Consider the following 54,647-nt stretch of genomic DNA (forward strand, 5'->3'; position numbering starts at 1 on the left):
ACGCGCGGCACGCGGGCCGTGCACGACGTGCGCTTCCAACCCGGCGACTGGCTGGTGTTCGGCTCGGAGACCAGCGGCCTGCCGCCGGCCGTGCGCGACGGCTTCGCCGAGCCGCAGCGCCTTCGCCTGCCGATGCGCGAGGGCCAGCGCAGCCTGAATCTCTCGAATGCGGTGGCCGTGACGGTGTTCGAGGCCTGGCGGCAGAACGGCTTCGGCTGAAACGAAAAAGCCCGGCGCCTCAGCGGTAGCGGCGCACCACCGACTCGGCCACGCAAGCCGGCTTGGCCGCGCCTTCGAGCTCGATGGTGACTTCCCAGGTCATCTGGAAGCCGTCATCGGCAATCGGCTCCGAGCTCAGCAGCTTCATGCGCGCCCGCAGCCGCTTGCCCACCGGCACCGGCGACATGAAGCGCACCCGGTTCATGCCGTAGTTCACGCCCATGCGCGACTCGACAACGTCGATCGCCGTCTCGAAGAAGCGCGGCAGCAGCGACAGCGTGAGGAAACCATGGGCGATCGGCCCGCCGAAGGGGCCGGCCTTGGCCCGCTCGACATCGATATGAATCCACTGGTGGTCGCCCGTCGCCTCGGCGAACTGGTTGACCTGCGCCTGCGTGATGGTGATCCAGTCGCTCACGGCGACCTCCTGGCCAACGCAGGCGGCGAGATCCTGAAGGGTCTGGAATGTCTTTTTGGTCATGCGGGCATTCTGGCGTGCGGGGTGTTCGCGCGGCTGTCGGGCTTGCGACAACCGGGCTCAGGGAAAACCGGGAGCCTCGATCAGGCGTCGAGCCATTCGCGGATCGGCTGCCACTGCTCCAGGTCGCGCTGCACGCGGCCGGGCGCGATGTCGAACAGCGTGAGTCCGCGCGCCGCGAGCTGCACGTAGTTCTGCGTGTCGCGCAGTTCGCCGATCACCGGCACGCCGAGCCCCGCGATGAACTCGTGGAGCCGGTCGGCCGCCAGTGTGCGGGCGTTCACGCGCATGCCGACGAGGCCGATCTTCGTCTTTTCGGCGCGGCGGCCTTCCAGCAGCCGGTCGAGGAAGTCGCGCGTCGCGTAGATGTCGAAGATGCTCGGCTGCAGTGGCACGATCACCCGGTCGGCCAGCGCCAGCACGTCCTTGAAGCGCCAGCCGTGCAGGCCGGCCGGCGTGTCGAGGACCGCGTGCGTGGTGCCGCGAGGCGGCCGCACCACCGTGCTGTCGCCGATGGCCTCCCAGGTGGCGATGGGCCGGGCCATCGGCGGACGCAGGCCCAGCCAGAGCCGCGAGGATTGCTGGCGATCCACGTCGCCCAGCATCACGGCATGGCCGTGGCTTGCGAAGTAGCCCGCGACGTTGGTCGCGATCGTCGACTTGCCTACGCCACCCTTGGGATTGGCGACCAGAACCACCGGCATAAAAGCTCTCCTCCGGAACAGGGACAGCGGGAATGGTAGTCGCCGGCGCCCTTTCGCCCGGCGAACCGGCCTTGACTGCGCTATGTTCGCGGCATGACGACAACAACATCCACGGGAAATTCCGGCGGCATCTACGTGCTCGCGGCCCACCCGCACTGGCGCGACTCGCGCATCAACCGCCGCATGCTCGCCGCCGCGCGCGCCGTGCCGGGCATCGACGTCAACGATCTCTACGGCAGCTACCCCGACTTCGCCATCGACGTCGAGGCCGAGCAGGCCCGGCTCGCCAAGGCCGACCTGGTGGTGCTGGTGCATCCGATCCAGTGGTACTCGATGCCCGCGCTGCAAAAACTCTGGGTCGACGACGTGCTCGGCTACGGCTGGGCCTACGGCCCCGGCGGCACGGCGCTGCAGGGCAAGGACCTCTGGCTGGTCGCCACCACCGGCAGCCCCGAAGCCGCGTACCACCCGCAGAACTACCACCGCTATTTCTTCGACGCCTTCCTGCCGCCCTACGAGCAGACCGCCGCGCTGTGCGGCATGCGCTTCCTGCCGCCGCTGGTCTTCTACGGCGCGCGCAGCGCCAGCGAGGCGGACGTGGCGTCGCACGTCGAAACTTTTGCCCAGCGCCTCGGCAGCTATCCCGACTGGCCGGAGATCGAGGAGATCGACGCCTGCGTGGCCTGCCCCGTGCCCGAAAGCGATCGGCCAGCCGACACCGACGACATCGGCCAGGTGGTCTCCAGCACCCTCCAGGCTGCCATGGCCCACGGCCTCGCGGCCACGGCCGCAGACAACAGCAAGGCGGCCTGAATGGAACACGCACCCGCCTGGTTGACCAACAGCCTGATCTACCTGGGCGCCGCCGTGCTGGTGGTGCCGCTGTCGAAGGCCCTGGGCCTCGGCTCGATCATCGGCTACCTCGTGGCCGGCATCGCCATCGGCCCTTGGGGATTGGGCCTCGTGTCCAGCGTCGAGGACGTGCTGCACTTCGCCGAGTTCGGCGTGGTGCTGATGCTGTTCCTCGTGGGCCTCGAACTCGAACCCAAGCGCCTGTGGAACCTGCGCCGTCCCATCTTCGGCTGGGGCGCCGCGCAGGTGCTGAGCTGCGCCGCCGTGCTGTTCGCCGCGGGCTGGGCCGTGGGCGCCGAATGGCGCGTGGCGCTGGTGGCCGCGCTGGGCCTCGCGCTGTCGTCCACCGCCATCGCGCTGCAGGTGTTCGGCGAGCGCAACCTGCTGAAGACGCCGAGCGGCCAGGCCGGCTTCTCGATCCTGCTGTTCCAGGACGTGGCCGCGATTCCGATCCTCGCGCTGCTGCCGCTGCTCGCGGGCGCCACCGCGGCCGAGCAGTCCATCACCGGCCTCGAACGCGCGCTGGAAGCCGCGAAGATCATCGGCGTGATCGGCGGCATCATTCTCGGCGGCCGGCTGCTGCTGCGTCCCATCCTGCGCTGGATCGCGCGCAGCGACACGCCCGAGATCTTCACCGCCGCCGCACTGCTGCTGGTGGTGGCCATCGCCGCGCTGATGCAGGCGGTCGGCCTGTCGATGGCGCTCGGCGCGTTCCTCGCCGGCGTGCTGCTCGCCGAGAGCGAATACCGGCGCGAGCTCGAAACCGACATCGAGCCCTTCAAGGGCCTGCTGCTGGGCCTGTTCTTCATCGCCGTGGGCATGTCGATCAACTTCGGCGTGCTGATCGCGAGCCCCTGGGTCATGGCGATGCTGGTGGTCGGTTTCATGGCCGTCAAGCTGGTTGTGATCTACGCGCTCGCCAAGGCCATGGGCATTGCCTACCAGGAGCGCCCGGTGTTCACGCTGCTGCTGGCGCAGGGCGGCGAGTTCGCGTTCGTGGTGTTCCAGGCCGCGGGGCCCGACGTGCTGCCGCCAGAGATCACCTCGCTGCTGATCGGCGCGGTCGCACTGTCGATGCTGCTGTCGCCGCTGCTGCTGGTGCTGCTCGACAAGTTCGTGCTGCCGCGCTACAGCCGCAACGGCGGCACCCAGCTGGAAGAGATTTCGGAGCAGCAGGACGCCAAGGTGCTGATCTGCGGCTTCGGCCGCTACGGCCAGATCGTCGGCCGCATGCTGATGTCGCAGGGCCTGCGCGTGACCGTGCTCGACCACGACGCCGACACCGTCGAAGGCCTGCGCCAGTTCGGCTTTCGCGTGTTCTACGGCGATGCCACGCGGCTCGACCTGCTGCGCACCGCGGGCGCCGGTTCGGCCAAGGCCATTGTGGTGGCGGTGGACGACATCGAGCAGTCGCTCGAAATCGTCGATCTGGTGCGGGAGAACTTTCCGCAGGCGCGCATCATCGCGCGGGCCCGCAACGTGACCCACCTGTTCCAGCTGCGCGACCGTGGCGTGACGGACGTGGAGCGCGAGGTGTTCGAGTCATCGCTGCGCAGCGCCCGCACCACGCTCGAGGCACTGGGCTGGCCGGCGCATGAGGCGCGCGAATCGGCCATGCGCTTTCGCCGCCGGAACATCAAGCTCAGCGATGAGATCTATCCGCACTACAAGGACCGCGCCAAGCTGATCGCTGCCAACAAGGCGGGCCGCCAGCAGTTCGAGGAACAGATGGCGCGCGAGCGCGAGGAGCGGCAGCGGCGCTCGGGGCGCGACTGGGAGCGGATCGACGAAGACGAGGCAACGAAGGAAGAGGCGGACGCGTAGCGCCCCTCCGCTCGCGCCTTCAGGGGGCCCGACATCACGTCGGGCTTGGAACGACACCTATCGATCTCTATCAGGGTTTTCCCTCAGCAAGCCTCGGCCCTTCGTTCAGTACACTGATTGTCATATTCAGTGTGCTGAATGCCATTTCGCACTCAAGAAAAGCTTCGTGCGACTGCGCTTGTATTTCCTTCAGGAGACAACAATGAAACACGCCTTGCGCCGTGACCTGGACGAAGGTCCCATGAGCAGATTCCAATGGAGCGCGATCGCCATCTGCGTCACGCTCATCATGCTCGACGGCTTCGACGTGCTGGTGATGGCATTCACCGCCGCCAGCGTCTCGGCCGAATGGAAGCTCAGCGGCGCCCAACTCGGCGTGCTGTTCAGTGCCGGGCTGTTTGGCATGGCCGCCGGTTCGCTGTTCCTCGCGCCCCTCGCCGACCGATTCGGGCGCCAGGCCATCATCCTCCTGTGCCTCGTCGTGATCGCGCTCGGCATGGGGCTTTCGGCACTGGCGCAAAGCAGCACCCAACTGGCGGCCCTGCGCGCACTCACGGGGCTGGGCATCGGCGGAATGCTGGCCAGCGTCGGCGTCATAACGGCCGAATTCGCCTCGAACAAGTGGCGCAGCACGGCTGTCGCGCTGCAGGCGACGGGCTATCCCATCGGCGCGACGATCGGTGGCAGCATCGCCGCGGTGCTGCTCGAGGCCTACGGGTGGCGCTCGGTCTTCGTCTTTGGCGGCCTCGCCACCGTCGCCATGATTCCGCTGGTGCTTTGGCGGCTGCCGGAATCCGTCGACTTCCTCACTTCGAGGCGCCCGGCTGGCGCGCTGCAAAAGCTCAACGCCCTGCTGCGAAAAATGCAGCGCACCGAACTGGCCGAACTCCCGCCGCTCCCGGCCGTTGGCGAACGCCCTTCCAACACGATTCCGGGCCTGTTCAACGGCGGACTGGCCCGCTCGACGCTGCTGCTCTGGGCCGCCTTCTTCCTGCTCATGTTCAGCTTCTACTTCGCGCTCAGCTGGACGCCGAAGCTGCTGGTTTCGGCTGGGCTCTCGGCCCGCCAGGGGATCACCGGCGGCGTGCTGCTGAACATCGGGGGCATCGTCGGCGGCAGCCTGTTCGGGCTGCTGGCCGCCCGGCTGAACCTCGGCCGGCTGACGGCTGCCAGCCTGACGATGACAGCCGTCGCCATGGCTGCCTTCGGCGCCTCTACCGGCCACCTCGGTGCGTCGTTCGCGATTGCCTTCCTGATCGGCGCATTCATCTTCGGCTCGATGGCCGGCCTGTATGCGTTCGCGCCGGTCATCTATCCGGCGGCGGTGCGCACGACCGGCATGGGGTGGGCCATCGGCATCGGCCGCATCGGTGCCATCCTCGCGCCGCTGATTGCCGGCATGCTGCTCGACGGCGGCTGGCAGGCACCGAAGCTGTACTACGCCTATGCGCTGCCGCTGGTCGCGGCGATGGCGGCAGTGCTGGCGCTGCGCCGAAGCGCCGCGCGGCAGCCCACAGGCGCCGTGATCAGTGCGCACTGAGCGGTTTCTTTTTCTTTCCCGGAAATCTCAAGGAGACACACATGTTCCCGAAAAATGCCTGGTACGTGGCCTGCACCGCCAACGAAATCGACGACAAGCCGCTGGGCCGGATGATCTGCGGCGAGAAGCTCGTGCTGTACCGTGCGGCCGAGGGCAAGGCTGCGGCGCTGGAGGATTTTTGCCCGCATCGGGGTGCGCCGCTCTCGCTCGGCTCGGTCGTCGAAGGCAAGCTCGTGTGCGGCTATCACGGCCTGGAGATGGGCTGCGACGGCAAGACGGTCGCCATGCCCGGCCAGCGCGTGCGTGGATTCCCCTCGATCCGGTCCTTCCCGGTGATCGAGCGCTATGGTTTTGTCTGGGTGTGGCCCGGCGACCCGGCCCAGGCCGACCCGGCCAAGCTGCATCACCTCGAGTGGGCCGAAAGCCCGGATTGGGCCTACGGCGGCGGCCTCTTCCACATCCAGTGCGACTACCGGCTCATGATCGACAACCTGATGGACCTGACGCACGAGACCTACGTGCATGCGACCAGCATCGGCCAGAAGGAAATCGACGAGACGCCGACCAAGACCGTCACCGAAGGCAACACCGTCACCACCGCCCGCCACATGGAAAACATCATGGCGCCCCCTTTCTGGCGCATGGCGCTGCGCGGCAACCACCTGGCCGACGACGTACCGGTCGACCGCTGGCAAATCTGCCGCTTCACGCCGCCGAGTCACGTGCTGATCGAAGTCGGCGTCGCGCACGCCGGCAAGGGTGGCTATCACGCCGACCCGGCGCACAAGGTGTCGAGCATCGTGGTCGACTTCATCACGCCCGAAACGGAAACCTCGATCTGGTACTTCTGGGGCATGGCGCGCAATTTTCAGCCGCACGACAAGGCGCTCACCGCATCGATCCGCGAGGGTCAGGGCAAGATCTTCAGCGAAGACCTCGAGATGCTCGAGTCGCAGCAGCGCAACCTGCTCGCGCACCCGCAACGCCAGTTGCTCAAGCTCAACATCGATTCCGGCGGCGTGCAGTCGCGCCGTGTCATCGAACGCCTGATCGCACAGGAAGACGAAGCTTCCAGCAAGCAGGAAGCCGCAGCATGAACGCCTCCGAACTCAGCGTGCGCGTTGCACGCAAGCACGTCGAAGCGCTGGACATCTGCACATTCGAACTGGTGCGGGAAGATGGAGGCGCCCTGCCGGCGTTCTCGGCCGGTTCGCACATCGACGTGCACATGCCGAACGGTGTCACGCGCCAGTACTCGCTGTGCAATGACCCGAGCGAGAGCCATCGCTATCTGATCGGCGTGCTGCGCGACCCGAACTCCCGCGGTGGATCGCAAACGATGCACGACTTCGTCAAGGAGGGCGACGCGCTTCGCATCAGCGCACCGAAGAACCACTTCCCGCTGGCGCACGGCGCCGCGCACAGCGTGCTGATTGCCGGCGGCATCGGCGTGACGCCCATTCTGTGCATGGCAGAGCGACTGGCGGTCGCCAACGCGGCCTTTGAAATGCACTACTGCACGCGTTCGCAGGAACGCACTGCGTTTGTCGAGCGCATCGCGCAAGCGCCATTCGCTTCCCGGGTGCAATTTCACTTCGATGACGGGGATGAAACGCAGAAGTTGTCGCTTCCGGCCATTGTCCAGACTCCGAAGACGGGCGTTCATCTGTACGTGTGCGGGCCCAAGGGCTTCATGGACTGGGTGCTCGACGCTGCACGCGCCGCTGGCTGGCCCGTCGACCAGCTCCACTACGAATTCTTCTCGGCCGAGGTGGTCAAGTCGGACGCCGATGCAGCCTTCGAGGTCAAGCTCGCGAGTTCCGGCCGCATCGTTGCGGTGCCCAAGGACAAGACGGTGGTGCAGGCCCTTGCGGCGGCGGGTATCGAGGTGGCCACTTCGTGCGAGCAGGGCGTGTGCGGCACATGCCTCACGCGCGTGCTCGAAGGCGAGCCCGACCACAAGGACATGTATCTGACGCCCGAGGAACAGGCAGCCAACGATCAGTTCACGCCCTGCTGCTCGCGATCGCGTTCGCCGATCCTCGTGCTCGACCTGTAGGGCGCTTGAAGCGAGAGGGTCTCGGTAAGATCGCGGGCTTCTGCGCCGCCGAAGCCGATCTGTTTTCTCCATCATGTCCCTCAGCAAGTCCAATACCGCCGCGATCGACATCAACGACCAGCCGGGTCACCTCATCCGGCGCGCCCATCAGATCGCGGTGTCGGTATTCCACGAGACGCTGGGGCGCGACGTCACGCCGGTGCAATATGCCGCGATGCGCGTCTTGCAGGACAAGCCGGGCATCGACCAGATCACCCTGGCCCAGCAGGTGGCCCTCGATACCTCCAGCGCTGCCGACATCGCCGCGCGGCTGGAAACGAAGGGGTTGATCACCCGCAAGATGCTGGCGCGCGGACAGCGCGAGTTGCGCCTCACGGCCGCCGGCGAGGATTTGCTTGCAGAGATGGTGCCCGCGATGGCACAGATGCAAGACACCCTCCTGGGTTCGCTGAGCGAGAAGGAGCGCGCAGATTTCATGGCGTTGCTCAGGAAATTCGTCACCGTCAACAACGAGAAGAGCCGCGCGCCGATGCGCGCTTAATGCGGGCGACGGGTCCCCTCTTCGGGATGGCGGGGCTGTCCACGAGCGCCGTGGCGGCTTCGCAAGCCGACTGTTGTAATCGGACATGGAACACGGTGCGAACGCGTCGCCTCGGCACAATCACCCCATGCCCAGCGTCCAACCCATCAAGAAAAAGACAGCCCCCGCGGTCACAGCCACCCCGGCGCCCATGACCGGGTCCGTGGACACCGCCTTCCTTCGCACGCTGGTGGGTTACAACGCGCGCCGCGCCTCGCTGGCCGTGATCGAGGTGTTCATGGAGCGCATGGCGGTCTACGGCCTGAAGGTGGTGGATTTCTCGGTGCTGTCGCTGATGGCGCACAACCCCGGCATCACCTCGCGCCAGCTGTGCGCCACGCTCGATGTGCTGCCGCCCAACCTGGTGGGACTGATCGCCGCGCTGGAGCGGCGTGGGTTGATCGAACGCCGCCCGCACCCGAGTGACGGCCGCGCCCTGGGCCTGCACCTGACGCCGGCAGGGATGGATCTGACCGCGCAGGCAGAGCAGACCGCCGCCGACCTGGAGGTGGAAGCCACCGGGCGCCTGACGGCCGCCGAGCGCAAGACGCTGATCCGGCTGCTGCAGAAGGTGTATTCGCAGGAGATTTGAAGCTCCCCTGCGGCGCCGGCACGGCCGAGGACGACGCGGGCTGACGCGGGCTATTGGCGGTATTTCACTCGGCGCGCGACTTTTCGGCCATGGCCTGGGCCAGGCCACCCCACTGGGCGCGGAACAGCCCCGGGTCCATGGTCTTCACGTCGCGCATCAGGGGCCTGAACCCCATGTGCGCCAGCACGTCGCGCTCCAGGTCGATGCCCGGCGCGATCTCGATCAGTTCCAGCCCGTCGGTGGTCAGGTGGAACACCGCGCGTTCGGTGACGAACAGCACGTTCTGCTGGCGCCGCGCGGCATCCAGCCCGTTGAAGGTGATCTGCTCCACCTTCTCGATGAACTTGCGGGACTTGCCTTCCTTGACGATGGCGAGCTGGCCGTCGGCCACCTTCACCTGCAGGCCCCCGGCGGTGAAAGTGCCACAGAACACCAGCTTCTTCGTGGAGCGCGTGATGTTCACGAAGCCTCCGCAGCCCACGGGGCGGCCGTTGAACTTGCTCACGTTCACGTTGCCGTGGTTGTCGGCCTGCGCCAGGCCCAGGAAGCTCGCGTCCAGGCCGCCGCCGTCGTAGAAGTCGAACTGCAGCGACTGCTCGATGATGGCGTCGGCGTTGTAGGCGGTGCCGAAGTCTCCGAGCTGCGCCGGGATGCCGCCGGTGATGCCGCTTTCCACGCTCAGGATGAGCTGGTCGGACACACCTTCTTCCGCCGCCACCGAGGGCACGCCGGCCGGGATGCCGATGCCCAGGTTGGTGATGGCGCCGGGCGTGAGCTCCAGCGCGGTGCGGCGGGCGATGACCTTGCGCTCGTCCAGCTCCATGGGCGCGAGCGAATTGAGCGGCACGCGCACGTCGCCGCACAACGCGGGGCTGAACTGCGTGGTGATGGTCTGCATGTGGTTCTCGGGCTGGCCCACCACCACGTAGTCCACCGACACGCCGGGCACCTTCACCGACTTGGGGTGCAGGCTGCCGGCCTTGACGATGCGCTCCACCTGCGCAATGACGATGCCGCCGCTGGCCTTGGCCGCGTGGGCGATGCTGATCTGCTCCAGCAGCACGCCTTCCTTGTCGAGCGTGATGTTGCCGTTCTCGTCGGCCAGCGTGCCGCGGATGATGGCGACGTCGACCTTGGGCGAGGGGTAGAACAGCCATTCCTCGCCGTTGAACTCCACGAGCTTCACCAGGTCTTCGGTGGACTTGCTGTTGAGCTTGCCGCCTTCGATGCGCGGATCCACGAAGGTGCCCAGGCCCACCTTGGTCAGCAGTCCGGGGCTGCGGCTGGCGATGTGCCGTGTGAGGTGCGAGAGGCTGCCCTGCGGGAAGTTGTAGGCCTCCACCTCGCCGTCGAACACCATCTTCATCATCTCGGCGCCGGTCTGGCCGAAGTGGCCCGCCACGGTGCGCTTGATCATGCCGGGGTGGGCAAAGTGCACCATGCCCGCGTCCTTGCTGTTGCCGATGGCGCCGCAGGCCCAGGTGGTCACGTTGCGCGGGTGGCCCGTGTCGAGGAAGTTCTTTTCCACGCCCTTGAGCACTTCCTCGGGCAGGCTGGAGACGGCCAGGCCGCCCAGGAAGATGGTGGCGTCGTCGGGGATGAGGGCCCCGGCTTGGGCGGCGGTGATGATTTTCATGGTGTGTGTTCCGGGTGTCGGGTGTGCGGGTTCAGGCGTGTTCCGAGGCTCTCAGGCCTCGGGGTTTTCGATGAGCAGCGCCATGCCCTGCCCGCCGCCCACGCAGGCGCTGGAAATGCCGTAGCGCAGGCCGCGGCGGCGCAGCTCGCGCGCCAGCGTCACCGTGAGGCGCACGCCGGTGGCGGCCAGCGGGTGGCCCAGCGCGATGGCGCCGCCGTTCACGTTGAGCTTGTCGCGGTCGAGGCCCAGCTCGCGCTCCACTGCGATGGTCTGCGCGCCCTGGGCTTCGTTGATTTCGAACAGGCCGATGTCGTCCAGCGTGAGCCCGGTGCGCGCCAGCAGCGCGCGGATGGCAGGGGCCGGGCCGATGCCCATGTACTCGGGCGCCACGCCCACCGCCGCCGCACCGCGCAGGCGTGCCAGCGGCTTCAGGTCGCGCTGCTGCACATACGCATCGCTGGCCACCACCGCGCCCACGGCGCCATCGACCAGGGCCGAGCTGTTGCCGGCCGTCTGCACGCCACCGGGATACACGGTGCGCAGGCCCGCCAGGGCCTCGATGGGCGAGGGGCGCGGGTGGGTGTCGCGGTCGAGCTGCGCCACCTTGCGCGGCAGCGTGATGCCGCGCGTGGCATAGCCTTCGAGCGCGAATTTTTCGCTCGTCACCGGCACGATCTCGCCGGCCAGGAAGCCATCGGCCTGGGCCTTGAGCGCTCGCTCGAACGAGCGGGCGGCGTAGGCGTCCACGTCTTCGCGGGTGATGCCGTATTTCTTCGCCAGGTTCTCGGCGGTCTCGATCATCGTGACCGGGCCCGCGGTGTCGATCAGCGCTTCCATCAGGAAGTCCTTGAACTCCACCGGCGCGCCCAGCTTGAAGCCTGTGCGGTGCGTGTAGGCGGCAATCGGGTTGCGCGTCATGGACTCGGTGCCCACCACCAGCGCGACGTCGGCATAGCCCAGCGCGATCTGGTCGGCGGCCTGGCGCAACAGCTCGAAGCCCGTGCCGCAGATGCGCTGCACCAGGATGGCCGGCACGCTCTGCGGCACGCCCGCGTACAGGCCAATGTGCCGCGGCAGCACGAAGGCGTCGAAATCGGCCTGCGCCATCGATCCCGTGATGACCGAGTTCACGTCGGCGGCGGACACGCCGCTGCGCTCCAGAGCCGCACGGGCGACCTTGATGCCCATGTCGGTGGGCGACACATGGCCCAGGGGGCCGCAGTAATCGACCATCGGCGTGCGCACGCCGTCGATCAGCCAGGCGTTCAGGGGTGCGGAAAAGGAATGTTCAGTGGTCATGGATCAAGCTTTCTGGGTTCTGCTGTCGGTCACGCGCAGCACGGTGGCATAGCCGGTGTCGCCGGCGGCACAGCCGGTGAACAGGCCCACGCCGCCGCCGCGCAGCACCAGCTCTTCGATGAGTTCGATGATGGCGCGCATGCCCGTGGGCGCCTGCGGGTGGCCCCAGATGATGGAGCTGCCGTAGTTGTTCATGCGCTCCCACGCGAAGCCCGTGTCGCGCGCCAGGGCGATGTCGTTCACGGCGAACGGGTTGTGGGTCTTGATGGCGTCCACGTCCTTCATGGCGAGGCCCGCGTGCTTCAGGGCATTGAAGGTGGCGGGCACCGGCGCCATGGGCATGTAGCCCGCTTCCACGCGCGCCATGCCGAAGCCCAGGATCTCGATCTCGATGCCGGGATCGATGGACGCAGCGCGCGCACGGTCGCGCGTGGTGACGATGGCGCCCGCGTTGCCGTCGGCCGGATGGGTCTGCCCGCCGAAGGTCACGGTGCCGCCTTCCTTCACGGGCTTGAGCCTGGCCAGGCCTTCGGCCGTGGTCGGGAAGATGCCTTCGTCGGTGGCTAGCGTGCCGGTCTGCTTGCGGAATTTCGAGTCGCTCAGCGGCACATCGGCCATGTAGCGCTTCTGGAACGCGCGGTCATCGGCCAGTGCCTGCTGGTACTGGGTGTAGCGGTGCAGCTTCAGCGCGTGCTGCTCTTCGGTACTGATGCCATAGCGCGCGGCCACGTTCTCGCCTGTCTGCAGCATCGCGTTCTTGGCGTAGGGGTCGTGCGCCATGTTGTCGGGCACCCAGTGCTCGGTGATGCCGTAGCCGCCGGTACCGCTGGAATCGGGGTAGTACACGACCGGGCCGTTGGACTGCCGGTCGGCCATCACCAGCAGCGCGCTGCTGGCCGTGCCGCACGCCACTTCCTGCGCGGCCATCTGCAGTGCGCGCACGCTGGTGGCACAGGCCTGCTGCACGGTGGGGCCGGCCACGCGATCGATGCCCATGAGCCCCGTGACCCACGGCAGGCCATAGAAGCTGCCCTTCTGCGGATTGGTGATACCCAGGATGGCCAGGTCCACCGCCGCGAGGTCGTAGCCGCGCGCCGCCAGCGCCTGCTGGCCCACCTTGGCGGCCAGCGGCAGTGCATTGAGGTTGGCCAGCGAGCCCTGCCACTTGGCAAAGGGGGACGACCAATAGATACCGTAGGGGATGAAGGCGTTCACGGCGGGTTCCTTGTTCCTGAGGTCTGCATTTAGTTATTTATCATAACCATATGACCCGCTGGAAAAGCTAGGGAAAGCACCTAGAAAAGAGCCCGGCTTCGACCTTGTTTTAGTTATCTTCAATAACCATAATTCCGCCAACTCACCCACATCACCATGACCCAGTCCACCGACATCTCCCTGGAAATTCGCGGCGAACGCGAGGAAATCGCGGTCATCCGCCTGACCCGCCCCGCCAAGCGCAACGCCTTGAACGACGGCCTGATCCTCGCGCTGCGCGACTTGATGGAAAGCCTGCCCGCCACTGTGGCCGCGGCGGTGATCGACGGCCAGGGCGAGCACTTCTGCTCAGGACTGGACCTCAGCGAACTCAAGGAGCGCGATGCCGGCCAGGGCCTGCACCACTCGCGCATGTGGCATGCAGCGCTCGACCGCGTCCAGTTCGGCCCCGTGCCCGTAGTGGCCGCGCTGCACGGTGCCGTGGTGGGCGGGGGGCTGGAGCTGGCCAGCGCCTGCCACATCCGCGTGGCCGACGAATCCACCTTCTACGCGCTGCCCGAAGGCTCGCGCGGCATCTTCGTAGGCGGTGGCGGCGCGGTGCGCATCCCGCGCCTGATCGGCACGGCCCGCATGACCGACATGATGATGACCGGCCGCGTCTACAACGCGGTGGACGGCGAGAAGGTCGGCTTTGCGCAGTACCTCGTGCCCACCGGCACCGCGTTCGACAAGGCCTTCGAGCTGGCCCAGCGCATCGCCCAGAACGCCCCGCTGACCAACTACGCGCTGATGCACGCGCTGCCCCGCATTGCCGAGCAGCCGTCCGACCAGGGCCTGATGACCGAAGCCATGATGGCCGCCATCGCACAGAGCGCACCCGAGGCCAAGGCCCGCGTGCGCGCCTTCCTCGACGGCAAGGCGGCCAAGGTCAAGAAGGACTGATGCACATCGCGCGCACGGAAAGCCCCTGATGACTGCAAACCCCTCCACCCCCCGCTACCGCCCCCTGCGTTTCGGTGTCACCGAAGTGCGCACCCGCGCTGCGGACAACGGCGTGGTCTATGTCGAAGCCGCGCAGGCTCTGCAGCCGCACCCCGTGCGCCTCACCGACCGGCTGGCGCACTGGGCGCAGGTGGCGCCCGAGCGCACGTGGATGGCCCAGCGCGTGAAGAACGCCGATGGCAGCCTGGGCGAATGGCGCCACATCAGCTACGGCCAGGCGTGGGCTGCGGCCCGCAGCATTGCACAGGCGCTGCTGGGCATGAACCTGAGCGCCGAGCGGCCCGTGGCCATCCTGAGCGAGAACGACCTGGACCATGCGCTGCTGTCGCTGGGCTGCCTGGTGGCCGGCGTGCCGCAGTGCACGGTGTCCACCGCGTATTCCACGATCAGCCAGGACTACGACAAGCTGCGCCACGTGATGAACACGCTGACGCCGGGCCTGGTGTTCGCAAGCGACGCCAGGCGATTTGCCCGCGCCATCGACGCCACGGTGGCCGCCGATGTGCATGTGGTGCTGGGCAGCGGCAGCATCGAAGGGCGTCGCACCACGCCGTTCAGCGAGCTGCTGGCCACCCCCGCCACGCCCGCCGTGGATGCGGCGCACAACGCGATCACCGCGGACAGCGTGGCCAAGTTCATGTTCACCTCGGGCTCCACCAAGCTGCCCAAGGCCGTGATCGTCACGCATGGCATGTGGGCCGCCAACCTGCAGCAGATGAACCAGTCCATGCCCGTGCTGGCCGAGGAGCCGCTGGTGCTGGTGGACTGGCTGCCGTGGAACCACACGTTCGGCGGCAACCACAATTTCGGCATCGTCATCTACAACGGCGGCACGCTGTACCTGGACGAGGGCAAGCCCACGCCCACGGGCATGGCCGAGACCATCCGCAACCTGCGCGAGATCGCGCCCACGGTGTACTTCAACGTGCCCACGGGCTTCGAGGTGATCGCCCAGGCGATGAAGACCGACGACCAGCTGCGCAAGAACCTGCTCAGCCGCGTGAAGATGTTCTTCTTCGCCGCGGCCGCGTTGTCGCAGCCCATCTGGGACGCGCTGTTCGAAAGCGCCGAGCGCGAGGTGGGCGAGCGCATCGTCATGAACACCGGCCTGGGCATGACCGAAGGCACGCCGTTCTGCCTGGCCGTGAACAGCCCCTTCGTGCAGGCCGGCGACATCGGCGTGCCCACGCCGGGGCTGCAGCTCAAGCTGGTGCCCGTGGACGGAAAAATCGAGGTGCGCTACCGCGGCCCCAACATCACGCCCGGCTACTGGCGCAACCCCGAGGCCACGCGCGAGGCCTTCGACGAAGAGGGCTTCTACTGCTCGGGCGATGCGGTGAAGTGGATCGACGAGAACGACCTCAACAAGGGCCTGAAGTTCGACGGCCGCATTGCCGAGGACTTCAAGCTCAGCACCGGCACCTTCGTGAGCGTGGGCCCCATGCGCGCCAGGATCATCGCGGCCTGCGCGCCCTACGTGCAGGACGCCGTGCTCACCGGCATCAACCTCAAGGAAGTCGGTGCGCTGCTGCTGCCCACGGCCGCCTGCCGCGCCCTGAGCGGCCTGCCCGCCACCGCCGGCCTGCAGGAAGTTGTGCAGAGCGCGCCCGTGCAGCAGCATTTCCAGAAGGTACTGAACCAGCTTTCGGAGCAGGCCACCGGCAGCGCGACGCGCGTGGCACGGGCCCACCTGATGGCCGAGCCGCCATCGCTCGACAAGGGCGAGATCACCGACAAGGGCTCCATCAACCAGCGCGCCGTGCTCCTGCACCGCGCCGACCTGGTGAACGCGCTGCACGACGGCAGCCTGCCTTTCACCATCGTTCCCAAACACTGAATTTCACCGGAAGGAATCCACCATGCACATCCAAGGACAAGCTGCCATTGTGACCGGCGGCGCATCCGGCCTCGGCGAAGCCACCGCCCGCGAACTGGCGCGCCTGGGCGCGAAGGTGGCCGTGCTCGACCGCAATGCCGAACAGGCCGAGAAGATCGCCGCCGAGATCGGTGGCGTGGCCTGCGCCTGCGACATCACCGACGCCGCCAGCGTGACCGCCGCGCTGGACAAGGCCGCCGCCGCCCATGGCCCCGCGCGCATCCTCATGAACGTGGCCGGCATCGGCAGCGCCAAGCGCATCGTGCAGCGCGACGGCAGCGCCGCGCCGCTGGAAGACTTCACGCGCGTGGTCACCATCAACCTGATCGGCAGCTACAACGTGAGCCGCCTGTTCGCCGCCGCCTGCGCCAAGCTGCCCGCGCTGGACAACGGCGAACGCGGCGTGATGATGTTCACCGCCTCGGCCGCCGCGTTCGACGGACAAGTGGGCCAGCAGGCCTACAGCGCCTCCAAGGGCGGGCTCGTGGGCATGACGCTGCCCATGGCGCGCGACCTGGCCCAGCACGGCATTCGCGTGTGCACCGTCGCGCCCGGCCTGTTCGCCACGCCGCTCATGAAGGAGCTGCCCGAAGCCGTGCAGCAATCGCTGGCCGCGTCGATCCCGTTCCCGCCACGCCTCGGAAAGCCCTCGGAGTTTGCCGAGCTGGCCTGCCACATCGTCACCAACGGCCATCTCAACGGCGAAGTGATCCGCCTCGACGGTGCCCTGCGCATGGCGCCGCGCTGACTCTTCAAACCCGCTTCCATCCCGCTTCCTTCAGGAGACATCGATGACATTCAAGAAAAAGACCACCCTCGCCGCCGTGCTGGCGCTCATGGCCATGGGCATGGCCCATGCCGACATCACCATCGGTGTGGTGCAGCCCCTCACCGGCCCGGCCTCCGGCCTGGGCATTCCGGTGAAGAACGGCATCATGATCTGGCCCAAGACCATCGCGGGCGAGACGCTCAAGGTGGTGGTGCTCGACGACGCCACCGACCCGACCACCGGCGTGAAGGACGCGCAGCGCCTGGTGACGGAAGACAAGGCCGACGTGATCATCGGCTCCAGCGCCACGCCGGTCGCCATTCCGATGGCCGACGTGACCGCCGAAGCGGGCACGCCGCAAATCGCGACCTCGCCCGCCAGCCTGCCGCCGGGCAAGGACAAGTGGTTCTTCCGCATGCCGCAGTCGAACGACGTGATGGCCTATGCGGTGGTCGCGCACATGAAGAAGCAGAACGTGAAGACGGTCGGCTTCCTGGGCTACACCGACGCGTATGGCGAACTGTGGCTCAAGGCGCTGACCGCCGAGGCCGCCAAGAACGGCATCAAGATCGTCGCCACCGAGCGCTTCGCGCGCTCCGACACCAGCGTGACCGGCCAGGTGCTGAAGCTCACCTCGGCCAACCCCGACGCGATCCTGATCGTGGCCTCGGGCAGCGGCGCAGGCATGCCGCAGAAGGCGGTGATGGAGCGCGGCTACAAGGGCAAGGTCTACCAGACGCACGCTGCCGCCACGCAGGACCTGATGCGCACCGCCGGCAAGGACGCCGAAGGCACCTTCGTGGTGTCGGGCCCCGCCACCGTGGCCGAGCAGTTGCCCGACAGCCATCCGTCGAAGGCCGCCGCGGTGGCCTTCGTGCAGGGCTACGAGAAGGTCTACGGCCCCGGCTCGCGCAACCAGTTCGCCGGCCACTCGGCCGACGCGCTCACGGTGCTCGAAAAGGCCGTGCCGATTGCACTCAAGAAGGCCAAGCCCGGCACGCCGGAGTTCCGTGCCGCGCTGCGCGATGCGCTCGAAGGCATGGGCCGCACGGTGCTCGCGCACGGCGTACTCAACTGGACGGCGCAGGACCACTGGGGCTACACGACCGAGACCGGCGTGATGCTCAAGGTGGTGAACGGCGCGTTCAAGGTCGAGCAGTAAACCTTCTCTTCAATCGCAGCCTCACGCCATGGACTTATCAATCGCCAGCATCCTGACGCTGGACGGCCTCACCAATGGCGCGATCTATGCCCTGCTGGGCATGGGCATCGTGCTCGTCTTCACGGTGACCCGCGTCATCTTCATCCCGCAGGGCGAATTCGTGGCGTACGGCGCGCTGACGCTGGCGATCTTCCAGACCGGCAAGACGCCGGGCACGGTGTGGCTGCTGCTCATACTGGCCGGCGTTGCCGCGCTGATGGACCTGGTCACGACCTGGCGCCACAGCGGCAGCGCGGCGGGCGGGCTGAAGGCGGCAGCGCGCACCTTCGCCCTGCCGGCCATCATCTGCGCGGTGTCGGCGTGGGCCGGCCCGCGCAACCTGCCGATCGGCGTGCAGGCGCTGCTCACGGTGTTCATCGTCACGGCCTTCGGGCCGCTGGTGTACCGCGTGGCGTACCAGTCGCTGGCCGGTGCGAGCTCGCTGGTGCTGCTGATCGTCTCGGTCGGCGTGCACTTCGCGATGACGGGGCTGGGCCTGCTGTTCTTCGGTGCTGAAGGTTTTCGCAACCCGCCGTTCTGGGACGAGCGCATGGCGCTGGGCCCGCTCAACGTGAGCGGGCAGGCGCTGATCATCTTCGCCATGTCGGCCGCGCTGATCGTGCTGCTGTACCTGATGTTCGAGCGCAGCCTGTATGGCAAGGCGCTGCGGGCAACGGCCGTGAACCGGCTGGGTGCACGGCTCATGGGCATTTCCACCCAGGCAGCGGGGCAGCTCACTTTCGCGATGACGGCACTTATCGGTGCGCTCTCGGGCCTGCTGATCGGGCCGACCACGACCGTGTTCTACGACTCGGGATTTCTCATCGGCCTGAAAGGCTTCGTGGCTGCGGTGGTCGGCGGGCTTGCAAGCTACCCGGGTGCACTGCTCGGTGCGCTGGCAGTGGGCGTGATCGAGTCCTTCGGTTCTTTCTGGGCGAGCTCGTTCAAGGAAGTGATCGTGTTCACCATCATCCTGCCGGTGCTGCTGTGGCGTTCGCTCAAGAGTGGTCATTCGGACGAGGAGCACTGACATGGAAGCCCTGTTGAACCCCACCGCCCCCGCGCCGGACAAGAGCCTGCTGCGCACCTGGGGCCCGCTCGCACTCATCCTGGTGCTCGTCGCGCTGCCATTCCTGCCGCTGCCCGACTTCTGGATCATCCAGCTCAACTACATCGGCATCTACACGCTGCCCGTGCTCGGCCTCGTGCTGCTCACCGGCGTCGGCGGCCTCACCTCCTTCGGGCAGGCGGCCTTCGTGGGCATCGGCGCGTACACCACCGCCTACCTCACGGTGAACACCGGCCTGTCGCCGTGGGTCACGCTGTTCATCGGCCTGGCGCTCACCGGCCTCAGCGCCGCGTTCATCGGCGCAATCACGCTGCGCATGTCGGGCCACTACCTGCCGCTGGCGACCATCGCGTGGGCGCTGTCGCTGTACTACCTCATGGGCAACCTCGATGCGCTCGGCAAGTACGACGGCATCCTGGGTGTGAAGGGGCTGTCGCTTTTCGGTTTCGAGTTCGGCCAGCAGCGGCTGTTCTACGGCGTGGTCTGGGCTTTCGCGATCCTCGCTGCGTTCGCGGTGATCCGCCTGCTCGATTCGCGCAGCGGCCGCGCCATCCGTTCGCTGGCCGGCGGCTCGCAGATGGCCGAGGCCATGGGCGTGAACACGCTGCGCTTCAAGATCGGCATCTTCGTGCTGGCGGCCATGCTCGCATCGATCTCCGGCTGGCTGTTCGCGCACTTCCAGCGCACGGTGAACCCCTCGCCCTTCGGTCTGAAGATGGGCATCGAATACCTGTTCATGGCGGTGCTCGGCGGCGCGGTCCACGTGTGGGGTGCGATTGCAGGTGCCGGCGTGGTCAAGCTGCTCGAAGACCAATTGCAGGTGCTGCTGCCCAAGCTGATCGGCACGGCCGGCAGCTACGAGCTGATCGTGTTCGGCATCATGATCGTGCTGGTGCTCAAGTACCTGCCCAGCGGGCTGTGGGCCTTCGTCGACCGGCGCCTGCTGCGTCCGCGCCGCAGCGTCGACTGGCAGGACGCGAAGGACCTGCCCGCACGCACCAAGCCGGCTGCCGGCGAGGTGGTGCTCGATGTGCAGGCCATCCGCAAGACCTTCGGCGGGCTGGTGGCGGTGAACGACATCAGCTTCCAGACGCGCGCCGGCCAGATCGTCGGCCTCATCGGGCCGAACGGCGCGGGCAAGTCGACCACCTTCAACCTCGTGACCGGTGTGCTCGGCCTCTCGGGCGGCGCGGTGCGCTTCCGTGGCGAGGCCATCGGCGGGCTGGGTGCGCGGCAGATCGCGCAGCGCGGCGTATCGCGCACCTTCCAGCACGTGAAGATGGTGGCCGACATGACGGTGCTCGAGAACGTGGCGCTGGGCGCCCACCTGCGCGGCCACAAGGGCGCCGTCGCGGCCATGCTGCGCATCGACCGCACGGAAGAGCGCGCGCTGTTCCGCGAGGCCGAGCGCCAGCTGCAGCGCGTGGGCATGGGCGACTACCTGCACGAGATCGCGGGCAACCTCGCCATGGGCCAGCAGCGCCTGCTGGAGATTGCGCGCGCACTGTGCGCCGACCCGGCCCTGCTGCTGCTCGACGAGCCCGCGGCCGGCCTGCGCCACAAGGAAAAGGAAGCGCTGGGCAAGGTGCTGCGGCAGCTGCGCAGCGAAGGCATGAGCATCCTGCTGGTGGAGCACGACATGGGGCTGGTGATGGACATCTGCGATCACATCGTGGTGATGGAATTCGGCACGCACCTGATGGAGGGCACGCCTGCCGAGGTGCAGAACAGCGACAAGGTGCGCGCGGCTTACCTCGGAACGGAGCATTGAGATGACCACAACCCCCCTGCTCCACATCCGCGACCTGCACGCCGGCTACGGCCGTGCCGAAGTGCTGCACGGCATCGACCTGAAAGCCGGCCAGGGCAGCGTGGTCACCGTGATCGGCCCGAACGGTGCCGGCAAATCCACGCTGCTCAATGCGCTGATGGGCATGCTGCCTTCGAAGGGCAGCATCGAGTTCAAGGGCCAGCCCATCTCAACGATGACGCTCGAAGAGCGCGTGATGCTCGGCATCGCGCTCGTGCCCGAGAAGCGCGAGCTGTTCGGCACCATGCCGGTGGAAGACAACCTCGTGCTCGGCGGTTTTCGCCAGGTGCGGCTGCGCAACAGGCAGTGGCGCGACCGCATCGACGAGGTCTACACGCTGTTCCCGCGCCTGAAGGAGCGCCGCGTGCAACTGGCTGGCACGCTGTCGGGCGGCGAGCGGCAGATGCTCGCGGTGGGCCGCGCGCTGATGTCGCGCCCCACGCTGCTGATGCTCGACGAACCCAGCCTGGGCCTTGCGCCGCTGGTGGTGCAGGAGATCTTCCGCACGGTCGATGCGCTGCGCGCCACGGGCGTCACCATCCTGCTGGTCGAGCAGAACGCGCGCGCCGCCCTCGAAGTGGCCGACCACGGCTATGTGCTCGAGATGGGCAGCGTGAGCCTCGAAGGCGAAGCGAAGAAGCTGGCGGTCGATTCGCGCGTGATCGACACCTACCTGGGCGCGGCAAGAAAAGCCGCCTGAAGACAGCGCCGCGGCCTGCGCGGCAAGGAGGCAACATGAACCGACAGCGTCCCCTTCCCCTCGGCCTGTGCGCGACCGCGCTCGGCGTTGCCGCCTTGCTTGCGGCCTGCGCGGGGCGTCCACCCGCAGCAGCGCACGCACCGCTGGCCGCCGCGCGTCCCGGCACGCTGCAGGCCTGCACCAACCTCGCCGCGCGTGCTGCGCTGCCGGGCACGGTCTACACCTCGGCCACCGAAGTGCCTGCGGGCACCGTCACGATTGGCGGCGTAGCGATGAGCGCTCCCGCGCACTGCCTCGTGCAGGGTCGCATGAACGAACGCACGAGCCCGGTCGACAACCAGCGCTACGCCGTCGGCTTCGAAATGCGGCTGCCCGTGGCATGGAACGGCCGCTTCTTCTACCAGGCCAACGGCGGCCTCGACGGCGTGGTGGTTCCCGCACTCGGCGGCATCGGTGGTGGCGGCCCGCGCAGCAGCGCGCTGCAGATGGGCTTTGCCGTCATCAGTTCCGACGCCGGCCATGCGGGATCGATGGGCCCGCGCTTCGGGCTCGACCCGCAGGCACGGCTCGACTACGGCTACAACGCCGTCGCCCAGCTCACACCGATGGCGAAGAACCTGATCGCCAAGGCCTACGGCCGCGGCCCCGACCGCTCGTACTTCGGCGGCTGCTCCAACGGCGGCCGGCATGCGATGGTGGCCGTGGTGCGTTCGGCGCAGCAGTACGACGGCATCCTCGCAGGCGACCCTGGCTTCAACCTGCCGAAGGCGGCGGTGGCACAGCTCTACGGCGCGCAGCAATACGCGGCCGTGGCCAGCGCGAAGACGCCGGCCGGCCAGCCCGACCTGCAGAGCGCCTTCACCCCGGCCGAGATGAAGCTCGTGGCCGACAAGGTGCTGCAGCGCTGCGATGCACTCGATGGATTGGCGGACGGCATCGTGTCGAACGTACAAGCCTGCAAGACACGCTTCGACATCCAGGCGGATGTGCCCACCTGCGCCGCCGGCACGCGCGATGGCATGTGCCTGAGCGCGCCGCAGAAGAACGCACTCGCCAATGTGTTCGTCAAGGGTGCGCGCAACAGCGCAGGCCAGCCGCTCTACAGCAGCTTCCCGTTCGACGCGGGCGTGAGCGGCAGCAACTGGCGCGAGTGGAAGTTCGCGAGTCCGCCGACGCGCGACGCGGGAGCAGTGGGCTTCATCTTCACCACGCCGCCGCTGGCCGACCGGCCGCAGGGCCTGCCCTTCGCGCTGGGCTTTGACATGGACCGCGACGCACCGCGCATCGCGGCCACCGACGGTGTGTTCCGCGACTCGGCGCTCTCGTTCATGACGCCGCCGGACGCGGCCAACCTGGGCGCGCTGCGCGACAGGGGCGGCCGCATGATCGTCTACCACGGCACCAGCGACCCGGTGTTCTCGTCCGACGACACCGCCGCCTGGTACGAGCGCGTGCAGGCCGCGAACAGCGGCGATGCCTCTTCGTTCGCGCGCTACTTCCCGGTGCCCGGCATGAACCACTGCGCAGGCGGCCCCGCGACCGACCAGTTCGACATGCTGAGCGCGCTGGTCGATTGGGTCGAGCAGGGCAAGGCGCCCGCATCGGTCACGGCCGCCGCGCGCGGTGCGGGCACGCCGGTGCCCAACACCGAAGTGCCGGCCAACTGGTCGGCGCAGCGCACGCGGCCGCTGTGCCCCTACCCACAGGTCGCAACCTACACCGGCGGCGACACGGAGCGCGCGAGCAGCTTCGCCTGCAAGCCCCCTGCCCCTTAGATTTCCGCTCCCCGATGGACTATCAACCCCGCCCCGAAGACGTCCGTTTTCTGCTCAATGCCGTCCTCGACGCGCCCGCGCGCCTGGCCGCGCTCGCGCCCTTTGCAGAAGTCGACGAGGCGCTGCAGTCGCAGGTGCTCGAAGAAGCGGGCCGCTTCGTCGGCGAAGTGGTGGCGCCCATCAACCGTGGCGGCGACGAATTCGGATGCCGCTTCGCCGATGACGAAGTGACCTGCCCGCCCGGTTTTCGCGAGGCGTACCAGGCCTTCGTCGATGGCGGCTGGCCTGCGCTGTCGGCCGCGACGGAAGACGGCGGTCAGGGCCTGCCCGCGGTGCTCGAAGCCGTGCTCTACGAATGGCTGGCCGCCGCCAACCACGGCCTGACGATGGCGCCCGGCCTGTTGCACGGCGCGTATGCCTGCCTCAAGCACCATGGCAGCGACGAACTGAAGCAACGCTACCTGCAGAAGATCGCCACCGGCGAATGGCTCGCCACGATGTGCCTCACCGAGGCGCATGCAGGCAGCGACCTGGGCCAGGTGCGCACGCGCGCCGTGCCGCAGGCCGACGGCAGCCTGCGGGTGAACGGCGGCAAGATCTTCATCTCCGGCGGCGAGCACGACCTGACGCCGAACATCGTGCACCTCGTGCTGTGCCGCTTGCCCGATGCGCCTGCCGGCCCCAAGGGGCTGTCGCTGGTGCTCGTGCCCAAGCTGCTGCCCGACGGCTCACGCAATGCGGTGCACTGCGAGCGCATCGAGGAAAAGATGGGCCTGCACGGCAGCCCCACCTGCACGATGCGCTTCGACGATGCCGCCGGCTGGCTGGTCGGCGAGCCCGGTCGCGGTTTGGCCGCGATGTTCGTGATGATGAATTCCGCGCGCCTGCACGTGGCGCTGCAGGGCATCGGCCTGCTCGACGCCGCCTGGCAGAAGGCCGACGCCTACGCCGCCGAACGCCGCCAGATGCGTGCGCCCGGCCCCGTGCCCGCCAGCCGCGGCGGCGAGCCGGCCGACCTGATCGCCGAACACCCCGCGGTACGCCGCATCCTCGACACGCAGCGCGCCTGGATCGACGGCGCGCGCACCCTCGCCTATCGCAGCGCGCTGATGCTCGACGTGGCCACGCACGACGCCGATCCCAAGGCCCGCGAACAAGCGCAGCGCTGGTGCTCGCTCGTCACGCCGGTGCTCAAGGCCGCATGCACGCAGCAAGCCTTCCACGGCGCGAGCGAATGCCTGCAGGTGTTCGGCGGCCACGGCTACGTGCGCGAATGGGGCATCGAGCAGATCGTGCGCGACGCACGCGTAACCATGATCTACGAGGGCACCAACGAGATCCAGGCCATCGACCTGCTGGTGCGCAAGGTGCTGCCCGACGGCGGCGCCGCCATGTCGGCCGTGCTGCTCGAACTGCGCGACATGCTCGATGCCTCGCGCGAGGCCGATGCCGACGCGCAGCGCCGGCTGGCGCAGCTGCGCTACCTGGGCACCACGGTGGCGATTGCCGCGCAAGCCAACACCGTGCTGCCGTACGAAATCGCCGACGACTACTTGCGCGTGACGATGCTCGCAATGATGGCGTGGGCCTGGGCCCGCATCGAGGCCGTCGCCCCGCAAGACGCCGCACGGGCGCGCACAGCCGGCGCCTTCCGCCGCTGGGTGCTGCCCGAGTTCGAGATGCGGCTGGGCATCGTCAAGCGGGCCTGCGAGGCCGTGGCGCACACCCAAGCGGCGTAAACGCAAGGTGTCGCACGGTAGGCACCCCGTACGCGCGCAGGCGGTTACGCTCTAGTCCCATGGCTTCCTCCTCGAAATCCGTCTCCGCGAAAGGTGAGCAGGCCGCGGCGCCGCAGGGCAGGCCTGAGCGGCTCGATGCCCGCATGCTCGAAACGCTGGTCGGCTACAACGCACGCCGGGCGTGGCTGATCGTCAGCGCCTTCTTCGCGGAGCGCATGGCGCCCTACGGCCTCAAGCAGATCGATTTCTCGGTGCTCTCGCTGCTGGCGCACAACCCGGGCGCCACGTCGCGGCAGCTGTGCAACACGCTGGACATCCTGCCGCCGAATCTCGTGAGCCTGGTGGCCACGCTGGACAGCCGGGGCCTCATCGAACGCCGTCCCCACCCGCACGACGGCCGCGCCGTCGGCCTGCACCTCACGGCGGCCGGCGAAACGCTGATCCGCGAGGCCGAACAGACCGTGGTGCAACTGGAAGCCGACGCCAGCGCCAGGCTCACCTCCCGCGAGCGCGAGACGCTGATCAGGCTGCTGCAGAAGATCTATCTCTAGGCTTCAAGGGTCTCAGAGGCTTCAGAGACCTCGCCCGACCATATCGATCACTTGCTGTCCGAGCGCATGGGCCGCCTCGGCATCCATGCCGCGCAGCGGCCCGTCGATGATGAGCAGCGCCAGCCCGTGCACCGCGCTCCATGCGAGGTATTCGGCATTCGGGCGCCGCGCCGGGTCGAGCACGCCCGCGTCCGCCAACCGGTCGATGGCCTTGCCCAACAGCTGGAACGGGTCCAGCCCACTCGCGCCGGCTTTCCCGGCGCCGAGTTCGCCGCTGCCTTCATCGGAAAACACGAAGGCCGTGCGGAACAAGCCGGGCTCGGCCTGCGCGAAGCGCAGATAGGCCGTGCCGATGGCGCGCAGCTGTGCGCGCGCGAAATCGGCGGGAGGCTGGTCGCAAGGCAGCACTGCCAATTCTTTCTCCATCGCGATCGCAGCCGCGGCCAGGGCGGCCTCGCGCACCGCCAGCAAAAGCTCCTGCCGGCTGCCGAAGTGCCGGTACGCCGCGTTCGGCACGACCCCCACACGCCGCGTGGCTTCGCGCAGCACCACCGCACCCGGGCCGCCGTCGCGCGCCAGTTCGATACCTGCGTCGAGCAGCGCCCGCCGCAGGTCGCCGTGCCGGTAGGTGCTGCGGGCGGGAGGCAGGCTCTCGGGGACGTTGTTGAGCTTCATTTCATTTCCATGTGGACACTGTCCATTATCCCTGCTATTCTTTGTGGACGGTGTACACAAAGTAATCCGATTGTTTGCGGCCCATGACACCGGGGGCTTCCCGAATCACCTCTTCAGTTCAAAGGAACCGCCATGAAAGTCCAGTCTTACCTCTCCTTCGAAGGCCGCTGCGACGAAGCGCTCGGCTTCTACAAGAAGGCGCTCGGCGCCGAGGTCGTGCGGCTCATGCGCTACAGCGAAGCGCCTGCCGGAGCCCCTTCGGACAACGCGGACGCCAGCTGCGGCGGCGCGATGCCCGATGCCAGCAAGGTGATGCACGCGGTGTTCCGCATCGGCGACACCGAGCTGATGGCCTCGGACGGCCGCTGCTCCGGCCAGGCGAAGTTCGAGGGCATCATGCTCGCGCTCACCGCCAAGACCGACACCGAAGTCGTCAAGTGGTTCAACGCGCTGTCCGAGGGCGGGCAGGTCACGCAGCCGCTGATCCCGACCTTCTTCACCTCGAACTTCGGCATGCTGACCGACCGCTTCGGCGTCGGCTGGCTGCTGGTGGTCGAGCACGCGGGCTGAGCCACCGAAAAGTAATTCCCGAAAGGAAAAATCATGCCCCACATCCACGCCTACCTGACCTTCGACGGCAACGCAGCCGAGGCCATGCGCTTCTACGAGAAGACGCTGGGCGGAACCATGCAGATGATGATGACCGTCGGCGAAGCTCCCGACACCGAGCAGTTCCCGCCCGAGGCGAAGAAGCGCATCATGCATGCCTCGCTCGCCTACGGCGAAGGCATCCTGATGGCCTCCGACAGCATGCCCGGCCAGCCGTACGAAGGAATGAAGGGCTTCGGCGTCGCGCTGACCATCGAGACCGTGGCCGAGGCCCGCCGCGTCTTCGACGCCTTCGCCGAAGGCGGCCATGTCGGAATGCCCTTCGAGAAAACCTTCTGGGTCGAAGGCTTCGGCATGGTGACCGACCGCTTCGGCACTCCGTGGCTCATCAACGGCGGCAAGCCGCTGGTCTGAGCCGCCCCCAACGTTTCAAAGGAATTTCGCTTCCCATGACCAACCAACTCGACAGCCGCAAGCGCTGGCTCGCATTGATGGTGCTGTGCCTGGGCGTTCTGATGATCGTGCTCGACACCACCATCGTGAACGTGGCGCTGCCCTCGATCCGCACCGACCTCGGCTTCACCGAAACCTCGCTGGTCTGGGTGGTGAACGCCTACATGCTGACCTTCGGCGGTTTCCTGCTGCTGGGCGGCCGGCTCGGCGACCTGTACGGCCACCGCCGCGTGTTCCTCGCGGGCCTGGTGCTTTTCACGCTGGCCTCGCTGGCCTGCGGCATCTCGACCTCGCAGGGCCTGCTGGTGGCAGCGCGCGCGGTGCAGGGCCTGGGCGGTGCGGTGGTCTCGGCCGTGTCGCTCTCGCTGATCATGAATCTCTTCACCGAGCCGGCCGACCGCGCAAAGGCAATGGGCGTGTACGGCTTCGTCTGTGCGGGCGGCGGCAGCATCGGCGTGCTGCTGGGCGGCCTGCTCACGAGCACGCTGAGCTGGCACTGGATCTTCCTCGTCAACCTGCCGATCGGCGTGGCGGTGTATGCGCTGTGCGTGGCGCTGCTGCCGAGCGCACGCGGCCATGCGCACGGCGAGAAGCTCGACGTGGCCGGCGCCGTCACCGTCACGCTGTCGCTGATGCTCGCCGTGTACGGCGTGGTCAACGGCAATGAGGCCGGCTGGGGTTCCACGCAGACGCTCGGCCTGCTCGGCGCGGCCGTGGTGCTGCTGGCCATCTTCATCGCCATCGAAGCGCGCGTGCAGCATCCGCTGATGCCGCTGGGCCTGTTCAGGCTGCGCAGCGTGTCGGAGGCCAACGTGGTCGGCGTGCTGTGGGCCGCGGCCATGTTCGCGTGGTTCTTCATCTCGGCGCTCTACATGCAGCTGGTGCTGAACTACACGCCGATGCAGATCGGCTTGGCCTTCCTGCCGGCCAACGTGATCATGGCGGTGTTCTCGCTCGGCCTCTCCGCGAAGATCGTGATGCGCTTCGGCATTCGCAAGCCGCTGGCGGCCGGGCTCTGGCTCGCGGCCGTCGGGTTGGCGCTGTTCGCGCGTGCGCCGGTCAACGGCAGCTTCGTGGTCGACGTGCTGCCCGGCATGATGCTGCTGGGCCTCGGCGCGGGCATGGCCTTCAACCCGGTGCTGCTGGCGGCCATGAGCGAGGTGAGCCCGGCCGATTCGGGCCTGGCCTCGGGCGTGGTCAACACCTCGTTCATGATGGGCGGCGCGCTGGGCCTGGCCGTACTGGCCAGCGCCGCGGCCGCGCGCTCCGCATCGATGGAAGCCGCCGGTGCGCAGATGCCGCTGGCACTCACCGGGGGCTACAACCTTGCGTTTCTCGTCGGTGCCGTGTTCGCGGCGGCGTCGGGCTTGATCGGGGCTCTGCTGCTTCGCACCGCCATGCCGGGGCAGGCGCAGAACAACGAAGAAGCGGCACCCCGTGGCACGGCGGGCGGCACGGCGTCGTGAACATCCGCACGCCATGCCGCAACCGCCTGTTTTCTTTCTTCAACGCTTCCACTCTTTGTTCAGGAGAACACTCATGGCTCGTTATGTAGACGGCTTCATCGTCGCCGTTCCCACCACGAACGTAGAGGCCTACCGCAAGCTTGCGCGCAAGGCCGGCAAGGTCTGGATGGAATACGGCGCACTCGAATACGTGGAATGCATCGCCGACGACGTGAAGCCCGGCAAGCTGACCTCGTTTCCACAGAGCGTGAAGCAGAAGCCCGATGAGACGGTGGCCTTCTCGTGGATCACCTACAAATCGCGCAAGCACCGCGACACGGTGAACGCGAAGGTCATGGCCGACCCGCGCATCACGGCAATGGACCCGAAGACGATGCCCTTCGATGCGAAGCGGATGATCTTCGGCGGCTTCAAATCCATCGTCGAATTCTGAACCTGCCGGGTGGCTCAGGCAATGAATCCGTCGTAGACGAGCTTGAGCCCTGTCAGCAGCATCCCCAGGTACACGAAGCGATAGAACCACGTCGCATCGATGCGCCGCGCAATGCGGATGCCGACCCACACGCCCAAGGGAGCGATCGGCATCAGCACCAGCGACGTGGCCAGCGTGCGGAAGTCGAGCAGGCCGAGCCACGCATAGGGAATCCACTTGCTGAGATTCACCACGAAGAAGAAATAGGCCATGGTGGCCGTGAAGATCACCGGAGAGAGCCGCAGCGGGATGACGTAGGCGTTGATAGGCGGCCCGCCCGCATGCGCGATGAAGCTGGTGAAGCCCGACACCGTGGTCAGCACCGCGCCCATGCCGCGCGAAGGCAGCGGGTCGTCGGGCTTCGGCGGAAACAGCAGCCGCTGCGCCAGGAACAGCAGCGTGAACACGCCGACGATGCCCGCCACCGTGTGCGCCGGCAGCGCGCGAAACAACAGCGTGCCGATCACCGTGCCCAGCAGCCCGAACGGAATCAGGAACTTGAGCAGCGAACGGTCGAAGTCGCGCCTGAACGCGGCAATGCCCAGCACGTCCATCAGCAGCAACAGCGGCATCAGGATGGCCGCTGCCTGCGGCACCGTGACGGCCAGCGCCATCATCGGCACCGCGAGCGAGCCGAAACCCGCACCGAAGCCGCTCTTGCTGATGCCGAGCAGCAGCACGGCGGGAATGGCGACCGCGTAGAAATGCGGGTCGGTGATCAGGGGAAAGGCCATGGGAAGGGAAAGCGCAGAAAAAAGCCTGCCGGGTGGCAGGCTTCGCGAGCGTAGCAGGACGGGGCGCAGCCTGGTCAGGCGGCCTGTTTCAGCGGGTTGAGAACGAAGTCGAAATCGAGCCGCCAGCGGCCGTTGGCCTGCTTCGTCCATGGCGCCACCAGCGACTGGCGCACCGCGAACACCGCATCGGAGTCGAGCCATTCGTCGCCGTCGCGGAACACGTGGGTGATGAGCCGCTCGTAGCCCGGTGCCTCGATCTTGAAATGCAGGTGCGCGGGCCGCCACGGGTGGCGCCTGGTGGCGCGCAGCAGGTCGCCCACGGGGCCGTCGACCGGGATTGGATAGGCCACCGCCACCACGCTGCGGAAATGCAGCGAGCCATCGGGCCCGGTGCGCAGCGTGCCGCGGTTCTCGGCATGGTCGAGTCCGGGGTGCTGCACGTCGTAGTGGCCGCCCGCGTCGGCCTGCCACACGTCGACCACGGCGTCGGGCACCGGCTCGCCATCGAGCCCGCGCACCGTGGCGAACACGTCGCAAGGTTCGCCCTCGGCACCGTTGGCCACGTCGTCGCCGTGCTCGTACTCCGGCGCGCCTTCGAAGTAGAAGGGGCCGAACACGGTGGCCTCGGTGCAGCCCGCCGGCTTGTCGTTGTTCATCGCGATGGTGAGCATCGACAGGCCCAGCACATCCGACAACAGGATGAACTCCTGCCGCTTGTCGTCGCACTTCTGGCCAGTGGCGGTCAGGTACTGGATGCCCTGAAACCACTCTTCCTCGGTGAGCTTCACCTCGCGCGCGAAGGCGTGCAGGTGCTGCACCAGGCTGGTCATGATCTCTTGCAGGCGCGGGTCGGGCGTGTCGGCGAAGCGCGCGAGCACAGCTTGGGTGATGTTGTCCTGGTCGAGGTTGCGCATCGTGATGTCTCCATGGGGTCTGGTCGTCGGGTACGACGCACTGTAGGTCGCGCACCGCTGCCCTGAAAGCACCTGGGCGCAAATGATTTTTCCGGCCAGCGGAACGGTCGCGCCCGCCCTGCGCCAAAATCGCCCGGCCCGACCAAAGACAAGCCCCGGAAACAACGCCCCATGGACCGCTGGACCGAAATCGCCTTGCTCGTGCAGATCGCCGATGCCGGCAGCCTGAGCCGCGCGGCCGAGGCGCTGGGCCTGTCGAACGCTGCCGCGAGCCGCCACCTGGGCGCGCTCGAAGCCCGGCTCGGTGCGCGGCTGGTCGAGCGCAATACCCGCCGCCTGTACCTGACCGACACCGGCCGCGAGTTCTGCGCCCGCGCCCGGACCATCCTGGCCGACCTCTCGGATGCCGAATCGACGGTGAACGCCACCGCGCTCAACCCGACGGGCACGCTGCGCGTCACGGCCTCGCTCTCGTTCTCGGTTCACCACATCGCGCCGCTGCTGCGCGAGTACACCCAGCGCTACCCCGGCGTGAGGGTGCACGTGGAAGCCGCCAACCGCTACTTCGACCTGATCGACAACAACATCGACGTGGCGATCCGCACGCGCGAGTACGAGCCCGACTCCAACGTGACGATCCGCCGGCTCGGCGAGACGCGGCGCATCCTCGCAGCCTCGCCGCGCTACTTCGCGCAGCATGGCTTTCCGAAGACGCTGGACGAGCTGAAGCAGCACAAGCTGCTGATCTACACCCACGCCAACAACCCGAACGAGCTGCGCTTCAGCCGGGACGGGGAAACGCACACGGTGTCGGTCACGGGGCTGCTCGAATCGAATGACGGCCAGGTGCTGCGCGCCGCCGCGCTCGACGGCATGGGCATCCTCGTGCAGCCGACCTACATCGTGTACGAGGACATCGTGGCCGGCCGGCTGGTACCCACGCTGGAAGACTGGGACCTCCCGCACCTGACGATCAACCTCGCGTATCCCAGCCGCAAGCACCTGTCGGCGAAGGTGCGCAGCTTCATCGACTTCATGGCCGCGCATTTCGCAAAGATGGAGTACGAGCGGAAATGGACCGGGCACTTCGGCATGCGCTGACGGGCCTTTCTGCCAAAACATGTGCGTAAACGCACATCCGGGTTTTCGGCAGCTCCGCACACTGGAACCGCAACCGTCGCATTCCGCGGCGGCCTTCCATTTCCAAGGATCCGCCATGAACACCCAGGCCGCCAACACAGCGCGTGCGCCGATCGCGTCGCCGCTGTCCGCCCTCTCCCCCTCCACGCTGGACGATTCCGGCAAGCTGCTGATCCGCGTGACGGTCGGCTTCCTGGTGCTGCTGCATGGCATCTTCAAGCTGTCGGCCGGCGTGGGCTTCATCGGCGGCATGCTGGCCAAGGCCGGCCTGCCGGGCGGGCTGGCCTACCTCGTGTACGTGGGCGAGATCGCCGCGCCGCTGCTGATGATTGCCGGCGTCTTCACCCGCGCGGCGGCCGCGGTGGTGGTCATCAACATGCTGGTGGCCTTCGGCCTCGTGCACATGGCCGACCTGTTCGCAATGACCAAGCAGGGCGGCTGGGCGCTGGAACTGCAGGGCCTGTACCTGTTCGGCGCGCTGACGGTGGTGCTGCTGGGCGCCGGCCGCTTCTCCGTCGGCGGACGCAACGGCCGCTGGAACTGAGCAAACCCGCGAATCATTCGTGGAATACCGCGGAACCGGCTTTGCCGGGCCGCCGGTATTGCCCCCGGAAGGGGGTTGGCGCAGCGACACGAAGTGCGCGAAGCCTGGGGGAGAGCACTAATCGCCCCTGACCTGGGAGACCATCGCCTCCAGGCGGGCCACGTCGGCCACCAGCAGCGCCTTGTCGTCCTTGCGCAGCACGCCGCTGCGCACCAGCACGTTGAGTTCGCGGGTCACCTGCTCGCGGTTGGTGCTGATCTGGCTGGCCAGCGCCGCGTGCTTGGGCGCCGGGTCGAGCCGGGCCTGGTTGCCCTCCACGCCGGCTGCGCGGGCCAAGCGCAGCAGTTCGGCATGCAGCCGGTTCTGCACGCCGAGGGTGCTCAGGTCGATGACGCGCTCCGACAGCTGGCGCACCAATGACGCCAGCCGCAGCATCACCCGCTCGGCCACCATCGGCTCGTCGCGCAGCAGGGCCATGAAGGCGGCGCGGTCGAGGCTGGCGACCACGCTGGGCTCCAGCGTGACCACGTCGGCGGAGCGCGGGCCGCCGTCGATGGCGGAGATGTCCCCGAAGTGCTCGCCGGCTTCGGAATCGCGGAAGGTGACCTGCCGGCCGTTGGCCGAATAGGTCGTCACCCGCACCCGGCCCGACACCAGCAGGAACACCTCGCCCTGCTGCTCGGCGCGCAGCAGCAAGGGCTTGCCGGCCTCCACGCTGTGCCACAGGCATTGCTGGGCCAGCAGGTCCAGGCGCCGGTCGGAAAGGCCTTCGAGCAGCGCGATCTGGCGCAGTGCAAGGCTGGAGCGGGGAGAGGAAGGTTCAGGTTTGGCCATGCCGGGGGTCGGTGGGGGCGCGCGCATTATGCTCGGGTGCCGCTTCGAACCCGTTCATGGACAGACGTTCCCCCCGCACCCCTTCGGGCCCCATTTTTCCGCTGAGACCGCCGACACGGCGCAATCTCCGCTGGGCGAGCGGGCTGGTGCTGATGGCCTACGTCACGGCGCACCTGCTGAATCATTCGCTGGGCATCTATTCCTTTGCCGCGGCCGAGACCGTGCTGCGCGGCGTGCAGAAGTTCTGGCACAGCCTGCCGGGCACGGTGCTGCTGTATGGGGCGGCCGCCGTGCACCTGGCGCTGGCCGTGGTCGCCCTGTGGGAGCGCCGCACGCTGCGCATGCCGCCGCTCGAAGGCCTGCGCGTGCTGCTCGGCTTCGCGCTACCGCTGCTGCTGGCCACGCACCTCACAGCCATGCGCGGCGCCTACCTGGCCTATGGCATCGAGGGCTCGTACGTGCGCGTGGTCTGGGGGTTGTGGGACTGGCAAGGCGCGGCCGCGCAGCTCGGCATGATGCTCGCGGCCTGGGCCCACGGCTGCCTGGGCCTGCACTTCGCACTGCGGGTGAAACCGGCCTGGCGGCGCTTCTCCCATCTGCTGTTGGCCATCGCGGTGGCGCTGCCGCTGACGGCGGCGATGGGCTTCGTGTCGATGGGGCGCGAGTTCCAGTGGACCGGTGTGCCGCCGGTCACGCTGCCGACGCCTGAGCAGGGCAAGGCGCTCAATGCGGCCGAAGGCGGCATCAAGTGGTTCTACGGGTTGGCGTTGGTCGCGCTGCTCGCGGCGCGCTGGGGGCGCAACGGCTTGGCGCGCTGGTCGCGACAGGCGTCCGTGGCGTTGCGCTATCCCGGTCGCACGGTGCAGGTGCCGCGCGGCTGGAGCGTGCTGGAGGCGAGCCGCTCGCACGGCATCGCGCACGTCTCGATCTGCGGCGGCCGGGCGCGCTGCTCGACCTGCCGCGTGCGCGTGGCCGGCCCGGCCGAGCACATCGGCGAGCCCGGCCGCGACGAGCAGCGCACGCTCGAACGCGTGCGCGCACCGGCCGACGTGCGCCTGGCCTGCCAGCTGCGCCCACGCGGCGACATCGAGGTCACACCGCTGTTCGCGCCGCTGCCCAACGAAGGCCGGCCCGCGCCGGTCGGCAGCTTCGGGCGCGAGCGCGACGTGGCGATCCTGTTCGTCGACCTGCGGCGCTGGTCGGGCCTGTCGGAGCGGCAGTGGCCCTTCGACCTGGCCTATGTGCTCGACCGCTACTTCGCCACCGTGGGCGCAGCCGTGCGCGAGAGCGGCGGCGTGCCGAACCAGTTCATCGGCGACAGCGTGATGGCGATCTTCGGGCTCGAGTGCGACCTTCCCACCGCCTGCAGGCAGGCGCTGCGCGCCACCGAGCTGATCGGCCAGCGCATGGACGCCTGGAGCGAAGGCTTCGAGGCGCAATTCGGCCAGCGGCTGGAGTTCGGCATGGGCCTGCATGCGGGGCGCGCCGCGGTAGGTGAAGTGGGCTACCTGGAGACCACGACCTTCACGGCCATCGGCGAAGTGGTCAACACCGCGAGCCGGCTGCAGGACCACTCGAAGACCGCGGCATCGCGCCTCGTCGTGTCGCTGTTCGCGGCCGAGCAGGCCGGCGTAGCGGATGCGATGGGCGCAGTCGAAACGCTCACCGTGCGCGGCCGCTCCGAACCGCTCGAAGTGCTCCGAGCACCTGCGTGATCGCCGAAAGCGGTGCGCAAACGCACAGCGCGAACCACGATGCGGTTTCACACTGCATCTCGTGGCAACGACGAATGTCCGCCGCCCACACAGACATCCAAAGGGACTCCCATGAACACCAAGCAACTCATCGCCGTTTCCGCCGCCGCTCTCGCCCTGCTGGGCGCTGCCGGCGCACATGCCGAAAGCTACGAAGGCGTGCAGGCCATCACCCCGTTCGCCAGCCGTGCCGACGTGAAGGCTGAAGCCATTGCCGCCGCGCGCGAGGGCAACCCGTACTCGGACAGCGCCGCCGAAGGCACCGTGGCCGTCAACTCCACGCTCGACCGCAGCGCCGTGCGCGACCAGGCCGTGGCCGCCGCACACAACCCGCTGCAAAGCCTGGACCGCCGCGCCTTCTACCGCGACGAAGTGCCCTCGGCCTACAAGAAGCCGACGGTGTCGTTCACGCGCCAGGCCGGCCTGTAAACAGCGGCGCGGCCCTGCTCCGCCGGTTCAGGGCCGCGCACCTTCCCAGGCGTCCTGCAGCAAGGCGCGGATCGCAGCGCGCTCCAGCGGGCGCGGATTGGGATACTGGTTCTTGAGCGCGTGCTCGCAGGCCAGGTCGAGGTCCGATTCCTTCATGCCGATGTCGCGCAGCGCGACCGGCGCGCCGTTGTCGCGCGCGAGGTCGTACATGGCCTGCGCGGCGCTGCTCCCCCCCAGTGCCTTCGCGATGCGCGCCATGGCCTGCGGCGCCGCCTCGGCGTTGTAGGCGAGTGCATGCGGCAGCACGATGGTGTGGGTCTCGGCGTGCGGCAGGTTGAAGCTGCCGCCCAGCGTGTGGCACAGCTTGTGGTGCAGCGCCATGCCGACGTTGCCGAGCACCGTGCCGCAGAGCCATGCGCCGTAGAGCGCATCGCTGCGCGCGCCCGGGTCGTACGGCGTGGCGCGGATGGCGGGCAATGCGCGGCCCAGTGCAGCAATGCCCTCCTGCGCCATCAGGTCCATGATCGGATTCGAATCGACCGCGTAGAGTCCTTCGGCCGCATGCGCGATGGCGTTGATGCCGCTGGTCACGCTGATGCCCACGGGCAGGCTCAGAGACAGCTCGGGGTCATAGATCACCGTGCGCGGCAGCACCCTGAAGTCCTTGCCCGTCTTCTTCATGCCGGCTTCCGTGATGCCGTAGATCGGCGTCATCTCGGAGCCCGCGTAGGTGGTCGGGATGGCGAGGATCGGCAGGCCCGAATCGAGCGCAATGGCCTTGCCCAGCCCGGTGGTCGAACCGCCGCCGATGGCCACCGCGCAATCCGCGCCCAGCCGGGCCGCCACCTCGCGCGCCTCGCGCGCGGTCTCGATGGGCACGTGCATCACGGCGCGGTCGAACACACCGGCCGCATGGCTGCCGAGCATGTCGGCCACGCGCTCGGCCTGCGGGCGCTGCTCGGGCGTGGACAGCACCAGCGCCCGGCGTGCACCGAGCGCATCGATCTCGCGCGCCAGGTGCTGCAGCGAACCGGCGCCGAACACCACGCGCTGCGGCACGCTGTTGTAGACGAACGAGGGGATGGTCATGGCTTTGCTGTCTCTCGAATGTTCAGGAGGCAACCGGTGCCGGCGGCCCATCGCGCGAGTATCCCGCTAGGCCGCTCCCCATTCAACAACAGGAGTGGAAAGGAGTTTTCCGCTTGCCCGAGCCAGCGGCGTTCCGGCGTTCTCTTCCTCAGGCCGGCGAGACCCGCACCGTGCAGACCTGGCGGCTCTCGACGATCGCGAAGCGCACTGGCAGAAAGCGCTCGATCACCGCGCAGTTGGTACGCGTGTGTTCCGTCACCTCGCTGCAGGTGAAGGCGCAGGCCTTCTTGCCCTGCCAGGCGGCGAGCGCCAGCAGCAGCGCCAGTTGATCCGCGAGATGCGGGCCGACCGCGGCCTCGCTCTTCTGGAATTCACGCAGCTCCTTCACCAGGCCATGCGCCACCTGCTCGGCGCTCAGCGACTTCTCGCCGAAGGCCGTGAACACCTCGGTGACGTGCTCGTACGCCAGCGTGGCCAGCAACGCGTTGCCGGGGCCTTCGTTCTGGCGCGCCGTGCCGAAACGCAGCTGCTCGCCGGACCAGCCCATCGCGCCGCCCAGCGTGTCGAGCTCGCGCGTCGGCACATGGCGCGGCAGCCCGGGCGCCAGGCATTCGGCATGGCTCGACCGATGTTCGCCGCGCGCCATCAGGTCGAAGGGCTGCAGCGCGCCGGCCGCTGGAACGATCGTCGCCTCGACCTCGCCACCACCGGCCGGATAGAAGCCGCAGCGGCGCAGCGTCAGCTGCAGATCGGCGCCCAGCCGGCGCACCAATGGCGCGAAGGCACGCTCCAGGAAATGGAACGGCGGCGCCATCGGGTTGTGCGTGCCACCGCTCAGGTGCACGCGGCTGGCCGCACCGGCAAGTAGCAGCGGCGGCAGCACGGTCTGCAGCACCAGCATGCAGCTGCCCGCGCTGGAGATCGAAAAGCGGTACTCGCCCGCGCGCACCGGGCCGGGCGCGAAGCGCAGCGACTGCGAGCCGAGCTCCGCGCCCTCCACCTTCGCGCCGCTGATTTCAGCGGCCGCGTTCACGCACGCGAGGTGCTGACGCATCAGGCCCGGCTTGGCGCGGCCGGCACGGATCTTCTCGATGGCCAGCGGCTGGCCCGTGGCCACCGACAGCGCGAGGCTGGTGCGCAGGATCTGGCCGCCGCCCTCGCCCTGCGAGCCGTCGAGTTCAACCATGCGCAGCCTCCTGTTCTTCTTTGTCGAAGCGCAGCACCGTCTCATGCAGGAACGCATCGAGGCCGGCCTCTTCGGCCTGCGGCAGCGGCGTCACCAGCTCGGCCGCGTTGGCCGCCAGCTCCGACTCGATGAACGCATGGATGCCGGGCCAGCGCGGGCTGGTCGCAGCTTCGCCGGCGCGCATCTTCACCTCGAGCAGCGCGTTGATCTCGTCGATCAGCGTGGCGTCGCGCGCCGCATCGAGTGTGCGCTGCGCCAGGTCGGCGAAGCGCATCGGCGGCACGCCGGGCTGCGAGCGGATCCAGCGCGCGGCCAGCAGCGGGCGCAGCACGTAGAGGTACTTCTTGTAGCGCACCTCGTCGGCCTGCAAATGCTCGCGGAAGTTCTTCTTCGCCATCGAGCTGTAGTGGTGCCAGCCGCGCGCGTTGGAGAACACCGCCTCCGACAGCGCGCGGAAACGCGGCATCGCCACCGCGTCGTCGCGGTAGACGATGGGCGAGCGCAGCCACTCGAGCAGCGTCGGGTTCGACTCGCGCATCAGGCCCAGCGCCTTGCGCAGGTCCCAGCCGTTGATGTCGAGGTCGCCGCTGATCGGCACCTCGATCACGTCGCGGCGCGGCTGCACCGTGAGGTACCACGGCAGCCGGTTGACGTAGATGAAGCGCACGTCGTAGTCGCTGTCGGGCGAGGCGAAGCCCCAGCCGCGGCTGCCGGATTCGCAGGCGAACAGCACGCTCACGTCGTTCTTCGCTTCGATGTCGCGCAGGGCGTCCATGATCTGCGCGCGCATGGCGGGCTCGATGGGGTGGGCGGAGCGCAGGAATTCTTCTTTGCTCATTTGTTTTTTTCTTTTCTTCTCTTCTTTGGTCAGGCCCGGGTGACGGCCACGTTGCCGGCACTGTCGAGTTCGTAAACGTCCAGGTCGTTGGCCAGGAACGCATGCCCGCGGTAATGCACCTGCGTCTCCGCCATCAGCGCCGCCATGCCCTCTTCGTTCTGGTGGCGTGCGCTGAAATGCGTGAGGACCAGGTTCGGCACCTCCACGGCTTGCGCGAACTCGGCCAGCATGCGCGCGGAACTGTGCATCGGTCCGGGGCCGACCTTGTCGAGCGCGTCCTGCGTGAAGGTGGCCTCGTGCACCAGCAGCTGCGCCCCCTGGCAGGCATCGCGCAGCAGCGCGGGCTCGGCGTTGTCGCCGCCCAGCACGGCGGCGGCCGTGTCGACCTGCGTTTCCGTGTAGTCGGCACTGCGCAGCACGTCGCCGTTGAAGGGCACGTCCTCGCCGGTCTGCAGCGCGCGCCATGCGGGGCCGGGCGGAAGGCCGACGGCCCGCAGCGCATCGGCCTTCAGCCGCACGCGCCGCGTCTCGACCTGCACGCGATAGGCGTGGCTAGGTACGCGATGCCGCAGCAGGTGACGCTCGATGCGCACGCCGGGTGTCTCGTACACCAGCGCCTGGTTCTCCAGATCGACGTGCTCCACCTCATAGGGCAGGTGCAGGTCGGTCAGTTGGCGCGTGGCTTCGAACCACTCCCACACCGGCAGCGGCGCGATCAGCTTCAACGGCTTCGTGCGCTTGTTCATGCCCGCGCTTGCGAGCAGGCCCGGCAGGCCGTAGCAGTGGTCGCCGTGCACGTGCGTGATGCAGACGGCCGCCAGGTCGTTCAGCGACAGCGGCGTTTGCAACACGCGATGCTGCGTGCCTTCGCCGCATTCGACCAGGAACCAGTCGGCGCCGAGCACCGTCTGCACCGCGAGGCCGGAGACGTTGCGGTGGCGCGTGGGGGTGCCGGAGGAGGTCCCCAGGAAAGTCAGTTTCATCATCATCTCAATCACTCCCTGCGCATCAATGCACTCTTCGCGGCGTCCGCGGCGACGCGCTCCCAACTGAAGTATCGGCGCCCGCCTTCCGAACGGGCCGCCATGAATGCGTTGAGCCTTTCGAGATTCTCCGCACCTCCCCAGCGGCCCATCGTCTGGATCGCCACGACGCGCAGGCTCCACCATTTGCTTTCAAGCGCGGCATCGACTTCGGCCACAGCTCGCGCATTCGGTTTCACCGCGCCCAACGCGCGAAGACGATCCGTCTGCTCGCGCAGGAGGTTTGCACCCGGTGCCGCATTCAACAGGCGCTCGCGTCGCGCGCGGCGGCATGCCAGGCATCGCACGGCGCGGCTGTCGATATGTCCGTGCACCACTTCGTACCACCACTTCTGCTGCTTCGCCGTCCACAGTTCTTCAGCCCCGCAATCGCGGCAGGTGAAGGGACGCGCAACATAGAAGTCCGGCAGCAATCCGTAAGTGTTGTTGTACTGCTGCAGGACGAGCCGATCCGCCGGCTCGCAGCCGATCGCAAATGCGAAGGCTGGCTGCGGCAGGCGGACATCCGGCAAGCGCAGACGTGCAGCCGACGCAGTAGCGCGCTCGAGGCGACGCGCCTTGATTTCGGCGCGGCGTTGCTTGTTGCTTTTCTTCATCTTTCAAACCTTCGCAATACGTACGGTGTTGCGAAAGCGGGCCGAACCCTTCCTCCTACAACACCGCACCCATGAGGCCGCGGATCGGCCTCGTTTTCACCCCTTCACGCATACGACCTGCTTGAGCGTGTAGACCACCTCCACCAGGTCCTTCTGCGCATCCATCACCGCGTCGATGTCCTTGTAGGCCATCGGGATCTCGTCGATCACGTCGGCATCCTTTCGGCATTCCACGCCTTCGGTCGCGGCGATCTGGTCGGCGATGGTGAAGAGCTTCTTCGCCTTGGTACGGCTCATCTTTCGACCGGCGCCGTGGCTGCAGCTCATGAAGCTCTCGGGGTTGCCCTTTCCGCGCACGATGAAGCTCTTGGCGCCCATGCTGCCGGGGATGATCCCCAGCTCGCCGGCTTTCGCGCTCACCGCGCCCTTGCGGGTCACGAGCACGTCTTCACCGAAGTGCGTCTCGCGGCTCACGTAGTTGTGGTGGCAGTTCACCGCTTCCACATGTGCCTCGAAAGGCTTGGTGATGACCTTGCGCACGGCCGCGACCACGCGCTGCATCATCACTTCGCGGTTCGCTCGCGCGAACTTCTGGGCCCAGCCCACCGCACGCACGTAGTCGCCGAAGTACTTGGCGCCTTCCTCGAAGTACGCCAGATCCTGATCGGGCAGGTTGCGCTGGTGCAGCTCGGCATCCTTCTTGGCAAGCTCGATGAAGTGCGTGCCGATGGCATTGCCCACGCCGCGCGAACCCGAATGCAGCATGAACCACACCGAACCCGCTTCATCGAGGCACACCTCGATGAAGTGGTTGCCCGTACCCAGCGTTCCCAGGTGCTTGTGGTTGTTGGTGTTCTTCAGGCGCGGATAGTCCTCGCAGATCGCGTCGAACTCGTCCACCAGCCCGGCCCAGGCCACGTCGGTTTCGTTGGGAGGCGTCTCCCACGAGCCCTTGTCCCGGCCCATGCGCTTGGGGTTCGAGCCGTGCGGCACGGCCTTCTCGATCGCGGAGCGCAGCGGTCCCAGGTTATCGGGCAGGTCGTTGGCGTGCAGCGTGGTCTTGCACGCCATCATTCCGCAACCGATGTCCACGCCCACCGCGGCCGGGATGACGGCCTTGAAGGTCGGGATCACCGAACCCACGGTCGCACCGATGCCGTAGTGCACGTCGGGCATGGCCGCGATGTGCTTGAACACGATGGGCAGGCGGGCCGAGTTCTCGAGCTGCTTCTGCGCTTCGGCTTCCACGGGCACGCCGCGGGTCCACATCTTCACGGGAACGCCATTCTCGACTTCGTGCAGGTTGTAGTTCTTTTCCATTTCCATCTCTCTTTCTCTCTCTCTGTACTTTCTCACCAATGGTGGACACGGCGGGATTCGAACCCGCATCAATACGGCGACCGTGGTGTTTCAATCCAGCGGCCCAGTCGACGATTGGAAACGCGCACCAGTGACAGACCCGTCATCGGAGCCAGCACCTGCATCCTCAACCTTGCTCGTCGACCGACTTTCCCGCCGCATCCGGTGCTACCCGGACTGCCGGCAATATCAACATTTTTGGCAGTGGCGCCCCCTTCTGTGCCTGCGTGCCCAAAAACCAAAAAAGAGGTGACCAGGAGCGGCGGGTTCTGAACTGAGCTATCTGCCGAAACAGACCGGGACTCGGACCCGGGACCTTCATGGCCAAGACCATGACGCTCTTACCTGTAAACCCACCTGCATTCACCTCGAAACAAAAAAGCAGCGACAAGAGTCGGCGAAACGTCGTGCTCTAACCACTGAGCTACGGTCTTTCGACCGGCGGGATTCGAACCCGCGACCACGAGATTAAGACTCTGTAGTTCCACCAGCATTCGCTGAAAAAAAACAGTGCGACAAGGATGACAAGACATAGGCCACGCCAGCACGCTGGCGCTGGGATTCGAACCCCGGCCGTGCCGGATGTAGTCCTGCTTGCATTCGCACTTCAACTTCGCGTCCCCGTCCGGCGACTAACGATCGATGTGAGGAGAACATGGTTGGATGTACTCACATCTGCATTCGCCGGACGACGACATCAATTCGATCGGCGGGGAGCGCCGCGAGCAAGACCCGCGACGCCCTCGCACTCTCAGACCGAGGTTTCCTCGATCACACCCACCCAATGGTCGGCGCCCAGGCCGCCCGCGGCATACACCGCCAGCAGCTTGAACACTTCGTCGCTGAAGCCACCGATGTTCAGCACATCGTCACGCTCCTGCGCCTGAGTGGTCGCATAAGGCTGGATGTCGATGCACACCATCCGCGCCTTCGGGTTGCGCTTCTTGAACGCTGCCCATTCCTGCATGGTTGCGGTACCGCGGCCACGTGCAGGGTCGGCCCACGACTCGTTGTCCGACACCAGCACCACCAGATCGGCATGCGCTTTCTCGCGGTTCAGCAACGCCAGCGGCGCGCTGCACGAGGTACCGCCGCCGCCCACCGCCGCCAGCTTGGCCGCGTTGGTCATCACCGAATCGCGAGGATTCAGTTGCAGCGAAACCACCTTCGTCTCGAAAGGCAGCACACGCGCATCCGCATTGCGGCGCAGCACAGCAGCAGCCACCAGCGCGGCCACGTCGATGCATCGCACCGTCGTGGTAGCCGAACCGCGGTGACCCGTCACCGGCGAGCTCATCGAGCCCGACACGTCCGGACACACCACCACGCGGCCCTCGAACTGCGGCACATTGGCCAGCGCGAGTTCCATCGCGTCTTGCAGCGCCTCCTTCACCACATGCGGCACATCGGCACCGGCGGCCTTCCAAGCGGCCATCAGCTGGTACGGCAGCACGCGAGCCTTTGCCACCGCCAGCGGATCGCGCAGCTTGGCGGCCACCGCTTCGGCGAGGCCGGGCAATGCGAACACGCCGTGACGAGCGAAGGTGTTCAGGTTCTGACGCACCATCTGCCACGAACCACGCTGCGCGATCTGCGCCCAGGCCTGCGTATTCAGTTCCAGCGCGGTCAGCATCTGGAAGGGCACGTCGGGCACATCCTGCGTACGATCGCGCTTGAAGCGTTCGAAGGCCTGCGTGACCGGAGGCAGCGCCTCCAATGCATACGGACGATCGATCAGCCATGCGAACCACGCGGCACGCCAGGCTTCGGCGGGCTTCGGGTGAACCATCTTCACCACGTCGGCCAGCGACGGCGTGTTGCCCACGGCAGCGTTCAGCAGGTGCGCTTCGGTCGCTTCGAGCAGCCATTGCTGCACCAGCTTCTTCGGACGCGTACCGAGCGACTTCCGGCCCACCGCGCCGGAACGCAGCATCTGCACGAAGTTGCGCAGCATCTTGCCGTTGTCGACCACGCGGCCAAACACCTTAGCCAGCAGCGATACATCGCGCACCGCCAGCGTGGCGGCCAGCAGTGCCGGCATGTCCTTCATGTGGCCTGCGCGGCGGGCGTACACGGCCGTCTTGGCCACGAACAGCGGATCGACTTCTCGGGCCAGGGCCAGCACGGCGTCGAGCTGATCCTGAGCCTGCGCGTAGAACGTGTTGTTCAGGCAACCGGTGGCCGCGAGCTGCGCCAGACGGTGCTTGGGCGACAGCGCATAGGCGGCGCCACCGGCTTCGTTGCGGACATCGGCAGCGGGTTGCAGGGCACCGCGCAGCGTCTGGAAGAGTTGAAGGTTGGCCATGTGACTTCTCCTTGTTCGGTTCTTTTGTTCGGTTGTCTTCTTGAGTTGTGATCCTTATTGCAACGGGTGTGCCAGCGCACTCGCCCTCGACGAATCAATCTTTCAAGCTGTTGATTTGATTGAAATTTTTCCACTTTCGAACATCCGAGCGTGGCAAACCGTCCTCTGGCTCACATTCATTTCTTATAATTTTGGATAGCTATTTATCCAATTAATGAAGAAACCCATCGTCGTCATCGGCTTCCTCGGCACCCAGCTCGACGCCGGCCAAGGCGCGGGCCGCTGGAACAAGTGGCGCCCCACGGTCTCGCTCGCACAGCACGAGGACATGGTCGTCGCGCGCATGGAGCTGCTCTACACACTGCGGCACAAGGCGCTGGCCGAGGTGGTGAAGGCCGACATCGCCACCGTGTCGCCCGAGACCACGGTCAATCTCGTGCCGATCGATCTCGAGGACCCGTGGGACTTCGGCGAGGTCTACACGCGCCTGTACGACTGGGCGCGCGGCTATCCCTTCGACACCGAGCGCGAGCAGTATTGGACGCACATCACCACCGGCACGCACGTCGCGCAGATCTGCATGTTCCTGCTGTCCGAATCGCGCGTGGTGCCCGGCGTGCTGGCGCAGACCTCGCCGCCGAAGAAGCAGCGCGAAGGCGAGGCCGGCAAGTGCACGCTGATCGACCTCGACCTCTCGCGCTACGACGCGATCGCGCGGCGCTTCGATGCGGAGCAGCGCGATGCGGTCGCGTTCCTGAAGAGCGGGATCGCCACGCGCAATGCGCGCTTCAATGCGCTGATCGACGAGATCGAGCGCGTGGCCGTGCGCTCGCGCGCGCCCATCCTGCTGGTCGGGCCCACCGGTGCGGGCAAGTCGTTCCTGGCGCGGCGCATGTTCGAGCTGAAGCAGGCGCGGCACCAGATGACGGGGCCGTTCGTCGAAGTGAACTGCGCGACGCTGCGCGGCGACGGCGCGGCCTCCACGCTGTTCGGTCACAAGAAGGGCTCATTCACCGGCGCCGCGGCCGACCGCGCGGGCCTGCTGCGCACCGCGCACCAGGGCGTCCTCTTCCTCGACGAGATCGGTGAGCTCGGGCCCGACGAGCAGGCAATGCTGCTGAAGGCGATCGAGGAGAAGCGCTTCTTCCCCGTGGGTGCCGACAAGGAAGTGGAAAGCGACTTCCAGCTGATCGCCGGCACCAACCGCGACCTGCGCAGCGACGTGGCCGAGGGGCGCTTCCGCGAAGACCTGTTCGCACGCATCAACCTCTGGACCTACGACCTGCCGGGCCTCGCGCAGCGACCCGAAGACATCGAGCCCAACGTCGACCACCTGCTGGCCATTCACGCGGCGGAGAACCATCGCGTGGTGCGCTTCAACGCCGAGGCGCGCGCGGCCTATCTGCGCTTTGCGCAGAGCGGCGAGGCGATCTGGAGCGGCAACTTCCGCGATCTCTCCGCGAGCGTGACGCGGCTGGCGACGCTCGCCGATGGCGGACGCATTCCGGTGGCGCTGGTCGAGGCGGAGATTGCCCGGCTGCGGTGGCTGTGGAAGCATGCCGGTGCCGCTGCACCTGCCGAGGGCAGCGGCGTCGACCTGGACGCCCTGCTCGGCGAGGAACGCAGCGCCGCGCTCGATCTGTTCGATCGGCTCCAGCTCGAGGCGGTGATGCGCGTATGCCGGCAGTCGCGCAGCCTGTCGGATGCGGGCCGCCAGCTGTTCCAGGCCTCACGCGCGCAGCGCAGCGTGGTGAACGACGCGGACAGGCTGCGCAAGTACCTCGCCAAGCATGGGCTCGAGTGGGGCCGGATCGCCGACGCCTGAGCTATCCTCCGCCGCGATGGCCATCTCTGCATTCGCCGTGAAAGTCCCCGCCGCCGAGCCTCTCGTCGAGGACTTGCGCCGCCGCTACGACGCGACCGCCGCACTGGGTGTGCCGGCGCACGTCACGGTGCTCGTTCCTTTCATGGACCCTGCGCTGATCACACCCGAAGTGCTGGAGCACGCGCGGCAGGCTCTGAATCGGACGCCTTCGTTTGCCTTCTCCCTGGGCAAGGTCGGGCGCTTTCCCGAAACCGCGTACCTCGCACCGGAGCCGGCTGCGCCCTTCATCGAAATGACACTGGCGCTCGCGGATGCATTTCCCGATTTCCCGCCGTATGGCGGCGAGCACGAAGGTGTCATTCCGCATCTGTCGGTGGCGCACGGCAACGCGCTCGATGCGGATGCGGCGGCTGCCGAATTGGAGGCACGCCTTCTCGCATCGGGCGCCGTGCATGCGAACTGCACCGAAGTCACGCTGATCGAAAACTCGTCGGGGCGCTGGCAGGACATGCACGTCTTCCGACTGCCCAAAGCACCGGTACCCATGCGCAACGTCCTCTTCATCTGTAGCCGCAACCAGTGGCGCAGCCCGACCGCAGAACGCATCTGGCGCAAGCACCCGCTGATCTCCGCGCGCTCCGCCGGCACCAGCCCGAATGCGCGGCATACAGTTTCCGTCGACGACATCGAATGGGCCGACGTCATCCTCGTGATGGAAGAAAAACACAAGTCGCGGCTGGTGGCCGAGTTCACGCGGATGCTCGAAGGCAAGCCGATCCACGTGCTCGACATTCCCGACGACTACAAGTACATGGACCCGGATCTGGTCGAGGAGCTCGAACGCTCGGTGGGGTCCATCCTTGAAATCGACTAGCACGCCATGTCAGAAATCTACATAAGCACGGACGTCGAATCCGACGGCCCCATTCCCGGGCCGAACTCGATGCTCAGCTTCGGCTCGGCCGCCTATACCGCCGACAAACAGCTCATCTCCACCTTCAGCGCGAACCTGCACACCCTGCCGGGCGCCGAGGCCGATCCGAAGACTGCCGCGTGGTGGAAGACCCAGCCCGAGGCCTGGGCTGCCTGCCGCATCGACCTGCAAGACCCGGCCCACGCCATGAAGAACTACGTGAGCTGGCTCAAGGGCCTGCCGGCGCGGCCGGTGTTCGTCGCCTACCCGGCGGGCTTCGACTTCCTGTTCGTCTACTGGTACCTGATGCGCTTCGCCGGCGAGAGCCCGTTCAGCCACTCGGCGCTCGACGTCAAGTCGTTCGCGATGGCGATGCTCGGGCTCGACTACCGCGAAAGCACCAAGCGCGCGATGCCGCGCCGCTGGTTCGACAAGCTGCCGCACACACACGTCGCGCTCGACGACGCCATCGAGCAGGGCGCCCTCTTCTGCAACATGCTTGCAGAAAATCGCGCGAACGCCTCGGGCAAACCGTCATGACGAACCACTCAGTCCGCCAATGGTGCAAGAGGCTGGCGCTGTGTGCGCTGCCGCTCATGCTGGCGGGCTGCGTCCAGTCGCTGTTCTATTACCCCGACAGCGTGCGCTACGAAACACCCGACGTGCTGGGCCTGCGCTACGAGAGCGTGCAGTTCGCCAGTGCCGACGGCACGCGCCTGAGCGGCTGGTTCCTGCCCGCGGAGAACCGCCAGAACCTGAAGGAAGCCAAGGGCACGGTGGTGCACTTCCATGGCAACGCGCAGAACATGAGCACACACTGGCGTTTCGTGGCCTGGCTGCCGAAGCAGGACTACAACGTGTTCGTATTCGACTACCGCGGCTACGGCCAGTCCGAAGGCAAGCCGGAGCCCAAGGGCGTGTTCGAGGACTCCCACGCCGCGCTGAACTATGTGCGCTCGCGCGGCGACCTCGACCCAGAGCGGCTGTTTCTCTTCGGGCAGAGCCTGGGCGGCACCAACGCGATCGCGGTGATGGGCTCGGGCAACAGGGCGGGCGTGAAAGCGGTGGCCGTCGAGTCGACCTTCTATTCCTATTCGTCGATTGCCAACGAAAAGCTCTGGGGCGCCGGCTTGCTCGTGAGCGACGAATACGCGGCATCGAAGTACGTGGCGGCGGTGTCGCCCGTTCCGCTGCTGCTGATCCACGGCACGGCCGACCAGGTGATTCCGCTCGCGCATTCGAAGCGCCTGCTGGCCGATGCGCGCGAGCCCCGTCGGCTGATCGAAGTGCCGGGCGCCAGCCACCTCGAACCGATGACGGCCCTGCGCTACGGCGCCGCCTACCGGAAGGCGCTGACCGCATTCTTCGAGGCCGCGCAACATCCGCTGCAGCAATGACAACCGCCATGAAGCACTTCGACGAAGCCGCCACCCGCGCACCCCTGGACTTCGAGCGGCTGGTGCCCGCGCTGCACGCGGCCTTCGTCGCCGGAGCGCAGGTGCCGCCGCGCCATGTGCACGGCATCGAGACCGCCTCGGGCGGCGGGAACAACGGCACGGTGCTCATCATGCCGGCGTGGAGCGATGCGGGCTTCCTGGGCATCAAGACCATCAACATCTTTCCGGGCAACAGCGCGCGCGGCCTGCCCGGGCTGCATGCGACCTATGTGCTGTACGACGCGCACACCGGCGTGCCGCTGGCGATGATGGACGGCAATGAGATCACCGCGCGCCGCACGGCGGCCGCCTCGGCGCTTGGCGCGTCGTTCCTGGCCCGCCGGGACGCGCGCCGGTTGCTGGTGTTGGGCACAGGCCGCATCGCGCGCATGCTTCCCGCCGCGCATGCCAGCGTGCGGCCCATCGATGAGCTGTGGGTGTGGAACCACCGGGCCGAAGGCGCCGAGACGCTGGCCGCGCAGTGGCGCGCCGAGGGCTGGAACGCGCAAGCCGCCACCGACCTGGAAGGGGCAGTGCGCCAGGCCGACATCGTGAGTTGCGCCACGCTGGCCACCGCGCCATTGGTGCGCGGCGAATGGCTGGCACCGGGCTCGCACCTGGACCTGATCGGCAGTTTCACGCCGGCCATGCGCGAGGCCGATGCGCAGTGCTTCGCGGGGGCCCGCACCTTTGTCGACACCGACGAGGCGCTGCAGAAATCCGGCGACCTGCTCGACGCGATCGCCGCCGGCACGCTGCGGGCGGAAGACGTCGGCGGCACCCTCGCCGCCCTTTGCCGCACAGAGCGCCCGGGCCGCTCCGGCGGCGAGGAACGCACCGTGTTCAAGGCCGTCGGAAGCGCGTTGGAAGACCTGGCCGCCGCCACCCTGGTGTGGCAATCGAGAGACATGGCCTAAGCCTTATGGCTTAGTCTTCGGCGAAAAAACCTCCGTCAGGGCGGATTTTTCCAACATCCAGATACGCCTTGTAGCCAATAGTAAATATTGTGCATTGGGGCTATCTTGCTCCTGAACTACCGACGGGGGCCCACATGCTCAGCACCCAACACAAAGCCAACATCCTCCGCAAGGCCGGCTACGCCGTGCCGGCCGAGCCGGGGAGTGCCGACTGCATCCACCAGACGGCCCAATGCTGGGAGAAGGCGATCGACACGCTCTACGTGTCGTACTCCGCCAGGCGCGCCGCCAAGAGCTTGCGGGACGCGGAGGAGGCGCGGATGCTGGCGCTTCTGCAGCGGCGCTCGGCCAAGGCCTGGGCCTGACGGCCCAGCCAGGCACCCGCTCAGCTTCAGGGCTTCTTCTGCTTTTCCGGCGCGTCGTTGCTGCCGCCGCGCGAGAGCTGACCCGCCTTCATCGCTTCGCGGTTCGCCGCGCGACGCTTGGCCGCCGCGGCGCGGCGCTCTTCCCTCGACATCTTCGGCGCGGTCGTCGGGCGGACCTCGCCTTCCTGCATCTGCGGTCCGCGTGCGGCAGCGGCGCCGTCCGCGCGGCGTTCCTTGCGGGCCTCGGCGCGTTCCGCCTTGGTGGTGGGCGCCGTGGGCCGCGCCTTGCCCTGCGCCGGGTCGACTTCGCCGGAAGACTGGGCGGACGCCACCTGCACGACCATCATCTGAGCCAGGGCCAGGCAAACCGGCACAAGCATATTTTTCATAGCGACGACCTTTCAACACCCGCGAAGGCGCGGGGCCGGGGCATTGTGGTCAGGGTCCGAGGCTGTGTCCACACCGGCAACCCGCATGCCGATGGAGCCTCGGCCCGCGCACTGGCGGTCGCTCAGGTAGGCGAGAACCAGCCTGACGAGTTCGGTCTTCATCGCGGGAGTCTCCAGGTCACCACGCCGTGCTGCTGCATGAACCGCCCCTTCGACCGCGGACGAGAGCATGCGGGCCGCGACCTCGGTATCGGCGCTTTCTCCCGGTCCCTGGCTTTCGGCGACAAGGGCCCGGTAGCGCCGCTGGTATTGCGCCTCGAACTCGGGGTAGCTCGAACGCGCGGCGAGCGGCACCTCGCCCATCAGCACGCGGTGCAGCGCCTGGTCGACCGAGTGGGCTGCGATGACGCCATCGACGAAGCGCTCCACCCGGCGCGGCAGCATGGCCACTGCATCGCCCTCTTGCTCGCCTTCATCGTCGGCGCCGGACAGCGCCACGAGCACTTCGTCGAGGTGGCGCTGCCGGATCGCCTCGGCGATGGCCAGCTTGTCCGGGAAGTACTGATAGAGCGAGCCGACGCTGACACCGGCCACCGCCGCGATCTCGTTGGTGGTGAACCGCGCCCATCCGCGGCCCGCCAGAACGCGAGTTGCGGCCTCGACGATCGCGTCCACCGTGACGCGCGAACGCTGCTGGCGCGGTGCTTTGCGCATGGTCCGGCGCTGCGGGGGAATGCGAGTACCCAAGTTCGAGGCTCCATTCAAGAATAGGACCGCACGCAACGCGTGCATTCAACCGTTCAAGGGGAGATTGTGATGAGTACGCAGACGCTTCTGGCTTCGCTGTTCCGGTACAAGGCCTGGGCCGACGAAGGGCTCCTGGCAGGTCTCGCAGGCCTGGCCGCGAAGGGCCCGGCCGACGAGTACCGCTGCGCGATGCGCGTGTTCAACCACGCCTGCATCGTCGACCGCATCTTCGTTGCGAATCTCCAGCGCAAGGCGCACGCATACACGGCGACAGGCTCGCGCGAGCCACCAGCCCTGGAAGCGCTGGCCGAATCGGTCAGGGAAACGGACCGCTGGTACGTCGACTACGTCGCGCGCCTGAGTCCAGAGGAGCTTGCGGAAAGCATCGAGTTCACGTTCACCGACGGCAGCCCGGGCCGCATGTCGCGCGAGGAGATGCTGGGCCACGTGGTGGCCCATGGCGGCTATCACCGGGGCGAGGTCGGCCAGATCATGACCCGGCTCACGGGATCGTCGCCGCCCGATACCTTCACCGGCTATCTGCACCAGGCCGAGCCCGCGCGCCGCGAGCGGAACGCGTAACGGCGCGGGATCGGGGCATTGCGTCCGCGGTGGGGTTGCCGGTCAGACGCGTTCGAGAATCACCGCAATGCCCTGCCCCACGCCGATGCACATCGTGCACAGCGCATAGCGGCCGCCGCCCTTGTGCAGCTGGTTGACTGCAGTGGTGGCCAGGCGCGCACCGCTGGCGCCCAGCGGATGGCCCAGCGCGATCGCGCCGCCGTTGATGTTGACGCGCGCGTCGTCGTCCTTCAGGCCCAGCAGGCGCAGCACGGCAAGGCCTTGTGCAGCAAAAGCTTCGTTGAGTTCGATGACGTCGATCTGGTCGATGGTGAGGCCGGTCAGCGCCAGCACTTTCTGCGTAGCGGGCGCGGGGCCGATGCCCATGACGCGCGGCGCAACGCCGGCGGTGGCCATGCCGACCACGCGGGCGCGCGGCGTGAGGCCGTGCCTGGCGGCGCTGGCTTCGTCGGCCAGCAGCAGCGCGCAGGCGCCGTCGTTCACGCCGCTGGCGTTGCCGGCGGTGACGGTGCCGTCGGGGCGCACCACGCCCTTGAGCTTGGCGAGCGATTCGAGGCTGGTCTCGCGCGGATGCTCGTCCTTGTTGACGATGATCGCGTCGCCCTTCTTCTGCGGCACGGTCACGGGCACGATCTCGGCGTCGAAGAAGCCGGACTTCTGCGAGGCCACGGCGCGCAGCTGCGAGTTCAGCGCCATCAGGTCCTGCGCCTCGCGCTCGATCTTGTAGTCGGTGGCCACGTTCTCGGCCGTCTCGGGCATCGAGTCGACACCGTACTGCGCCTTCATGAGCTTGTTGACGAAGCGCCAGCCGATGGTGGTGTCGTACACCGCGTTGTTGCGGCTGAAGGCGCTCTCGGCCTTGGGCATGACGAAGGGCGCGCGGCTCATGCTTTCCACGCCGCCGGCGATCATCAGGCCGGCTTCACCGGCGCGGATGGCGCGTGCCGCCGTGCCCACGGCATCGAGGCCCGAGCCGCACAGGCGGTTGATGGTGCCGCCGCCGATTTCGAGCGGCAGGCCCGCCAGCAGCGCCGACATGCGCGCGACGTTGCGGTTGTCTTCGCCGGCCTGGTTGGCGCAGCCGTAGAGCACGTCGCTCACGGCTTGCCAGTCGACGTTCTTGTTGCGTTCCATCAGCGCGCGCAGGGGCACGGCGCCGAGGTTGTCGGCACGCACGCTGCTGAGCGAGCCGCCGTAGCGGCCGAAGGGGGTGCGGACTGCGTCGCAGATGAAGGCTTGGTTGGTCATGGTCTGTCTCTTTTGGAAGGATGTTGATTCGGGTACCGGAAGTCCGCCTTACGCGGCGATCGGCAAGCCCACGAGCTTCTCGAGTTCCTCGCGGCTCAGGCCATCGACCAGGTCGACGAGCTTCAGGCCCTCGGGCGTGCATTCGAGCGTGGCCAGATCGGAGTACACGCGCTTGACGCAGCCGATGCCGGTCAGCGGATAGGTGCACTCCTTCACCAGCTTGCTCGCGCCCTGCTTCGTGAGCAGGTCCATCATGACCCAGGTCTGCTTGGCGCCGATGGCCAAGTCCATCGCGCCGCCCACCGCGGGAATGGCGTCTTTCTCGCCGGTGTGCCAGTTGGCGAGGTCGCCGGTGGCCGACACCTGGAAGGCGCCGAGCACGCAGATGTCGAGGTGGCCGCCGCGCATCATCGCGAAGCTGTCGGAGTGGTGGAAGAACGAGCCGCCCGGCAGCAGCGTGACGGGCTGCTTGCCGGCGTTGATGAGGTCGTAGTCTTCCTCGCCGGCCTCGGGCGCAGGGCCCATGCCGAGGATGCCGTTCTCGCTCTGCAGGATGACCTCGCGGCCCTGGGGCAGGTGATTGGCCACCAGCGTGGGCTGGCCGATGCCGAGGTTGACGACGGCGCCGTCGAAGATGTCTTGTGCCACTCGCGCTGCGAGCTGGTCCTTGGTGCGACGTGTGTAGCTCATGGTCATGCTGCCTTCTTGAAGCCGCCGGCCTGCGTGGCCACGCGTTCGATGCGCACCACCTGGTGCACGAAGATGCCCGGGGTCACGATGGTCTCCGGGTCGAGGGTGCCGAGTTCGGCGATGTCGTGCACGGTGGCGATGGTCTTCGTCGAGGCCATGGCCATCACCGGGCCGAAGTTGCGCGCGGCCTTGCGGTAGACCAGGTTGCCCCAGCGGTCGCCGCGCTCGGCCTTGATGAGCGCCACGTCGCCGTGGATGGGGTACTCGAGCACGTACTGCACGCCGTCGATCTCGCGGGTTTCGCGGTTGCCGGCCAGCTGCGTGCCGTAGCCGGTGGGGCAGAAAAAGGCACCAATGCCGGCGCCCGCGGCGCGGATGCGCTCGGCGAGGTTGCCCTGGGGCACGAGCTCGAGCTCGAGCTTGCCGCTGCGGTACAGGCCGTCGAACACCTGGCTGTCGGCCTGGCGCGGGAAGCTGCAGATGATCTTGCGCACGCGCCCGGCCTTGAGCAGCGCCGCGAGGCCGGTCTCGCCGTTGCCGGCGTTGTTGTTGACGACGGTGAGGTCCTTGGCGCCCTGTTCGACGAGGCCCTCGATGAGTTCGTTGGGAATGCCGGCGGTGCCGAAACCGCCGATGAGAACCGTGGCGCCGTCTTGGATGCCTGCCAGGGCATCGGCGACCGAGCGCGCGATCTTGTTGATCATGAAGCTTGTCTCCGGGAGTGAGGAAAGAAACCGAACCACCTGAACACGCCGATCGATTCTGCGAACCGCCGATTTGTTCGTCTAAAGAACATTTGTTCGTATAATGAATTCTAAAGAGGATCGACCACCATGGCAACCCACCCCGCACAAACCGACACACCCGCGCCCGGCGACAGCTACGTCCAGTCTTTTGCGCGGGGGCTGCAGGTGATCCGTTCATTCAGCGCGAAAGCGCCGCACCAGACGCTCAGCGAGGTGGCGGCCGGCAGCGGGCTCACGCGCGCGGGGGCGCGGCGCATCCTGCTCACGCTGCAGACGCTGGGCTACGTGGTGACGGACGGCAAGCTCTTCACACTCACGCCGCGCATCCTCGACCTCGGCTTCGCGTACCTGTCGTCGATGCCGATCTGGAACCGCGCCGAGCCGGTGATGGAGGCGCTGGTGCAGCAGGTGCAGGAGTCATGCTCGGCCGCCGTGCTCGATGCGACGGACATCGTCTACGTGCTGCGCGTGCCCACGCAGAAGATCATGCGCATCAGCCTGGGCGTGGGCTCGCGCCTGCCGGCCTACTGCACGTCGCTGGGCCGGCTGCTGCTGGCCGACCTGGAAGACGACGAGGTGCGCGCACGGCTCGAAGCCTCCGACATCCAGGCGCTGACCAAGCACACGGTGACCGACATCGACGTGCTCATGGCCAAGGTAGCGCAGGCGCGCAAACAGCAGTGGTGCCTGGTGAACCAGGAACTGGAAGAAGGCCTGATCTCGGTGGCCGCCCCCATCGTCGACCGGCACGGCCGCATGGTGGCCGCGCTCAACATCAGCGGGCAGGCGAACCGCACCAGCGCGAAGGTGATGCAGGAGACGATGCTGCCGGCCCTGGTCGATGCCGCGAAGAAAGTCT

Annotated in this window: 55 protein-coding genes and 1 pseudogene (2 of these 56 cut by a window edge); 35 read left to right on the forward strand and 21 right to left on the reverse strand. The window is 67.5% G+C overall.

Annotated elements, in window-relative coordinates:
- A protein-coding gene (gene trmL / locus ASD05_RS18050; protein ID WP_056595198.1) for a tRNA (uridine(34)/cytosine(34)/5-carboxymethylaminomethyluridine(34)-2'-O)-methyltransferase TrmL crosses the window boundary here: on the forward strand, window positions 1-219 show its 3' end. Its footprint begins 243 nt before the window's first position; the window shows 219 of its 462 coding nt (coding positions 244-462); its start codon lies off the left edge, out of view; the stop codon is at window positions 217-219.
- A 19-nt stretch (window positions 220-238) separates the two neighbouring features.
- Here the strand turns inward: trmL and ASD05_RS18055 are convergent, their stop codons facing one another.
- Window positions 239-700 carry a MaoC family dehydratase gene (locus tag ASD05_RS18055; protein ID WP_056595199.1) on the reverse strand — a complete coding sequence of 154 codons (462 nt, stop codon included), beginning with the start codon at window positions 698-700 and terminating at the stop codon, window positions 239-241.
- A gap of 80 nt (window positions 701-780) precedes the next feature.
- A complete protein-coding gene (locus ASD05_RS18060; RefSeq protein ID WP_056595201.1) occupies window positions 781-1,401 on the reverse strand; it encodes a ParA family protein in 621 nt (206 codons plus the stop codon).
- 93 nt (window positions 1,402-1,494) lie between these two features.
- On the opposite strand from ASD05_RS18060, the gene ASD05_RS18065 reads away from it, so the two are divergent.
- The 7 genes from ASD05_RS18065 to ASD05_RS18095 all read left to right on the forward strand — a co-directional run bounded on the left by ASD05_RS18065 (window position 1,495) and on the right by ASD05_RS18095 (window position 8,848).
- Window positions 1,495-2,214, forward strand: coding sequence for an NAD(P)H-dependent oxidoreductase (locus tag ASD05_RS18065; protein ID WP_056595203.1), 720 nt, complete (start codon window positions 1,495-1,497; stop codon window positions 2,212-2,214).
- Complete coding sequence (gene kefC, locus ASD05_RS18070; RefSeq protein WP_056595205.1) at window positions 2,215-4,077, forward strand: glutathione-regulated potassium-efflux system protein KefC; 1,863 nt, start codon at window positions 2,215-2,217, stop codon at window positions 4,075-4,077.
- A gap of 202 nt (window positions 4,078-4,279) precedes the next feature.
- Window positions 4,280-5,617 (forward strand): MFS transporter, encoded by a 1,338-nt coding sequence (locus ASD05_RS18075; RefSeq protein WP_056595207.1) that lies wholly within the window; start codon window positions 4,280-4,282, stop codon window positions 5,615-5,617.
- 41 nt (window positions 5,618-5,658) lie between these two features.
- A complete protein-coding gene (locus tag ASD05_RS18080) occupies window positions 5,659-6,714 on the forward strand; it encodes an aromatic ring-hydroxylating oxygenase subunit alpha (RefSeq protein ID WP_056595209.1) in 1,056 nt (351 codons plus the stop codon).
- Window positions 6,711-7,676 carry a PDR/VanB family oxidoreductase gene (locus ASD05_RS18085; RefSeq protein WP_056595211.1) on the forward strand — a complete coding sequence of 322 codons (966 nt, stop codon included), beginning with the start codon at window positions 6,711-6,713 and terminating at the stop codon, window positions 7,674-7,676. Before ASD05_RS18080 ends, ASD05_RS18085 begins: the two co-directional genes overlap by 4 nt.
- A gap of 73 nt (window positions 7,677-7,749) precedes the next feature.
- Window positions 7,750-8,217, forward strand: a complete 468-nt coding sequence (locus ASD05_RS18090; protein ID WP_056595212.1) for a MarR family winged helix-turn-helix transcriptional regulator — start codon at window positions 7,750-7,752, stop codon at window positions 8,215-8,217.
- Window positions 8,218-8,344: 127 nt separating this feature from the next.
- Window positions 8,345-8,848, forward strand: coding sequence for a MarR family winged helix-turn-helix transcriptional regulator (locus ASD05_RS18095; RefSeq protein WP_056595213.1), 504 nt, complete (start codon window positions 8,345-8,347; stop codon window positions 8,846-8,848).
- 64 nt (window positions 8,849-8,912) lie between these two features.
- Here the strand turns inward: ASD05_RS18095 and ASD05_RS18100 are convergent, their stop codons facing one another.
- Genes ASD05_RS18100 through ASD05_RS18110 form a run of 3 tightly spaced genes read right to left on the reverse strand, consistent with a single transcriptional unit; the run spans window position 8,913 to window position 12,998 of the window.
- Entirely contained in the window at window positions 8,913-10,484 is a 1,572-nt protein-coding gene (locus ASD05_RS18100; protein ID WP_056595215.1) for an acyl CoA:acetate/3-ketoacid CoA transferase, read from the reverse strand.
- A gap of 51 nt (window positions 10,485-10,535) precedes the next feature.
- On the reverse strand, window positions 10,536-11,783 hold the full coding sequence (locus ASD05_RS18105; protein ID WP_056595217.1) for a thiolase family protein: 1,248 nt from the start codon (window positions 11,781-11,783) through the stop codon (window positions 10,536-10,538).
- 3 nt (window positions 11,784-11,786) lie between these two features.
- Window positions 11,787-12,998, reverse strand: a complete 1,212-nt coding sequence (locus tag ASD05_RS18110) for a thiolase family protein (protein ID WP_056595219.1) — start codon at window positions 12,996-12,998, stop codon at window positions 11,787-11,789.
- Between the two features lie 156 nt (window positions 12,999-13,154).
- Between ASD05_RS18110 and ASD05_RS18115 the strand changes: the two genes are divergently transcribed.
- Genes ASD05_RS18115 through ASD05_RS18160 form a run of 10 tightly spaced genes read left to right on the forward strand, consistent with a single transcriptional unit; the run spans window position 13,155 to window position 25,490 of the window.
- Window positions 13,155-13,940, forward strand: coding sequence for a crotonase/enoyl-CoA hydratase family protein (locus tag ASD05_RS18115; RefSeq protein ID WP_056595221.1), 786 nt, complete (start codon window positions 13,155-13,157; stop codon window positions 13,938-13,940).
- Between the two features lie 28 nt (window positions 13,941-13,968).
- Window positions 13,969-15,837, forward strand: coding sequence for a feruloyl-CoA synthase (locus tag ASD05_RS18120; RefSeq protein WP_056595222.1), 1,869 nt, complete (start codon window positions 13,969-13,971; stop codon window positions 15,835-15,837).
- Window positions 15,838-15,859: 22 nt separating this feature from the next.
- Window positions 15,860-16,624, forward strand: coding sequence for an SDR family NAD(P)-dependent oxidoreductase (locus ASD05_RS18125; protein ID WP_007836396.1), 765 nt, complete (start codon window positions 15,860-15,862; stop codon window positions 16,622-16,624).
- A gap of 43 nt (window positions 16,625-16,667) precedes the next feature.
- Entirely contained in the window at window positions 16,668-17,807 is a 1,140-nt protein-coding gene (locus ASD05_RS18130) for an ABC transporter substrate-binding protein (RefSeq protein WP_056595224.1), read from the forward strand.
- A 28-nt stretch (window positions 17,808-17,835) separates the two neighbouring features.
- Complete coding sequence (locus tag ASD05_RS18135; protein WP_056595225.1) at window positions 17,836-18,876, forward strand: branched-chain amino acid ABC transporter permease; 1,041 nt, start codon at window positions 17,836-17,838, stop codon at window positions 18,874-18,876.
- A gap of 1 nt (window position 18,877) precedes the next feature.
- Entirely contained in the window at window positions 18,878-20,686 is a 1,809-nt protein-coding gene (locus ASD05_RS18140) for an ABC transporter permease subunit (RefSeq protein ID WP_056595226.1), read from the forward strand.
- A 1-nt stretch (window position 20,687) separates the two neighbouring features.
- Window positions 20,688-21,425, forward strand: a complete 738-nt coding sequence (locus ASD05_RS18145) for an ABC transporter ATP-binding protein (RefSeq protein WP_056595227.1) — start codon at window positions 20,688-20,690, stop codon at window positions 21,423-21,425.
- Between the two features lie 35 nt (window positions 21,426-21,460).
- Entirely contained in the window at window positions 21,461-23,200 is a 1,740-nt protein-coding gene (locus tag ASD05_RS18150; protein ID WP_056595229.1) for a tannase/feruloyl esterase family alpha/beta hydrolase, read from the forward strand.
- A 14-nt stretch (window positions 23,201-23,214) separates the two neighbouring features.
- Window positions 23,215-24,939, forward strand: a complete 1,725-nt coding sequence (locus ASD05_RS18155) for an acyl-CoA dehydrogenase family protein (protein ID WP_056595231.1) — start codon at window positions 23,215-23,217, stop codon at window positions 24,937-24,939.
- Between the two features lie 59 nt (window positions 24,940-24,998).
- Window positions 24,999-25,490 carry a MarR family winged helix-turn-helix transcriptional regulator gene (locus ASD05_RS18160; protein ID WP_007833157.1) on the forward strand — a complete coding sequence of 164 codons (492 nt, stop codon included), beginning with the start codon at window positions 24,999-25,001 and terminating at the stop codon, window positions 25,488-25,490.
- A gap of 21 nt (window positions 25,491-25,511) precedes the next feature.
- Here ASD05_RS18160 and ASD05_RS18165 read toward each other — a convergent pair whose 3' ends face one another.
- Complete coding sequence (locus ASD05_RS18165; protein WP_056595233.1) at window positions 25,512-26,165, reverse strand: TetR/AcrR family transcriptional regulator; 654 nt, start codon at window positions 26,163-26,165, stop codon at window positions 25,512-25,514.
- A 132-nt stretch (window positions 26,166-26,297) separates the two neighbouring features.
- Here ASD05_RS18165 and ASD05_RS18170 point away from each other — a divergent pair, with 132 nt between their 5' ends.
- The 4 genes from ASD05_RS18170 to ASD05_RS18185 all read left to right on the forward strand — a co-directional run bounded on the left by ASD05_RS18170 (window position 26,298) and on the right by ASD05_RS18185 (window position 29,126).
- A complete protein-coding gene (locus ASD05_RS18170; protein ID WP_056595235.1) occupies window positions 26,298-26,735 on the forward strand; it encodes a VOC family protein in 438 nt (145 codons plus the stop codon).
- A 33-nt stretch (window positions 26,736-26,768) separates the two neighbouring features.
- Complete coding sequence (locus ASD05_RS18175; RefSeq protein WP_056595237.1) at window positions 26,769-27,188, forward strand: VOC family protein; 420 nt, start codon at window positions 26,769-26,771, stop codon at window positions 27,186-27,188.
- A gap of 35 nt (window positions 27,189-27,223) precedes the next feature.
- On the forward strand, window positions 27,224-28,693 hold the full coding sequence (locus tag ASD05_RS18180; RefSeq protein ID WP_056595239.1) for a DHA2 family efflux MFS transporter permease subunit: 1,470 nt from the start codon (window positions 27,224-27,226) through the stop codon (window positions 28,691-28,693).
- A gap of 73 nt (window positions 28,694-28,766) precedes the next feature.
- Entirely contained in the window at window positions 28,767-29,126 is a 360-nt protein-coding gene (locus ASD05_RS18185) for a DUF1428 domain-containing protein (RefSeq protein WP_056595240.1), read from the forward strand.
- Between the two features lie 14 nt (window positions 29,127-29,140).
- Here the strand turns inward: ASD05_RS18185 and ASD05_RS18190 are convergent, their stop codons facing one another.
- Together ASD05_RS18190 and ASD05_RS18195 are read right to left on the reverse strand one after the other, a co-directional pair.
- A complete protein-coding gene (locus ASD05_RS18190) occupies window positions 29,141-29,899 on the reverse strand; it encodes a sulfite exporter TauE/SafE family protein (protein ID WP_056595242.1) in 759 nt (252 codons plus the stop codon).
- Window positions 29,900-29,973: 74 nt separating this feature from the next.
- The gene (locus ASD05_RS18195; RefSeq protein WP_056595244.1) at window positions 29,974-30,813 is read right to left on the reverse strand and encodes an intradiol ring-cleavage dioxygenase; all 840 of its coding nucleotides are present in this window, start codon (window positions 30,811-30,813) and stop codon (window positions 29,974-29,976) included.
- A gap of 171 nt (window positions 30,814-30,984) precedes the next feature.
- Between ASD05_RS18195 and ASD05_RS18200 the strand changes: the two genes are divergently transcribed.
- Together ASD05_RS18200 and ASD05_RS18205 are read left to right on the forward strand one after the other, a co-directional pair.
- Window positions 30,985-31,914: a LysR family transcriptional regulator gene (locus ASD05_RS18200; RefSeq protein WP_056595246.1), complete on the forward strand. Its 930-nt coding sequence runs from the start codon at window positions 30,985-30,987 to the stop codon at window positions 31,912-31,914.
- A gap of 115 nt (window positions 31,915-32,029) precedes the next feature.
- Window positions 32,030-32,497: a DoxX family protein gene (locus tag ASD05_RS18205; RefSeq protein WP_056595248.1), complete on the forward strand. Its 468-nt coding sequence runs from the start codon at window positions 32,030-32,032 to the stop codon at window positions 32,495-32,497.
- A 117-nt stretch (window positions 32,498-32,614) separates the two neighbouring features.
- Here ASD05_RS18205 and ASD05_RS18210 read toward each other — a convergent pair whose 3' ends face one another.
- Window positions 32,615-33,358 (reverse strand): Crp/Fnr family transcriptional regulator, encoded by a 744-nt coding sequence (locus ASD05_RS18210; protein ID WP_200955455.1) that lies wholly within the window; start codon window positions 33,356-33,358, stop codon window positions 32,615-32,617.
- Between the two features lie 29 nt (window positions 33,359-33,387).
- Between ASD05_RS18210 and ASD05_RS18215 the strand changes: the two genes are divergently transcribed.
- Entirely contained in the window at window positions 33,388-35,046 is a 1,659-nt protein-coding gene (locus ASD05_RS18215) for an adenylate/guanylate cyclase domain-containing protein (protein WP_056595256.1), read from the forward strand.
- A gap of 111 nt (window positions 35,047-35,157) precedes the next feature.
- A complete protein-coding gene (locus ASD05_RS18220; RefSeq protein ID WP_056595258.1) occupies window positions 35,158-35,514 on the forward strand; it encodes a hypothetical protein in 357 nt (118 codons plus the stop codon).
- Window positions 35,515-35,541: 27 nt separating this feature from the next.
- On the opposite strand, the gene ASD05_RS18225 is transcribed toward ASD05_RS18220, so the two are convergent.
- The 7 genes from ASD05_RS18225 to ASD05_RS18255 all read right to left on the reverse strand — a co-directional run bounded on the left by ASD05_RS18225 (window position 35,542) and on the right by ASD05_RS18255 (window position 43,930).
- The gene (locus ASD05_RS18225; protein ID WP_056595259.1) at window positions 35,542-36,603 is read right to left on the reverse strand and encodes a maleylacetate reductase; all 1,062 of its coding nucleotides are present in this window, start codon (window positions 36,601-36,603) and stop codon (window positions 35,542-35,544) included.
- A gap of 148 nt (window positions 36,604-36,751) precedes the next feature.
- Entirely contained in the window at window positions 36,752-37,789 is a 1,038-nt protein-coding gene (gene rtcA, locus ASD05_RS18230) for an RNA 3'-terminal phosphate cyclase (protein ID WP_082572134.1), read from the reverse strand.
- Complete coding sequence (locus ASD05_RS18235) at window positions 37,782-38,627, reverse strand: nucleotidyltransferase domain-containing protein (RefSeq protein ID WP_056595261.1); 846 nt, start codon at window positions 38,625-38,627, stop codon at window positions 37,782-37,784. The genes rtcA and ASD05_RS18235 overlap by 8 nt, the downstream gene beginning before the upstream one ends.
- A 29-nt stretch (window positions 38,628-38,656) precedes the next feature.
- Complete coding sequence (locus tag ASD05_RS18240) at window positions 38,657-39,610, reverse strand: ribonuclease Z (protein ID WP_235508028.1); 954 nt, start codon at window positions 39,608-39,610, stop codon at window positions 38,657-38,659.
- A gap of 11 nt (window positions 39,611-39,621) precedes the next feature.
- Window positions 39,622-40,266, reverse strand: coding sequence for a zinc-ribbon domain containing protein (locus ASD05_RS18245; protein ID WP_056595263.1), 645 nt, complete (start codon window positions 40,264-40,266; stop codon window positions 39,622-39,624).
- A 96-nt stretch (window positions 40,267-40,362) separates the two neighbouring features.
- The gene (locus ASD05_RS18250; RefSeq protein ID WP_056595862.1) at window positions 40,363-41,586 is read right to left on the reverse strand and encodes an RtcB family protein; all 1,224 of its coding nucleotides are present in this window, start codon (window positions 41,584-41,586) and stop codon (window positions 40,363-40,365) included.
- 790 nt (window positions 41,587-42,376) lie between these two features.
- Window positions 42,377-43,930 carry a vWA domain-containing protein gene (locus ASD05_RS18255; RefSeq protein ID WP_056595265.1) on the reverse strand — a complete coding sequence of 518 codons (1,554 nt, stop codon included), beginning with the start codon at window positions 43,928-43,930 and terminating at the stop codon, window positions 42,377-42,379.
- Between the two features lie 214 nt (window positions 43,931-44,144).
- Between ASD05_RS18255 and rtcR the strand changes: the two genes are divergently transcribed.
- The 7 genes and pseudogenes from rtcR to ASD05_RS18290 all read left to right on the forward strand — a co-directional run bounded on the left by rtcR (window position 44,145) and on the right by ASD05_RS18290 (window position 49,386).
- The gene (gene rtcR, locus ASD05_RS18260) at window positions 44,145-45,755 is read left to right on the forward strand and encodes an RNA repair transcriptional activator RtcR (protein WP_056595266.1); all 1,611 of its coding nucleotides are present in this window, start codon (window positions 44,145-44,147) and stop codon (window positions 45,753-45,755) included.
- A gap of 16 nt (window positions 45,756-45,771) precedes the next feature.
- Window positions 45,772-46,236 (forward strand): annotated as a pseudogene (locus tag ASD05_RS30490) (2'-5' RNA ligase family protein); the annotation flags it as partial.
- 63 nt (window positions 46,237-46,299) lie between these two features.
- Window positions 46,300-46,629, forward strand: coding sequence for a low molecular weight protein tyrosine phosphatase family protein (locus ASD05_RS30495; RefSeq protein ID WP_056595865.1), 330 nt, complete (start codon window positions 46,300-46,302; stop codon window positions 46,627-46,629).
- Window positions 46,630-46,635: 6 nt separating this feature from the next.
- Window positions 46,636-47,208 (forward strand): hypothetical protein, encoded by a 573-nt coding sequence (locus ASD05_RS18275; protein WP_056595269.1) that lies wholly within the window; start codon window positions 46,636-46,638, stop codon window positions 47,206-47,208.
- Complete coding sequence (locus ASD05_RS18280; protein ID WP_056595270.1) at window positions 47,205-48,065, forward strand: alpha/beta hydrolase; 861 nt, start codon at window positions 47,205-47,207, stop codon at window positions 48,063-48,065. The genes ASD05_RS18275 and ASD05_RS18280 overlap by 4 nt, the downstream gene beginning before the upstream one ends.
- Before the next feature lie 8 nt (window positions 48,066-48,073).
- A complete protein-coding gene (locus ASD05_RS18285; RefSeq protein WP_056595868.1) occupies window positions 48,074-49,021 on the forward strand; it encodes an ornithine cyclodeaminase family protein in 948 nt (315 codons plus the stop codon).
- 134 nt (window positions 49,022-49,155) lie between these two features.
- Window positions 49,156-49,386: a hypothetical protein gene (locus ASD05_RS18290; protein ID WP_056595272.1), complete on the forward strand. Its 231-nt coding sequence runs from the start codon at window positions 49,156-49,158 to the stop codon at window positions 49,384-49,386.
- A gap of 26 nt (window positions 49,387-49,412) precedes the next feature.
- Here ASD05_RS18290 and ASD05_RS18295 read toward each other — a convergent pair whose 3' ends face one another.
- Both ASD05_RS18295 and ASD05_RS18300 read right to left on the reverse strand, forming a co-directional pair.
- Window positions 49,413-49,775, reverse strand: coding sequence for a hypothetical protein (locus tag ASD05_RS18295; RefSeq protein WP_056595274.1), 363 nt, complete (start codon window positions 49,773-49,775; stop codon window positions 49,413-49,415).
- A 12-nt stretch (window positions 49,776-49,787) separates the two neighbouring features.
- The gene (locus ASD05_RS18300; protein ID WP_056595276.1) at window positions 49,788-50,489 is read right to left on the reverse strand and encodes a TetR/AcrR family transcriptional regulator; all 702 of its coding nucleotides are present in this window, start codon (window positions 50,487-50,489) and stop codon (window positions 49,788-49,790) included.
- A gap of 102 nt (window positions 50,490-50,591) precedes the next feature.
- Between ASD05_RS18300 and ASD05_RS18305 the strand changes: the two genes are divergently transcribed.
- A complete protein-coding gene (locus ASD05_RS18305; protein ID WP_056595279.1) occupies window positions 50,592-51,104 on the forward strand; it encodes a DinB family protein in 513 nt (170 codons plus the stop codon).
- 42 nt (window positions 51,105-51,146) lie between these two features.
- On the opposite strand, the gene pcaF is transcribed toward ASD05_RS18305, so the two are convergent.
- From pcaF to ASD05_RS18320, 3 genes are read right to left on the reverse strand one after another with little or no spacing between them, the layout of a single operon-like run.
- Window positions 51,147-52,352, reverse strand: a complete 1,206-nt coding sequence (gene pcaF / locus ASD05_RS18310; protein WP_056595280.1) for a 3-oxoadipyl-CoA thiolase — start codon at window positions 52,350-52,352, stop codon at window positions 51,147-51,149.
- A gap of 48 nt (window positions 52,353-52,400) precedes the next feature.
- The gene (locus tag ASD05_RS18315; protein ID WP_007836208.1) at window positions 52,401-53,048 is read right to left on the reverse strand and encodes a 3-oxoacid CoA-transferase subunit B; all 648 of its coding nucleotides are present in this window, start codon (window positions 53,046-53,048) and stop codon (window positions 52,401-52,403) included.
- Entirely contained in the window at window positions 53,045-53,746 is a 702-nt protein-coding gene (locus tag ASD05_RS18320) for a 3-oxoacid CoA-transferase subunit A (protein WP_056520167.1), read from the reverse strand. The genes ASD05_RS18315 and ASD05_RS18320 overlap by 4 nt, the downstream gene beginning before the upstream one ends.
- Before the next feature lie 129 nt (window positions 53,747-53,875).
- Between ASD05_RS18320 and ASD05_RS18325 the strand changes: the two genes are divergently transcribed.
- Window positions 53,876-54,647 carry the 5' portion of an IclR family transcriptional regulator domain-containing protein gene (locus tag ASD05_RS18325; RefSeq protein ID WP_056595281.1) on the forward strand. 14 nt of this gene lie beyond the right edge of the window, so only the first 772 of its 786 coding nucleotides appear in the window; it begins with the start codon at window positions 53,876-53,878; its stop codon lies off the right edge, out of view.

It is taken from the genome of Variovorax sp. Root434, from assembly GCF_001426595.1.
Classification (GTDB): Bacteria; Pseudomonadota; Gammaproteobacteria; order Burkholderiales; family Burkholderiaceae_C; genus Variovorax.

What these genes read in the sequence shown, in the direction of transcription:
- ASD05_RS30495 (WP_056595865.1), top strand. Translation starts at nt 46,300, where the DNA reads ATGCGCAACGTCCTCTTCATCTGTAGCCGCAACCAGTGGCGCAGCCCG.
- ASD05_RS18245 (WP_056595263.1), bottom strand. Translation starts at nt 40,266, where the DNA reads ATGAAGAAAAGCAACAAGCAACGCCGCGCCGAAATCAAGGCGCGTCGC.
- ASD05_RS18115 (WP_056595221.1), top strand. Translation starts at nt 13,155, where the DNA reads ATGACCCAGTCCACCGACATCTCCCTGGAAATTCGCGGCGAACGCGAG.
- ASD05_RS18205 (WP_056595248.1), top strand. Translation starts at nt 32,030, where the DNA reads ATGAACACCCAGGCCGCCAACACAGCGCGTGCGCCGATCGCGTCGCCG.
- ASD05_RS18165 (WP_056595233.1), bottom strand. Translation starts at nt 26,165, where the DNA reads ATGAAGCTCAACAACGTCCCCGAGAGCCTGCCTCCCGCCCGCAGCACC.
- ASD05_RS18225 (WP_056595259.1), bottom strand. Translation starts at nt 36,603, where the DNA reads ATGACCATCCCCTCGTTCGTCTACAACAGCGTGCCGCAGCGCGTGGTG.
- ASD05_RS18285 (WP_056595868.1), top strand. Translation starts at nt 48,074, where the DNA reads ATGAAGCACTTCGACGAAGCCGCCACCCGCGCACCCCTGGACTTCGAG.
- ASD05_RS18240 (WP_235508028.1), bottom strand. Translation starts at nt 39,610, where the DNA reads ATGAAACTGACTTTCCTGGGGACCTCCTCCGGCACCCCCACGCGCCAC.
- ASD05_RS18250 (WP_056595862.1), bottom strand. Translation starts at nt 41,586, where the DNA reads ATGGAAAAGAACTACAACCTGCACGAAGTCGAGAATGGCGTTCCCGTG.
- ASD05_RS18255 (WP_056595265.1), bottom strand. Translation starts at nt 43,930, where the DNA reads ATGGCCAACCTTCAACTCTTCCAGACGCTGCGCGGTGCCCTGCAACCC.
- ASD05_RS18195 (WP_056595244.1), bottom strand. Translation starts at nt 30,813, where the DNA reads ATGCGCAACCTCGACCAGGACAACATCACCCAAGCTGTGCTCGCGCGC.
- ASD05_RS18295 (WP_056595274.1), bottom strand. Translation starts at nt 49,775, where the DNA reads ATGAAAAATATGCTTGTGCCGGTTTGCCTGGCCCTGGCTCAGATGATG.
- ASD05_RS18300 (WP_056595276.1), bottom strand. Translation starts at nt 50,489, where the DNA reads ATGCGCAAAGCACCGCGCCAGCAGCGTTCGCGCGTCACGGTGGACGCG.
- ASD05_RS18135 (WP_056595225.1), top strand. Translation starts at nt 17,836, where the DNA reads ATGGACTTATCAATCGCCAGCATCCTGACGCTGGACGGCCTCACCAAT.
- ASD05_RS18180 (WP_056595239.1), top strand. Translation starts at nt 27,224, where the DNA reads ATGACCAACCAACTCGACAGCCGCAAGCGCTGGCTCGCATTGATGGTG.
- ASD05_RS18170 (WP_056595235.1), top strand. Translation starts at nt 26,298, where the DNA reads ATGAAAGTCCAGTCTTACCTCTCCTTCGAAGGCCGCTGCGACGAAGCG.
- ASD05_RS18095 (WP_056595213.1), top strand. Translation starts at nt 8,345, where the DNA reads ATGCCCAGCGTCCAACCCATCAAGAAAAAGACAGCCCCCGCGGTCACA.
- ASD05_RS18215 (WP_056595256.1), top strand. Translation starts at nt 33,388, where the DNA reads ATGGACAGACGTTCCCCCCGCACCCCTTCGGGCCCCATTTTTCCGCTG.
- ASD05_RS18105 (WP_056595217.1), bottom strand. Translation starts at nt 11,783, where the DNA reads ATGACCACTGAACATTCCTTTTCCGCACCCCTGAACGCCTGGCTGATC.
- ASD05_RS18155 (WP_056595231.1), top strand. Translation starts at nt 23,215, where the DNA reads ATGGACTATCAACCCCGCCCCGAAGACGTCCGTTTTCTGCTCAATGCC.
- ASD05_RS18190 (WP_056595242.1), bottom strand. Translation starts at nt 29,899, where the DNA reads ATGGCCTTTCCCCTGATCACCGACCCGCATTTCTACGCGGTCGCCATT.
- ASD05_RS18130 (WP_056595224.1), top strand. Translation starts at nt 16,668, where the DNA reads ATGACATTCAAGAAAAAGACCACCCTCGCCGCCGTGCTGGCGCTCATG.
- ASD05_RS18150 (WP_056595229.1), top strand. Translation starts at nt 21,461, where the DNA reads ATGAACCGACAGCGTCCCCTTCCCCTCGGCCTGTGCGCGACCGCGCTC.
- ASD05_RS18145 (WP_056595227.1), top strand. Translation starts at nt 20,688, where the DNA reads ATGACCACAACCCCCCTGCTCCACATCCGCGACCTGCACGCCGGCTAC.
- ASD05_RS18275 (WP_056595269.1), top strand. Translation starts at nt 46,636, where the DNA reads ATGTCAGAAATCTACATAAGCACGGACGTCGAATCCGACGGCCCCATT.
- ASD05_RS18315 (WP_007836208.1), bottom strand. Translation starts at nt 53,048, where the DNA reads ATGACCATGAGCTACACACGTCGCACCAAGGACCAGCTCGCAGCGCGA.
- ASD05_RS18185 (WP_056595240.1), top strand. Translation starts at nt 28,767, where the DNA reads ATGGCTCGTTATGTAGACGGCTTCATCGTCGCCGTTCCCACCACGAAC.
- ASD05_RS18125 (WP_007836396.1), top strand. Translation starts at nt 15,860, where the DNA reads ATGCACATCCAAGGACAAGCTGCCATTGTGACCGGCGGCGCATCCGGC.
- ASD05_RS18080 (WP_056595209.1), top strand. Translation starts at nt 5,659, where the DNA reads ATGTTCCCGAAAAATGCCTGGTACGTGGCCTGCACCGCCAACGAAATC.
- ASD05_RS18055 (WP_056595199.1), bottom strand. Translation starts at nt 700, where the DNA reads ATGACCAAAAAGACATTCCAGACCCTTCAGGATCTCGCCGCCTGCGTT.
- ASD05_RS18220 (WP_056595258.1), top strand. Translation starts at nt 35,158, where the DNA reads ATGAACACCAAGCAACTCATCGCCGTTTCCGCCGCCGCTCTCGCCCTG.
- ASD05_RS18060 (WP_056595201.1), bottom strand. Translation starts at nt 1,401, where the DNA reads ATGCCGGTGGTTCTGGTCGCCAATCCCAAGGGTGGCGTAGGCAAGTCG.
- rtcA (WP_082572134.1), bottom strand. Translation starts at nt 37,789, where the DNA reads ATGGTTGAACTCGACGGCTCGCAGGGCGAGGGCGGCGGCCAGATCCTG.
- ASD05_RS18085 (WP_056595211.1), top strand. Translation starts at nt 6,711, where the DNA reads ATGAACGCCTCCGAACTCAGCGTGCGCGTTGCACGCAAGCACGTCGAA.
- ASD05_RS18075 (WP_056595207.1), top strand. Translation starts at nt 4,280, where the DNA reads ATGAAACACGCCTTGCGCCGTGACCTGGACGAAGGTCCCATGAGCAGA.
- ASD05_RS18065 (WP_056595203.1), top strand. Translation starts at nt 1,495, where the DNA reads ATGACGACAACAACATCCACGGGAAATTCCGGCGGCATCTACGTGCTC.
- ASD05_RS18160 (WP_007833157.1), top strand. Translation starts at nt 24,999, where the DNA reads ATGGCTTCCTCCTCGAAATCCGTCTCCGCGAAAGGTGAGCAGGCCGCG.
- kefC (WP_056595205.1), top strand. Translation starts at nt 2,215, where the DNA reads ATGGAACACGCACCCGCCTGGTTGACCAACAGCCTGATCTACCTGGGC.
- ASD05_RS18210 (WP_200955455.1), bottom strand. Translation starts at nt 33,358, where the DNA reads ATGCGCGCGCCCCCACCGACCCCCGGCATGGCCAAACCTGAACCTTCC.
- ASD05_RS18280 (WP_056595270.1), top strand. Translation starts at nt 47,205, where the DNA reads ATGACGAACCACTCAGTCCGCCAATGGTGCAAGAGGCTGGCGCTGTGT.
- ASD05_RS18235 (WP_056595261.1), bottom strand. Translation starts at nt 38,627, where the DNA reads ATGAGCAAAGAAGAATTCCTGCGCTCCGCCCACCCCATCGAGCCCGCC.
- pcaF (WP_056595280.1), bottom strand. Translation starts at nt 52,352, where the DNA reads ATGACCAACCAAGCCTTCATCTGCGACGCAGTCCGCACCCCCTTCGGC.
- ASD05_RS18320 (WP_056520167.1), bottom strand. Translation starts at nt 53,746, where the DNA reads ATGATCAACAAGATCGCGCGCTCGGTCGCCGATGCCCTGGCAGGCATC.
- ASD05_RS18140 (WP_056595226.1), top strand. Translation starts at nt 18,878, where the DNA reads ATGGAAGCCCTGTTGAACCCCACCGCCCCCGCGCCGGACAAGAGCCTG.
- ASD05_RS18120 (WP_056595222.1), top strand. Translation starts at nt 13,969, where the DNA reads ATGACTGCAAACCCCTCCACCCCCCGCTACCGCCCCCTGCGTTTCGGT.
- ASD05_RS18175 (WP_056595237.1), top strand. Translation starts at nt 26,769, where the DNA reads ATGCCCCACATCCACGCCTACCTGACCTTCGACGGCAACGCAGCCGAG.
- rtcR (WP_056595266.1), top strand. Translation starts at nt 44,145, where the DNA reads ATGAAGAAACCCATCGTCGTCATCGGCTTCCTCGGCACCCAGCTCGAC.
- ASD05_RS18100 (WP_056595215.1), bottom strand. Translation starts at nt 10,484, where the DNA reads ATGAAAATCATCACCGCCGCCCAAGCCGGGGCCCTCATCCCCGACGAC.
- ASD05_RS18200 (WP_056595246.1), top strand. Translation starts at nt 30,985, where the DNA reads ATGGACCGCTGGACCGAAATCGCCTTGCTCGTGCAGATCGCCGATGCC.
- ASD05_RS18305 (WP_056595279.1), top strand. Translation starts at nt 50,592, where the DNA reads ATGAGTACGCAGACGCTTCTGGCTTCGCTGTTCCGGTACAAGGCCTGG.
- ASD05_RS18290 (WP_056595272.1), top strand. Translation starts at nt 49,156, where the DNA reads ATGCTCAGCACCCAACACAAAGCCAACATCCTCCGCAAGGCCGGCTAC.
- ASD05_RS18090 (WP_056595212.1), top strand. Translation starts at nt 7,750, where the DNA reads ATGTCCCTCAGCAAGTCCAATACCGCCGCGATCGACATCAACGACCAG.